A 46,603-nucleotide genomic window follows, 5' to 3' on the forward strand; every position below is an offset into this window, starting at 1 on the left:
GTCGTAGTCGCCGGACTCGCAGAACGCCTTGCAGGTCCCGCACGCCCCGTCCGAGCAGTCGACCGGGATGTTGATCCGGGACCGGTAGGAGGCGTCGGCGACCGACTGGTCCTCCCGGCAGTTGATGAAGCGGGTGACACCGTCCTCGAAGGCCAGCGCGACCTGGTGGGTGGCAGGCGTCGCTGCCATGGCGGCCTCCTCAGAAGTGGTAGATGTCGACCACGTGGTGGATGTAGTCGTTCTTGAGCACCACGGTCTTGCGGCGGATGAGCGGGCTCTCGCCCGAGAAGTCGATCGTGTAAAACGACGTGCCGTAGTACGGGTCGACCGTCTTGTACCGGAAGTACATGGTGTGCCAGTTGAACCGGACGTCGACCAGGTCACCGCGGCGCTCGATGACCTCCACGTTGGAGATGTTGTGGCTGGTCCGCGGCTCCGGCAGCGACGTCGCCGAGGACCGCTCGGTGCGGATCCGGAAGACCCGGTCCTCCAGGCCGCCCTTGTTGCCGTAGTAGATCAGCGAGATCTCGCGCTGCGGGTCCTCGGTGAGCCGCTCGGTGTCGTCCCAGGCGGGCATCCAGTAGACGACGTCGTCGGCGTAGCACTCGAGCCAGCGCTCGAACTCGCGGTCGTCGAGGTAGCGCGCCTCGCGGTAGAGGAACTGCTCGATCATGTTCTGGGTGATCAGCTTCTCGCCGCGGACGGTGGCGGGCTGGTCGGTGCTGGTCGTGCTCGTGCTGGTGGTGGTCACGGTTCGGGCTCCTTCGACCGGTGGGCGGTTCAGCGCGGGTTCTGCTCTTCGGCCTCGATCGCCGCGCGCATCACGTCGCGCCAGTACCCGTGCTGGACCGGGTAGAGGCCCTCGTCCTCGTTCTTCAGGCCGGCGGAGATGACGCCCTCCATGCCGAGTGCCGTGGCGACCTCGTCCGGGCCGGACAGCCAGTGCTGCGCGCCGCGGGACATGTCGTTCCACGGGGACGCGGTGGCCTCGAAGGTGAGCTGGCAGGCCCGGAACTCCTCGAGGTCGTCGGGGGTGGCCATGCCGGAGGCGTTGAAGAAGTCCTCGTACTGCCGGATCCGGTGCGCCCGGGCGGCGTCGCTCTCGCCCTTCGGCGCGATGCAGTGGATCGTCACCTCGGTCTTGTTCGGCGCGATCGGCCGGAAGTGCCGGATCTGGGTGGAGAACTGGTCCATCAGGTAGACGTTCGGGTAGAGACACAGGTTGCGGGAGCCCTTGACCATGAACTCGCCCTTGGCCTCGCCGAACTGCTCCTTCAGCTCCTCCATGGAGCTCCACAGCGGACGGTCCTGGGGGTTGGCCGCCCAGGTCCACAGGCACAGGTGCCCGTTGGGGTAGGACCAGTAGCCGCCGCCGGACTTGCCCCAGCCGCCGGCGTCGAGCGCCTTGGTGTCGTTCTTGGACTCGCCGCTGCCCCGCCGCGACGTGGTGGCCGCGTAGTTCCAGTGCAGTGCGGAGACGTGGTAACCGTCGGCGCCGTTCTCGGCCTGCACCTTCCAGTTGCCGTCGTAGGTGTAGGTCGAGGAACCGCGCAGCACCTCCAGCCCCTCCGGCGACTGGTCGACGAGCATGTCGATGACCTTGGTCGCGTCACCGAGGTGCTCGGACAGCGGCAGCACGTCCGGGTTGAGGGAGCCGAACAGGAAGCCGCGGTACTCGTCGAACCGGGCCACCTTGGTGAGGTCGTGCGAGCCGTCCTTGCCGAAGTTCTCCGGGTAGCCGGCGCCGTCGGGGTCCTTGACCTTCAGCAGGGTGCCGTCGTTGCGGAAGGTCCAGCCGTGGAACGGGCACGTGATGGTCAACCGGTTGTCGGTCTTGCGGCGGCACAGCATCGACCCGCGGTGCGCGCACGCGTTGATCATGCAGTGCAGCTCGCCCTGCTTGTCGCGAGTGATCATCACCGGCTGCCGGCCGATGTAGGTGGTGACGTAGTCACCCGGGTTCGGGAGCTGGCTGGTGTGGGCGAGGTAGACCCAGTTCCCCTCGAAGATGTGCTTCATCTCGAGTTCGAAGATCTCCTCGTCGGTGAAGATCCGGCGGTTGGCGCGGTAGACGCCCGCCTCCGGGTCCTCGACGACGGCGGAGTCCAGCACGCGGTGGACATGCGTGGAGTGTGCGACGGCGGTCATCGACGTCCTCCTGGTCGGTCCGGATCGACCCGGGGGCCGGTCCGGGACGGCTCTGGTCCGGGAATGCCGACAACCGTGCACCTTTCGGCCACCCTCTCGCCTCGGGCAGGTACCCAGTCCTGACCCAGGGTGGGTTGAGACGCTCAGCGTCTCGGTTCGGCTCAACTCGGTCTTTGTTCCTCTGGCCGACCCGGGATTACGCTGAATCTCGTCTCGCCGGGACGGCCACGAGGAGGTGACACGAATGGATCTGCGCCAGCTGCGCTACTTCGTCGCCGTGGCCGAGACCCGGCACTTCGGACGCGCCGCCGAGCGGCTGCACATGGCCCAGTCCCCGCTCTCGCAGGCCATCCGCCAGCTCGAGAGCCAGGTCGGGGCGACGCTGTTCGAGCGCACGACCCGCCGGGTCGACCTGACCCCCGCGGGCGCCTCGCTGCTCGAGGACGCCTACCGCATCCTCGCCTCGATCGACGACGCCCGCCGCCGGGTGGAGCGGGTCGCGGCCGGCGCGGACGGCGTCGTCACCGTCGGGGCCACCGACCTGGCCGCCTACCGGCTGCTGCCGCGGCTGGCCCGGGTGACCGCCCGCCGGATGCCGGCGCTGACGCTGCGGTTCCGGGCCGGGCTGCTCACCGCGGCCCAGGAGGACGAGCTCGACGAGCGCCGCATCGACCTCGCCGTGCTGCGCCCGCCGGTGGTGCGCCCGGACGTGTCCACCCGGACCGTCGCGAAGGAACGGCTGGTGGCGGCGCTACCGGCCGGGCACCGGCTGGCCGCGCGCGACTGCGTCTCGCTCGCCGAGCTGCGCAGCGACGACTTCGTCGCCTACGGCGCCAGCGGCTCCGTGGTCGACTCGGTCGCCACGCAGGGCTGCCTGGGCGCCGGGTTCCTGCCGCACCGGCGCACCGAGGCCCGCCACACCCCGGTCCTGCTCACCCACGTCGCCGCGGGCGAGGGCGTCGCCCTGCTGCCCGAGTCGGTACGCGCGCTGGGCACCGAGGGAGTCGTCTACCTCGAGCTGGAGGAGGAGCTGCGGGTCGACCTCGCGCTGGCCTGGCGCACCGAGGACCGGTCCCCCGCACTCGTCCGCCTGCTCGACACGCTCGCCGACCACGCACACGAGCTCGACCCCACTCCCCCCACCGTCTCCGCAGCCCCTGGAGGACCGCAGTGAAGATCGTCGCGATCGAGGCGATCCCGTTCGCCGTGCCCTACCGCAAGCCGCTGCGCTTCGCCAGCGGCGAGGTGCACACCGCCGATCACGTGCTGGTCCGCGTGCACGCCGAGGACGGGGTCGTCGGCACGGCCGAGGCCCCGCCGCGCCCCTACACCTACGGCGAGACCCAGGCCTCGATCCGCGCGGTGATCGACACCGTGTTCGCCCCGGAGCTCGTCGGGCTGTCGGTGTTCGACCGGGAGAAGATCCACGCGGTGCTCGACCGCACGATCGCCAACCCGGCCGCCAAGGCCGCGCTCGACATGGCGATCTGGGACGTGATGGGCCGCCGGCTCGGCATGCCGGTCACCGAGCTGCTCGGCGGGTGGACCGACCGGATGCGGGTATCGCACATGGTCGGCTTCGCCCCGGACGACGTGATGGTCGCCGAGGCGCAGCGGATGCGCGACGAGCACGGCATCACCACCTTCAAGGTCAAGGTCGGCCGCCACCCGGTCTCGCTCGACACCCGGGCCTGCCGGGCGCTGCGCGAGGCGCTGGGCCCGGAGGTCGAGCTCTACGTCGACGGCAACCGCGGCTGGAGCACGGCCGAGGCCGCCCGCGCCCTCGACGAGATGGCCGACCTCGGGCTGACGCTGTCCGAGGAGCTCATCCCCGCCGACCAGGTGCTGGGGCGGCGCTGGCTGACCGGCCGCACGTCCATCCCGACGGTGGCCGACGAGTCCGCCACCCGGCCCGGCGAGGTGACCCGCGAGCTGCTCGACGGTGCCGCCACGATGGTCAGCATCAAGACCGCGCGCACCGGTTTCACCAGCTCGCAGCGGGTGCTGCACCTCTGCGAGGGGCTCGGCGCCGAGGTCGTGATGGGCAACCAGATCGACGGCCAGCTCGGCACCGCCTGCAGCGTCGCCTTCGGTGCCGCGCACCGGCATACCAGCACGCGCGCCGGGGAACTCTCGAACTTCCTGGACATGGCCGACGACCTGCTCGTCGAGCCGCTCCGGATCGCCGACGGGGAGCTGCGGGTCCCCACCGGCCCCGGGATCGGCGTCGAGGTCGACCCGGACAAGCTCGCGCACTACCGCACCGATTCCTGAACCGCACCACCACAGGGGAGACGACAGATGAGCACCGAGACCGCCGCCACCGCCGCCGGCTCCGGCCGCAGCGCCACCGAGACGTTCCAGAAGAAGGTGCGCGAGGGCGGCGCGGCCGTCGACCACGCCCGGGTCGACGCGATCGCCAAGGACGCGCTGTCCGCGCTGCACGACGTCATCCGCAAGCACAAGCCGTCCTACGCCGAGTACGACGCGCTCAAGGCGTGGATGATCCAGGTCGGTGAGGACGGCGAGTGGCCGCTGTTCCTGGACGTGTTCATCGAGCACGTCGTCGAGGACACCGTCAACGCCGACCGCAAGGGCGCCACCGGCTCCATCGAGGGCCCGTACTACGTGCCGGACGCCCCGGAGTTCACCTCCGAGGGCACCCTCCCGATGCGGGAGGACGAGGCCGGGACCCCGTTCCTGTTCCAGGGCACCGTGACCGATCTGGACGGCAACCCGCTCGAGGGCGCCCTGGTCGACTTCTGGCAGGCCGACGACGCGGGCTTCTACTCGCAGTTCGCCCCGGGCCTGCCGGAGTGGAACCTGCGCGGCGTCTGCCGCACCGGCGCGGACGGCACCTTCAAGATCCACACGATCAAGCCGGCCCCGTACATGATCCCGCACGACGGCGCGACCGGCGCCTTCATCGAGGCGGCCGGCTGGCACCCGTGGCGGCCCGCCCACCTGCACCTGAAGGTCTCCGCCCCGGGCAAGCAGCTGATCACCAGCCAGCTCTACTTCGAGGGCGGCGAGTACGTCGCCGACGACGTCGCCCAGGCGGTGAAGCCGAACCTGGTGCTGCACCCGACCCCGGCCGAGTCCGGCTCGGGCGAGCAGGTCACCTACGACTTCGCGCTGGACCCCGCCTGATGGCCGAGCGTTTCGCCGTCCGGATGGTGGTCGACCTGCCGACCGACATGGACCCCGACGCCAAGGCCGACCTGCTCGCCCGGGAGAAGGCGTTCTCCCAGGAGTGGCAGCGCTCCGGGGAGTGGGTGAGCATCTGGCGGTGCGTGGGCGAGTACGCCAACCTGTCCATCTTCGAGGTGCGCGACAACGCGCAGCTGCACGAGATCCTCTCGGGCCTGCCGCTGTTCCCGTACATGACGATGGAGGTCACGCCGCTCACGACGCACCCGTCGGACATCAAGGCCTGACCCGCAGACCGACCCGGCCGGGCCGTCCCGCGAGCACCGCGGGGCGGCCCGGCCGTCGTCGTGTACGGGCCGTCAGTCGGGAGCCTCACAGACCAGCCCGAGCAGGGCCGCCGCGCCCGAGCCGTCGGCGCAGCCGGTCGACACACCGGCCCGCTCCACCCGCTGGCTCGCGTCCGCCGGCGGCGCGGGCGACACCGCGACCAGCAGCGCCGCACCGGCCAGCAGGCCCGCGAGCAGCACCCCGCCCAGCACGAACGCTCCCCCGCCTGCGTCGTCGTCCTCGCGCATCGTGTCCCCTCCTCGGAACTCCGGTGACATACTCCCATGGGGAGTACTCCCCTGGGGAGTATGGGAGGGTCCCGAGAATGTCCCGAGGGCAGACGCCGACGACGACGTCGTACGCCACGCTGGGCCTGCTGGCCGTGCAGCCGTGGAGCACCTACGAGCTCACCAACCAGATCCGGCGCAGCCTCGCGCGGTTCTGGCCGCGCGCGGCGAGCAAGCTGTACGAGGAACCGCGCAAGCTCGTGGCGCTCGGGTACGCGACCGCCGAGACCCAGCACCAGGGCCGCAGGCGGCGCACCGTCTATGCGATCACCCCCGAGGGACGGCGTGCGCTCGCCGCCTGGCTGGCCACGACCGGGGCGCCGCCCGCGCTGGAGTCCGAGCAGCTGCTGCGGGTCTTCCTCGCCGACCAGGGCACCCGTCAGGACCTGCTCGACACCCTCGCCGCGACCCGGGCCTGGGCCCGCGAACGGGCCGTGGTCGACGCCGCGATCGCCCGCGAGCACCTCGGCGGCGGCCCGTTCCCGCAGCGCCTGGCCGTGAACACGCTGGTCGGGCGCTACCTGTCGGACATGTCCGAGGCCACCGAGCGCTGGGCCGACTGGGCCAGCGAGATCGTGCGCGACTGGCCCGACGACCTGTCCGAGCTGCCCGTGGACACCGACGCGCTGCAGATGATCGCCGACCGCGACCCGGCCGGCCGGTGACCGGTCAGAGTCCGGTCATGTCGACCACGAACCGGAACCGGACGTCGCCGCGGGCGAGCCGGTCCAGGGCCGCGCCGAGCCGGTCCGGTGGCACCACCTCGACATCGGCGGTGATGCCGTGTGCCGCGGAGAAGTCGAGCATCTGCCGGGTCACCGGCACCCCGCCGGAACCGGTGCCGACGATCCGCTTCTCCCCCACCACCAGGTCCATCGGGTCGATCGTCAGCGGCTCCGGCGGGATGCCGACGAGGGCATAGGTGCCGTCCACGGCCAGCACCCGCAGGTAGGGAGCGAGGTCGACCGCCACACCGGTGGTGTCCAGCATGAGATCGACGCTGCGGAACGCCGCCGCCATCGCGTCGGCGTCCCGGGTGAGCACGACGTCGTCGGCGCCGAGCGCGAGTGCCGCGTCCCGCTTGGCCGGGCTGGTCGTGAACGCGACGACCCGGGCGCCGAGCGCGCGGGCGTACTTGACCGCCAGCAGCGGCGCGGCAGCCGCCGGGTCGAGCGTCTCGGGCAGGACGTAGGTGAAGTACCGGTCGACGACGATGTGGGTGGAGAACCCGCCACGCGTCGTCCCGCCCAGGTGCGGGTCGAGCCCGCCGTAGGTCAACGTCGGGAACGTCTTGCAGGCGTTCTCCCGGCCCTGCCGGCAGGCCGAGCAGCGCCGGCACGAGCCGATGATGTTGCCCACCGCGACCCGCTCCCCCGGCGAGAGGTCGTCCACGGCCGACCCGACCGCCTCGACCACACCGGTCATCTCGTGCCCCGCCACCAGCGGGAAGGCCGCCGGATCGGTGCCACGCAGGGCGTGCAGGTCGCTGGCGCAGACGCCGCAGTGGGGTCACGCGGACCACCACGTCGTCGGGGGTCGGGGCGCGCCGCTCGAAGGTCCAACGCTGCGGCGGGGCACCCGGCCCGGTCACCGCGATCCGCCACCCGCCGCCGCCTGCTCGACGCGGCGGCCGCCGAGTTCTCCCGGCACGGCATCGCCGGCGCCCGGGTGGACCGGATCGCCGACGCGGCCGAGGCGAACAAGGCACAGATCTACGCCTGGTTCTCGTCCAAGGACGGCCTGTTCGACGCCGTGTTCGCCGAGCACCTCGCCCTGATCCTCGAGATGGTCCCGTTCGAGCCCCGGGACCTGCCCGGCTACGTCGCCCGCCTCTACGACGCCTACGTGGAGCGCCCGGCCGTCGTCCGCCTGGCGATCTGGGCACGGCTCGAGCGCACCCACACCGGTGACCTGATGACCGTCGTCGCGGCGGACGTCGACGCGAAGATCGCCGCCGTTCGCGACGCCCAGGAAGCCGGCCTGATCGACTCCGAGATCGACGCCCGCGACGTCTACCCCCTGGTCATCGGCCTGTCCCTGGCCTGGTCGCCCGCCTCCCCGACCATCACCGCCGACCCGGCCGACGCCGCCGAGGAGCATCGGCGGCGCAAGGCCGCGCTGTCCGCGACGGCCCGCCGGGCCTTCCGGCCGGACGGCTGACCCGACGCCTTCCGCAGGGCGGGATCTCCGGTGGCCCGCGCGGCACCGCGCACCTAGCGTGACCTCGGCCCACGACGCGAGGAGGCGCCATGGCGACGATCGGCGAGGTCGGCTGGCAGGTACTGCGCGGGCACGGGATCGACACCGTGTTCGGCAACCCGGGATCCAACGAGCTGCCGTTCCTGGCCGCCATGCCCGGGGACGTCCGCTACGTGCTGGGCCTGCACGAGGGTGCGGTGCTGGGCATGGCCGACGGGTACGCCCAGGCCACCGGCGGGCCGGCCCTGGTGAACCTGCACGCGGCCTCCGGCTCGGGCAACGCCATGGGCGCGTTGACCAGCGCCGTGTACGCGCACTCCCCGCTGGTGCTGACCGCGGGCCAGCAGGTGCGTTCGACGGTCGGCCAGGAGGTCATGCTGACCAACGTCGACGCCGCCGCGCTGCCGCGCCCGCTGGTGAAGTGGTCGGCCGAGCCGGTCGACGCCCGGGACGTGCCGCGCTCGCTGTCCCAGGCGGTGCACACGGCGATGCTGGAGCCGCGCGGGCCGGTCTACCTCTCGGTGCCCTACGACGACTGGGCCGCCGAGGCCGGTCCGGACACCGGGCACCTGGTCGGCAGGCGCACCGCGTCCGCGGCCGCGCTCGACCCGGCCCAGCTCGACGCGCTGGCCGGCATGCTCGCGGCGGCGAGCGATCCGGTGCTCGTGCTCGGCCCGCAGGTGGACGCGGCCGGGGCGAACGCCGACGCGGTCCGGCTCGCCGAGTCGCTGGCCTGCCCGGTGTGGATCGCGCCGTCGGCGTCGCGGTGCCCGTTCCCGACCCGGCACCCGGGGTTCCGCGGGGTCCTGCCGGCCTCGGTGCGGGACGTGACCGCGCGCCTCGCCGGGCACGACGTCGTCCTCGTGGTGGGGGCGCCGGTGTTCCGCTACCACCAGTACCTGCCCGACGACCTGCTGCCCGCGGGGACGCGGCTGCTGCACCTGACCGCGGACCCGGCCGAGGCCGCCCGGGCCCCGATGGGCGACGCCTGGGTGGCCCCGGTCGGCCCGGCCCTGGCGGCACTGGCCGAGCGGGTGCCGGCGTCCGGACGGCCGGCGCAGCCGCCGCGCGCCCCGTTCGCCGAGCCCGCGTCGGCCACCGGCCACGTGCCGCCGGAGCAGCTGTTCGCACTGGTCCGCACGCTCGCACCGGCGGACGCGGTGCACGTGGTCGAGTCGACCGCGACCGCGGACGCGTACTGGGCGCAGGCCGACCTCACCGAGCCGGGCAGCTACCTGTTCCCCGCCTCGGGCGGGCTCGGGTTCGGGCTGCCGGCCGCGGTCGGCGCGCAGCTCGCGCACGGCAGCGCACGCCGGGTCGTCGCCCTGGTGGGCGACGGGTCGGCGAACTACGGCATCACCGCGCTGTGGACGGCCGCGCAGTACCGCGTCCCGGTGGTGTTCGTGATCCTCCGTAACGGCACCTACGGCGCGCTGCGCGGGTTCGCGGAGCTGCTCGGGACCGGCGAGACACCCGGCCTGGACGTGCCCGGCCTGGACTTCGTCAAGATCGCCGAGGGCTACGGGGTCCCCGCCGTGTCCGCCCGGGACGCCGACGGCGTCACCGCCGCCCTGAAGGAGGCGTTCGACGCCGACGGGCCCCGGCTGGTCGAGGTCCTCACCGCGCCCGGGGTGGGCTGAGCCGCTCGGCGCCGTCCACCTCGGCGAGGAAGCCCGCCAGGCGCGCGGCGACCAGTTCCGGGGCGGTCGCGGTGGCGAAGTGCGACTGCCCGGGCAGCACGGCCCGGTGCGCGTGCGGGAGCGCGGCGGCGAGCCGGTCCAGCACGGCGGGGACCGGGTCCCAGGTCTCGGCCCCCTGCATCAGCAGCACCGGCACCGTGATGCCCGCGAACCGGGCCGGGTCGCCGTCGTCCGCGGCGAACGCCTCGAGCTCGTGGCCCTGGGCGTGCAGGCTGCGCCGCGCCACCTCCGGCGGCGCCGGCGGCATCGCCTCGACCAGCGCGGGCGGCGCGCCCGCGACCTCGAGCGCGAAGATCCGGGCCGCGGCGTCCGGGTCGTCGGTGGCCCGGTAGCGCTCGAGCACCGGCCCGAGCCGCGGGCCCGACGCGTGCAGCGGCGGCTCGTACACCGTCAGCGAGGCGATCCCGGCCGGGTCGGCCGCCGCCGCGTGCAGCGCGACGGTGGCTCCGGCGGAGCCCCCGACCAGGTGTACCGGGGTGCGGCCGGGCCCGGCGGCGGCGTCCAGCAGCGCGCGCACGTCGGCGGTCTCGCGGGCGAAGGTGTGCCGGCCGGCCCCGTCACCGCTGGGGCTGTGGTGCCGGCGGGCGGGCAGCCACATCTCGTAGCGGTCGGCCAGCTGCTCGGCGACGGCCCGCCAGCTGTGGGTGCCGCCCCCGCTGCCGTGCAGCATCAGCACCGGCGGCCCCGCGCCGACACGCTCCACGGCCAGCTCGACGCCCTCTCCCCCGACGATCCGTTCCACGGTTCCTCCCCCGATGTCGTTCCGCGGCGCAAGGCTACGGATCGGCGGGCGGGATCTCCGTGGTTTTTCCGCGCCGTCCGGCGTCACGGCCCCGCCGCACCACAGCGCGGACCAGCAGCCCGGTCACCAGCACGAGCCCGCCGGCCAGGAGCGCGACCGGTGGGAGCAGCGCGGCCAGGACCAGGCAGCCCACCAGACCGGACGCCGAGAGCACGCGCCGCCACGGCCGGTCGCGGTGCAGCGTGAGCGCCGCGGCGTTCGCGACGGCGTAGTAGAGCAGCACCGCGAACGCGGACAGCCCGATCGCGGTGACCGGGCCCGCGGTGAGCACGACGACGAGCACCGCGGCCCCGGCCGCGAGCTCCGCCCGGTGCGGCACCGCGAACCGCGGGTGCACGGCGGCGAGCGCACCCGGCAGCTCGTGGTCGCGGGCCATCGCGAGCACGGTCCGCCCGACGCCGGCGACCAGCGCGAGCAGCGCCCCGGCCGAGGCGACCGCACCGCCGGCACGGACCAGCGGTGCGAGGCCGGGGCCGGCGGCGGTGGCGAGCGGGGCCCCGGACCCGGCCAGTGCGGCCGGCCCGGCGGCGGTCAGCGCGGCGAGGGCCACCAGCGCGTACACCCCCAGCACCAGGCCCAGCGCGAGCGGGATCGCGCGCGGGATGGTGCGGGCCGGGTCGCGGACCTCCTCGCCGAGGGTGGCGATCCGCGCGTAGCCGGCGAAGGCGAAGAACAGCAGGCCGGCGGCCTGCAGGACGGCGAGGGGACCGGCGTCGCCCCAGCCCGCCCACGGTGTGGTGACCGCCGGCCGGGACAGCGCGGCCACCACCACGGCGGCCAGCACGGCGAGGGTGAGGGCGAGCAGCACCCGGGTGGCCGCGGCGGTCCGGGTGATCCCGCGCAGGTTCACCGCGACCACGGCGACGACGGCGGCGGCCGCGACCGCCCGCGCGTGCTCCGGCCAGGCGTGGGCGCCGAGGGTGAGCGCCATCGCCGCACACGAGGCGATCTTGCCGGTGACGAAGGCCCAGCCCGCGAGGAAACCCCAGGTCCGCCCCAGCCGGTGGCGGCCGTAGACGTAGGCACCGCCGGACTCCGGGTGGCGGGCCGCCAGCCACGCCGAGGACATCGCGTTGGCCGTGGCGATCGCACCCGCGACGAGCAGTGCGGGCAGCACGGCGGTGCCGGCGACCGCGGCGGCCGGTCCGAGGACGGCGAAGACCCCGGCACCGAGCATCGCGCCCATCCCGAGTACGACGGCGTCGGTGAGCCCCAGGCGCCGGGCCAGTCGTGCGGAGCCACCCATCAGCCCCGCCTCCCGCACGCGGCCGGGACACGAGCCGGGCAGCACCGACCACGGCAGGGCCGACCGAACCCGGGCCGACCGAGCCTGGGCCGATCGAGCGTGAGCCGATCGAACCCGGGCCGATCAGGGCAGGATCGTTCCCGCGCCGGCCGGCTCCGCCTCCGGGGGCCCGGCGGGCGCCGGTGGTGGTGCCGGCCGCGGCACCAGGAGCCGGAGCTCGGCGAGCCGGTCGCGAGTCCGGGCGTCCGCGCCGGGTGGGGCCCCGCCCGGCGGGAGCGTGACGTCGTCGTCCATCGGACCATCAGGGCACCGTCCGCGCCGCGTGTCATCGTCAGGATCGGGGATTCACCGGGCTCGGGCCCCGGTCCACGATCCCAGCAGCTCCGGCAGGTCCGCGACCCCGCCGACGACGTCGGTCGGCCCGGCCGCGGTGAGCTCCTCGCGGGTCTGGGCCCCGGTCAGCACCCCGACCACCCGGCCGGCCCGGGCGTTGCGCCCGGCCCGGACGTCGAGCACCGTGTCGCCGGCGGCCAGGACCCGGCCGGGGGCGTCGACGCCGGTCAGGGCCATCGCGCGGTGGATCATCGCGGGGTCCGGGCGCCCCACACCGACGTCCTCGGCGCACACCACCCCGTCCAGCTCGGTCGTGAACGCCGCCGGCAGCGCGGCCAGCAGCGGATCGGTGACCTGCCGGTCGAACCCGGTGGTGAGCACGACCGCCGTCCCTGCCGAGCGCAGGGCCGCGAGGGCCGCGGGGACCCCGGGCAGCGGCCGCGGTGGCGTGGCGGCGTAGGCGGCGGCGAGGCGGGCGACGAAGTCGGCGTGCAGGTCCTCGACCGTGTCGCGCCCGGTGAGCGCGGCCAGCGCCTCCCGCTTGTCCGCGCCCATCCAGCGACGCAGACCGGCGTCCGACGGCGGGTGCCCGGCCGCGGTGACGACCTCGGCCAGCACCCGGTACACCGCACCCCCCTCGTACACGGTGGTACCGGCGATGTCGAGAACGGCCAGGGTGACGGTCATGCAGCACTCCCCAGGTGGCGGCGGACCAGCGCGGACAGCCGGTCGACGGCGACGATCAGCACGAGGACGACGAGGATGTGGGTCAGCATCTCGTCGAACCGGAACAGCTGGATCGACTGGTTGATCAGGAACCCGATGCCGCCGGCGCCGACCAGGCCGAGCACCAGCGACGAGCGGACGTTGACGTCGAAGCGGTAGAGCAGCAACCCGGTCAGCTGCGGGGTCAGCGACGGCAGCAGCGCGTGCGCCGCGACCTGCAGCCGCCCGGCCCCGGCCGACCGCAGCGCCGTCGGCGGACCGGGGTCGGCGTCCTCGATCGTCTCGGCCCACAGCTTGCCCATCACCCCGACGTTGTGGAACACCAGCGCGAGCACCCCGGGGAACGGGCCGAGCCCGACGGCGGTCACGAAGATCAGCGCGAACACCACGTCCGGGACGGCGCGCAGGAACGACAGCAGCCCGCGGGCGGCCTGGTAGACCACCGGCCCCGGTGCGGTGCCCCGCGCCGCGGCCAGCGCGAGCAGCAGCGCGAACGGGATCGACAGGGTGGTGCCGAGCAGGCCGATCCAGAGCGTGACGAGCGCACCCTCCAGGCTCGGGAGGAGGACGTCGGCGGACAGGTCCGGCGGGATCGCCTCGGACAGGAAGTCCGCCATGCCGTCCGCGCCGTCGAGCAGCGTCGCGAACGACATCTCGGTGGTCCGCCAGGCGATCACGTGCACGATCAGCAGTGCCGCGAGGACCGCCCCGCCCACGGCGAGGGTGCGGGGCCTGCGGCGGCGCGGTGGGACGGGGACCCACCGGACCCCGGTGTCGGTCATGGTCACGACACGGCCTCCAGGTCACGGTCGTCGGCCGGGTAGAGGGACCCGACATCGGTGCCGGCCGGCCCGTCGAGGACGACGCGGCCCTCGCGCAGCCCGACCACACGGTCGGCGTACCGGGCGGCCAGTCCCGGCTGGTGCAGCACGGCGAGCACGGCCAGCCGCTCGGTGTGCGCCAGCTCGGCGAGCAGCCCGAGCACCTGCTCGGCGGCGGCCGGGTCGAGTGCGGACACCGGTTCGTCGGCGAGCAGCACGCGGGCCCGCTGGCACAGCGCGCGGGCCACGGCGACACGTTGCTGCTGCCCGCCGGACAGCGCCCCGGCCCGGTCGTGTGCCCGGTCGGCGAGCCCGACCCGCTCGAGGCAGCCCATCGCCTCCTCCCGGACCGCACGCGGGAACAGGGCCGCCACCAGCGACGACCGCAGGGGCAGCCGTCCGAGCGCGCCCGCACACACGTTGTCGAGCACGGTGCGCCGCGGCACGAGGTGGATCCGCTGGAAGACCAGCGCCACGTCGAGCGGAGCACGCTCCCGGCCGTCGACGCGCACCTCGCCGTCGTTCTCTCCGCCGTCGCTCCCGGCGAGACCGGCGGCGGCGCGGAGCAGGGTGGACTTGCCCGAACCGTTGGCACCGAGGACGGCGAGGAGCTCACCGGCCGCGACCTCGACGTCGACGCCGTGCAGCACCTCCCGGTCGCCGTAGCGCACCCGGGCGCCGGTCACCTGCAGCATCACTCCACGTCCTTCTCGGTCAGGCCGAGCTTCGCGGCGAGCTCGACGAGCGGGGCATAGGTGGTGTGGTCGACCGGCACGAGCTGCCCGGGCGGGCTGACGTCGAGCAGCGCGCCGACCTCGCCGACGGCCTGCGCGTCGAGGTTCAGCAGGGCGTCGGTCAGGGCCGCCTTGACCTGCGGGTCGAGGCTCCCGCGCACGGTGACCGGGTCGGTCGGGATCGGGGCGGAGGTCCACACCTGCCGGAACAGCTCCGGGTCGAATGTGCCGGACTCCGTCGCGGTGGCCAGCTGCTGGGAGTTGATCTGGGCGGCGTCGACGTGCCCGTTGGTCAGTGCGAGCAGGGCTTCGGGGTGGCCGCCCGCGTAGTCGACGCGGACGTCGCCCTCCGCCAGACCGGCGTCGAGCAGGGCCTGGCGGGGCAGCGCGTCCCCGGAGGTGGACCCGACCGCGCCCAGGGCGAGGTCACGCCCGCGCAGCTGCTCGACCGAGGTGATGTCGGAGTCGCGGGGCACCCAGATGCCGGCGGTGTAGGACGACAGCCGCCCGTCGGCGGTGCCGAACGAGGCGACGGCCTCGGCCTGCGCGCGCTGCTCGGCGAAGACGTAGCCGAGCGGGCCGAAGATGCCGAGGTCCAGCTCGTCGTTGCGCATGGCCAGGACCTGGGCGGCGTAGTCCTGCGGGACCTCGACCGCGACCGGGCAGCCGAGCCGCCGTTCCAGGGCGTCGCCGAGCACCTCGGCGGCCGGCACGAGCACCGCCGGGTCCTCGAAGGGGACGACGCCCATCCGGAGCTCGCCGTCGGGACAGGTGGGGGACGCGGCGGAGTCCTGTTCGGATGGACCGGCGCAGGCGGTCAGGGCGAGGGTCGCGGCGAGCAGGACGCCGGCGAGCAGGCGGGGACGCATCAGTGCTCCTGGGTGGTCGGTGTGGCGGCGCAGAGCCGGTCGAGGACGGCCGGGGCGAGGCCGAACGCGGTGGTCATGCCGATCCCGGAGGTGACGGACACGGCCGTCGTCGCCGGGGCGGCGGGGCGGATCAGGAACTCGCCGGGGGCGTCGGCGTAGACGCCCTGCCAGCGGCGGACGACGGCGATGTCGGTCCCGAGCAGCGCCCGGGTCTCGGCGAGCAGCAGATCGTCGAGCTGCTCGTCGGACCAGGGGCCGGGAGTGCGGTCGTAGGTGTGGGTGTCGCCGACGACGAGGTCGCCGCCGGGCAGCTGGGTGAGCATGTGGTTGATCCCGGCGTCGAGCAGCGCGGGGCGCTCGTCGCGCCAGCGCTCGCGCAGTGCCGCCGCACCCGCCGTGCCGGCCAGGGCCGGGTAGCGCAGCATCGAGCTGCCGGTGAGCACGGCCGGGCCGATCGTGACCGGTGTGGACGGTCGGACCTGCAGCATCTGCAGGACGCACCGGCGCACGCCCGCGGTGTCGGCGAGGTCCGGGAACAGCCGGTCCACGTCGTGGCCCACGCACACCAGGACCTGCCGGGCGCGCACGTCACCACGTCCGGTGTGGACGGTGACCGGCCCGTCCGCGGCCGTGCCGGTGACCCCCGGCCCCGTCGCAGCCGGCCCCGTCGCCTCCGCGCCCCGTGATCCGTCGGCGCCCGGGTGGCCGGTACGCCAGCGCGCCCGATCGGTGGCCGGCCGCCCACCCGGCGAGTGCGTGGCCTCCGTGTCGCCGCCCGGCCGCGCCGCCTCCCCGATCCCGAGAACCGGGGCGCCGAACCGGACCTCGGCGCCCGGCCGGGCGTTCAGCCACGCGGCGATCGCACCCACCGCGGCGCGCTGGTCCACCCGCAGGTCGCGGGGCAGGAAGGCGCCGCCGTGCAGGTCCGCGGCCGCGACCGGGACGCGGGCGGCGACCTCCCGCGGATCGAGGAGCTCGACGTCGGCGCCGCGCGTGGCCGCGAGCTCCTCGAGCGCGGCCCGCTCCTCCGCGGACCGGGCGACGACGACGGTGCCGCACTCGGCGACCCCGAACCCGGCCGCACGGCCGAGCCGCAGCCAGGTGTCGCGGCCCCGCTCGGCGTGGCGCAGCGCGTCCCCGGTCTGGGCGGTCAGGCAGCCGTGGCCGAAGTTCCGCACCGAGGCCCCGACGGCACGCTCGTCGCGTTCCAGCACGGTGACCGTCAGACCGCGGGCCACCGCCTCCACGGCGTGGGCGAGGCCGACGATCCCGGCCCCGACGATCACCACATCACTCATCCGGGTCACGCTGCGTACCGTCGCAGCCGCTCTGCCACCCCGGCAATGACTTGTAGAGACAAGTCAGAGCTTGTTCACCTGCTGTATCCGTGAACGCCCTGCACCGGTCCCGATTCCTTGTAGAGTCAGGATCGTGGGCACGCCGTTGCACCGGACACTCGCCGACGAGCTCCGCACCCGGATCCGGGGCGGTGCCCTGGGCGTCGGGGCGCTGTTGCCGTCCGAGGCGGAGCTGTGCCGGGAGTTCTCGACCTCGCGCGGGCCGGTGCGGCAGGCGCTCGCCGCGCTGCGTGACGAGGGGCTGATCGGCGGCGGCCAGGGTCGGCGGCCGGTCGTGCTCGACACGGTCCCGGCGCAGCCGTTCGAGTCGTTCCTGTCGTTCACCCGCCGCGCCGAGCTCACCGGGCACGTCCCCGGCCAGCGGCTGCACGAGATCGCGCTGCGGCACCCGGACCCCGCGGTGGCCGCGGCCCTGCATCTGGAGCCCGACGACTACGCCGTGCAGTTGATCCGGCTGCGGCTGCTCGACGACCGGCCCGCGATGCTGGAACGGATGACCTACGTCGAGACGGTCGGGCGCCCACTGCTCGACGCCGACCTCAACGCGGGCTCGATCTATGCGCTGCTCACCGCGCACGGGGTGGACCTGCACGCTGCCCGGCACACCTTCGACGCCGTCGCCGCCGACGCCCTCGACGCCGAGCTGCTCGACGTCGCGGTCGGGCACCCGTTGCTGCGGGAACGGCGGCTGACCTGGAACGGCGCCGGGGAGACCCTGGAGTGGTCCGAGGACCGCTACCGCCCGGACGTCGCCGCGGTGACGATCACCAACACCCGCGGCGGCCGCGGCTCCCTCACCCGGGAGTGACCGCGCCGCCCGGGGCACGAGCGGCATGCTTCCGCCCGGAGCGGGCGAGAACGTGCACCTCGATCCCGCATCCGGCACCGACTCGCACGCTGCCGCCCCGAGCCAGGCACGATCGTGCATCTCACCCGGGGCTGCGCCGCCCACTCACACGCTCACGCCCCGAGCAGGGCGAGAGTGTGCATCTCACCGGAGGCCGGGCCGCCGACTCGCACGGTCCCGCCCCGAATCGGGCGCGAGCGTGCATCTCATCGGGAGCGCGCCACCGACTCGCACGCTGCCGCCCCGAACCAGGCGAAAGTCTGCACCTCACCCGGGCTGGGCCGCCCACTCGCACGGTCCCGCCCCCGGCGAGCGGGACGCTGCACCCGCGCGCCGGGACTCCCCGTCTCGCGACTGCTCCTGCGAGCGAGCCGGCGTTCCTCGTTCCTCCGGTCCGCGGCCGAGCTCCGGACCGGGGAACGGGAACGGGCGCCCCGCTTCTCAGGTGAGGCTCGAGCTGCACGCTGTCGCCCCGATCCGGGCAAGAGCGTGCAGCTCGGCCGCGACCGGGGCCGCCGACCCGCACGCTCCCGCCGCTGCACGGGCGGAAGGGTGCGCCTCGGTCCCAGCGGGGCACCCACGCGCACGCTGTCGTCCCCCGCCGCGGGAGCGGGTGCCCCGGCCCGGCGTCAGGGGCGCACGGCCTGGCGGGGCGCGGCACCGGGCGCACCGGCGGCGGCGAAGGCGGCGTCGAGCTCGTCGAGCGCCCACGGGCCACCGGTGAGCCCGGCGAACGGGAACCGGTCATGCTCGGCGGCGAGGAACTCGACGGCGGCGGCGAGGTGGCGGGGCGCGTAGTTGTGCACGCCGACCACCGTGTGCAGGCCGCGCACCAGGCGTTCCGGGTCCAGCTCGACGGCCGGACCGGGCGAGACGCTGCCGGCGAGCACCGCGGTGGCACCGACGTCGAGGCTGTCGAGACAGGTCCGGACCCCGTCCGGCGCCCCGGACAGCTCCAGCGCCACGTCGAACGCACCCGCGGCCGGGGACCCGACCGCGGCGGCCGCGCCGAACTGCAGCGCACGCTCCCGCCGGCCGGTGTGCGGGTCCGCGACCACCACCTCGGCGCCGGCCCGGGCGGCCATCGCCACCGCCGTCACCCCGAGCATCCCGGCGCCGACGACCAGGACCCGGTCCCCCGGCCCGAGCGGCCCGGCCGCGTCCAGGACCGCCGCGACCGTGGCAGTCGCGCACGAGGCGGGCGCGGCCACGAGGTCGGGCACGGCGTCCGGGACCACGACGGTCGGGGTGCCCGGGGCGAGCAGGCAGTGGCTGGCGAAACCGCCGGTCAGCGGGCGCGCCTCGTCGAGTGGTTCGTGGCCGTACTTGCGCAGGTCGGTGCACTTCTGCGGCAGCCCGCGGCGACAGCGCGGACACCTCCCGCAGGAGGCGGCGACCGACCACACGATCCGGTCCCCGACCCGGACCGGCGTTCCGTCGACGTGCCGCGGACCGCCGGCCGGATCTCCGACGCCGGGCTCCCCGGCGGCAGAGTGCCTGCCCACCGGGGCACCGACCGCGACGACCCGGCCGACCTGCTCGTGCCCGAGCACCCCCGGCACCGGGGAGGACCGGTGGCCCCGGGTCGTGTGCAGGTCCGACCCGCACACGGTCGCCAGGTCGACCCGCACCAGCACCTCGCCGGGCCCGGGCCGGGCCGGCAGCGGGGCGTCGACCAGGCGGAACGGATTGCCGACACCGTCCCAGCGGGCGTAGCGGGCGGTCGCCGCAGTCGTCGTCATGCGGGAACGGTCGCACCCGGCCCGGCCGTCGTCGACCAACTTGTATCGACAAGTCGGTGAACGGTTCCGCGGCGGGTGCATCGGGTACCCGCGTCCCATGACCGCGGACCAGCAGGACGCCCCGAGCACGACACCGACCCCCGATCCCGCCGAGCACCGCGCGTACTTCCCGTCGCCGTACTCGCTCGACGCCTACACCTCGGCACGGACCGACTTCGACGGTCTTGCCACCGAGCGCGGCGCCTGGTCGGGCCGACCGTGGAAGGTGCTGGTACTCGCCACCGACGAGCGGTACCTGCCGATGGACAACGGCACGATGTTCTCCACCGGCAACCACCCGGTGGAGACACTGCTGCCGCTGCACCACGTCCTCGAAGCCGGTTTCGGGGTCGAGGTCGCCACGCTCTCCGGCAACCCGGCGAAGTTCGAGTGGTGGGCCTACCCCGGCGAGGACGACGCGGTGCGCAGCGCCCGGGACGCGGTGCTCCCCCGGTGGCGTGCACCGAAGTCGCTGGCCGAGGTCGTCGAGCACGAGCTCGGTGACGACTCCGAGTACCTGGCGGTGTTCGTCCCGGGCGGGCACGGCGCGCTGTCCGGGCTGCCGTTCAGCACCGACGTCCGGGACCTCCTGGAGTGGGCGATGCGCACCGACCGGCTCGTCGTCTCCCTCTGCCACGGCCCGGCCGCGTTCCTGGCGAGCCGGATCGGGCGCGGCCGGTCGCTGTTCGAGGGCTACGAGATGTGCGTGTTCCCCGACGCGCTCGACGCCGGCGCCAACATCGACATCGGCTACCTGCCCGGCGCGCTGCCGTGGCTGCTGGGCGCGGCCCTGCAGAAGGACGGCGTGCGCGTCGTCAACGACGACATGTCGGGCCGGTGCACCACCGACCGCAACGTCATCACCGGGGACAGCCCGCTCGCGGCGAACGAGCTCGGCAGGCGCACCGCCACCGCGCTGCTGGAGAAGGCCCGCGCGCGGGCCTGACCCACGGGTGACGGTGGCCGCCGGCCGGGCCGTCAGGACACGATGTGCTCGGGCCGGATCGGCACCCGGCGCAGGTCCTTCCCGGCGGCCGCCCGGATCGCCGCCGCCACCGCGGGCCCGCTGGAGATGGTCGGGGGCTCGCCGACCCCGCGGACGCCGTACGGGGCGTGCGGGTCCGGGTTCTCCAGCACCTCGATCCGCATCGGCGGGGTGTCGAGCACGGTCGGGATGAGGTAGTCGGTGAACGACGGGTTGCGCACCTGCCCGTCGGTGACCAGCACCTCCTCCATCAGCGCCAGGCCCATCCCCTGCACCGACCCGCCCTGGATCTGGCCGAGCACGGCGTCCGGGTTGATCGCCTTCCCGACGTCCTGCGCGGTGTCCAGGGCGATCACCTTCACCAGCCCCAGCTCCACGTCGACGTCGACGACCGCCCGGTGCGCGGAGAACGCGTACTGCACGTGCGCGTCGCCCTGCCCGGTCTCCGGGTCGGGCTCCACGGTCGGCCGGTGCCGCCACTCGGTGGTCTCCTCGACCGGGCTGTCGCCGAGCACGTCGGCGAGCCCGGCGAGCACCTCGCCGCCGGCCGCGACGACCTTGTCGCCGTCGAGGCGCAGCGACGCCGCCGGCACCCCGAGCGTGCCCGCGGCCCGCTCCAGCACCCGTGCCCGCACCAGCTCGCAGGCCGCCCGCACCGCACCGCCGGTGACGTAGGTCTGCCGCGACGCCGACGTCGATCCGGCCGACCCGATCGCGGTGTCGGCCGGCTCGATCACGACCCGGCTCACCCCCAGCTCGGTGCGGGCGATCTGGGCCTGCACCGACACCAGCCCCTGGCCGACCTCGGCCGCGGCGGTGTGCACCGAGGCCACCGGCTCGCCGGCGGTCACCGACAGCCGCACCCGGGCCGTGGAGTAGTCGTCGAACCCCTCGGAGAACCCGATGTTCTTGTACGTGACCGAGTAGCCGATCCCGCGCCGCACGCCCTCGCCGTGCGTGGTGTTCCCGACGCCGCCGGGCAGCCCGAGCAGGTCGGTCCCCCGCTCCCCGGGCAGCGGCATGTCCCGGACCCGGCGGATCAGCTCCGCCACCGGTGCCGCGGAGTCGATCGTCTGCCCGGTGATGTTCGGGTCGCCCTCGCGCATCCCGTTGCGCGCGCGCAGCTCGACCGGGTCGGCCCCGACCCGCTCGGCGAGGGCGTCCATCAGGTACTCGTGGGCGAACGCGGCCTGCACGCAGCCGAACCCGCGCATCGCGCCGCACGGCGGGTTGTTCGTGTACACCCCGCGGGCGACGAGCTCGACCACCGGGAACCGGTACGGGCCCAGCCCGAGGGTGCCGCCGTTGCCGACGACGGCGCCGGTCGACGACGCGTAGGCGCCGCCGTCGAAGGTCAGCTCGGCCTTCCCGTAGCGCAGGGTGCCGTCGTCGTCGGCGCCGAACTCGTACCGCAGGTGGGCCGGGTGGCGGTGCACGTGCCCGAAGAACGACTCCTCGCGCGAATAGCTCATCTTCACCGGCTTGCCGGTGCGCAGCGCCAGCAGGCACGCATGGACGTGCATCGACAGGTCCTCGCGGCCGCCGAACGCACCGCCGACGCCGGCGAGGTGCAGCCGGGCGGCGTCCGGGCCGATGCCCAGCACCCGCTGCACCTGCTGCTGGTCGGTGTGCAGCCACTGGGTGGCGACGTAGAGGTCGACGCCGCCCTCGCCGTCCGGCACGGCCAGGCCCGACTCCGGGCCGAGGAACGCCTGGTCCTGCATGCCGACCTCGAACTCGACCGACACCACGACGGGCGCGTCGGGGACCGGGCCGCCGCGCCGGACGGGTACCTCGCGGACCAGGTTCCCGGTGGGGTGCGACGGGTGCAGCAGCGGTGTGTCCGGGTCCAGCGCGCGGCGCGGGTCGGTCAGCGCGGGCAGCACCGCGTACTCGACGACGATCTCCGCGGCGGCCCGGCGGGCCGTCTCGGGGTGGTCGGCGGCGACCAGCGCCACCGGCTCGCCCTGGTAGCGCACCACGTCCTCGGCGAGTGCAGGCTGGTCGGCGTGCTCGAGCCCGGTCCGGTTCACCCCCGGCACGTCGGCGGCGGTGAGCACCGCGAACACCCCGGGCCGGGCCAGCGCCGCGGTGGTGTCGATCGCGACGATCCGGGCGTGCGGGTGCGGGCTGCGCAGGGTCACGCCCCAGCACATGTCCTCGTGCCACAGGTCCGAGGAGTAGGCGAACTCGCCGGTGACCTTGAGCGTGCCGTCCGGGCGCAGTGGACTGTCCCCGATCCGGCCGGTGGTGGCCGAGGTGCGGTCGCCGGCGGCGGGCCGCGGTGTCGTGGCAGGCGTGGTGGTGGTGCTCATGAGGCCTTCTCCAGCAGGTCGCGGTGCACCGCCGCACAGTCGGCGGCGACGGCATCGGTGTCCACGGTCAGCATCCGGTCGTGCTCGACGACAGCGCGGCCGCCGACCAGCAGCAGCTCCAGCGGCGGCGGTGAGCCGAGTACGAGAGCCGCGACCGGGTCGGCGACGTCGGCGTGGGCGAGCCCGTCGATCCGCCACAGCGCGAGGTCGGCGAGCTTGCCGGGTTCGATCGAGCCGATCTCGTCGTCGCGCCCGAGCACCCGGGCACCGCCGAGGGTGCCCATCTCCAGGGCGTCGCGGACGCCGAGCGCGGTGGGCCCGCCGACGGCCCGGGCGAACAGCAGCGAGTGGCGGACCTCGTCGAGCATCGCGGCGGACTCGTTCGACGCCGCCCCGTCCACCCCGAGCCCGACGACCGCGCCGGCGTCGCGCAGGTCGCGGACGCGGGCGATGCCGGCGCCGAGGCGGCCGTTCGACGTCGGGCAGTGCGCGACGCCGCTGCCGGCGGCACCGATCGTGGCGACCGCGGCGTCGTCGAGGTGGATCCCGTGTGCGAACCACACGTCCGGTCCGGTCCAGCCCAGGTCGGCGACGTACTCGGTCGGCGTGCACCCGAAGCGCTCGCGGCAGAAGTCCACCTCGTCGCGGGTCTCGGCCAGGTGGGTGTGCAGCCGGACGCCCAGCTCGCGGGCCAGGTCGGCCGAGGCCCGCATGAGCTTGCCGGTCACCGAGAACGGCGAGCACGGGGCCAGCGCGATCCGGACCATCGCCCCCGGCGACGGGTCGTGCCAGCGGGCGACGGCGTCGGCCGAGGCCGCCAGGACGTCGTCGAGGTCCTCGACGACGTGGTCCGGCGGCAGCCCACCGGCGCTCTGCCCGAGGTCCATCGACCCGCGGGTCGGGTGGAAGCGCAGGCCCACGTCACCGGCCGCCGTGACCAGCGCGCCGAGCAGGTCGCCGCCCTCGCGCGGGAAGACGTAGTGGTGGTCGGTGGAGGTGGTGGCGCCGGAGAGCGCCAGCCGGGCCAGCGCGCCGGTCGCGCCGGTGCGCACCGCGCGCTCGTCGATCCCGGCCCAGACCGGGTAGAGCGTGCGCAGCCACTCGAACAGCGTCGCGTCCACGGCCAGGCCGCGGGTGACCCACTGGTAGAGGTGGTGGTGGGTGTTGACGAGCCCGGGGGTGAGCAGGCAGCCGCGCCCGTCGACCACCCGGTGTTCGCCGTCCGGCCGCGGAGCCGGGCCGGGCCCGACCGCGACGATCCGGTCGGCGTCGATCAGGACGTGCCCGCCCGGGTACTCCTGCCCGGTCACCGTGACGACGTGCGCGCCCTCGACGACGATCATCGCAGGTCCCCCGTCGCCCCGGTCCGGTCGGTGTCGACGCTCCGCACCGTGCCCATGCGTGCTCCGCTGGCGCTGCGCACGGTGTCCATGCGTGCTCCGCTGGCGCTGCACACGGCGTCCAGGATCTTCTCGTACCCGGTGCAGCGGCACAGGTTCCCGGCCAGCGCCTCCCGGATCTCCGGGTCCGACGGCGAGGGGTTGCGCTCGAGCAGGTCGTGGGTGCTCACGATCAGCCCCGGGGTGCAGAACCCGCACTGCACGGCGCCGTTCTCGACGAAGGCGCGCTGCACCGGGTCGAGGTCGCGGTCCTCGCCGGAGCCGTCCGCGAGCCCCTCCACGGTGGTGACCTCGCGCCCGCCCGCCTGGCCGGCCGCGACCAGGCAGGAACACACCGGCGTCCCGTCCAGGTAGACGGTGCAGGAACCGCACTCGCCCTGCTCGCAGGCGTTCTTCGCGCCCGGCAGGCCGAGCCGCTCGCGCAGCACGTACAGCAGGCTCTCCCCGGGCCAGACGTCGTCGGCCTCGCGGGGGCTGCCGTTCACGGTCAGCTCGATGTGCATCAGGCTGTCCTCCCAGTCCTCTGCTCGGTGCTGCGGTGGGCGTCCCACGCCCAGGTCAGGGTGCGGCGGGCGAGCACGGCCAGCACGTGCCGGCGGTAGTCGGCGCTGCCGCGGACGTCGTCGATCGGGGAGGCGGCGGCCCGGACGCGGTTCCCGAACTCGGTGACCAGCGATTCCGGCAGCGGCCCGCGGGAGCTCCACAGCCCGGCGGCGGCGAGCTCGCCGGACAGGAACTCCTCGGCGTCGGTCGCCCGGCGCGGGGTCGGCGCCGCGGACCCGATCCCGGTGCCGACCCGGCGCTGCTCGGGGTGCAGGGCCAGCGCGAAGGCGGTCACCGCGATCACCATGGCGTTCCGCGGGCCGATCTTGGCGAACTGCTGCGGCCCGGTCGCCGGTGCGACGTGCACGGCCGCGATCAGCTCGTCCGGCTCCAGCACCGAGCGCTTGGGCCCGGTGAAGAACTCCGCCACCGGCACCCGGCGCACGCCCCGCACGGAGGCCAGCTCGACCTCGGCGCCGGCGGCGAGCAGCGGCGGGTGGCAGTCCCCGGCCGGGGACGCCGAGCCGAGGTTCCCGCCGGCGGTGCCCCGGTTGCGGATCTGCGGCGACCCGACGGTGCGCGCCGCCATCGCCAACCCGGGGAGCTCGCTGCCCAGCTCGGTGATCATCCGGGCGTACGGGACGCCCGCCCCCAGCCGGACCCGGCCGTCGACGCGGTCGACCGCGGCGAGCTCGGGCACCCGGGTGAGATCCAGCAGTGCGGGTGGACGCCGGCGGTCGAAGTTGACCTCGACCATCAGGTCGGTGCCCCCGGCGACCGGCACGGCCTCCGGGTGCGCGGCCTTGACCGCCAGCGCCTGCTCCCAGCTCGTCGGGACGTGGAAGTCCGGCGCATCCAGTGTCATGCCCATGATGCAACCGCGTCGGCGTCACGGTCAGAATGCGCCGCGGGGACAAATCGTGTCCCCGCTCACCTCGACTCGTTGTAGGTTCCTCCAATGATGCTGTCCGAGCTGGTCGCCCGGCGCGAGCTCCGGCTGCGTGTGCTGCACGGTTCCGCGGCCGCGCTGGACCGCTCGGTGCGCTGGGTCTACACCACCGACCTGCCCGATCCCTCGCGCTACCTCGGCGGCGGCGAGCTGGTGATCTCCGGGCTGGTGTGGCGGCACGACGCCGCCGACAGCGAGCGGTTCGTCGCGGCCGTCGCGGCGGCCGGAGCGGCCGCGCTGGCGGCCGGCGAGGCGGTGTTCGGGGACGTCCCCGACGACGTCGTCGACGCCTGCCGCCGGCACGACCTGGTGCTGCTCGCGGTGCCGGTGGACGTGTCGTTCGGGGCGGTGACCGAGACCGTCGTCGGCGCGCTGTCCGCCGCCCGCGGCGACCGGCTCGCACACACCCTGGGCCGGCACCGGCGGCTGCTCGCCGCGTTCGCCGAGGGCGCCGGGCTCACCGACCTCGCCGGGTCGGTGTCGGCCGGCACCGGCCTGACCTGCCGGGTCCTCACCGCCGGTGGGGGGCTGCTGGCCGGCCCGCCGCTGCCCGCCGAGGAGCGCGACGGCGTGGTCTCGGCGTTCCTCACCGCGGAGCGGCTGCCGGTGACGGTGCCGGGCCCGCCCGGCCGGCACCTGCTCGTCCCGGCCGCGCCCGGGACCACACGGACGACGAGCTGGCTGGTCGCGGCCGAGCTCCCGCCCGGGCGGGAGGCCGACACCGAGGCCGTCGACGCCGTCGGGGAGCTCGCGGCCATCGCGGCGCTGGACCGGTCGCGGCGCCGGGAGGGCGCCGCGGTGGCCCGCTCGATCACCGACGACGCCCTCGCCCGGATCGCCGCGGGCGAGGGGGACCGGCCGGAGACCCGGGTGCGGCTGCACCAGGCCGGGGTGGAGCCGGGCGGCACGCTCGTGGTGCTGGTGCTGCGGGCCGACGACGACCCGGACCCGGCCGGTACCGCCTACGCCCTGCTGGTGGACGCCCTGGCCGGGGCCGGGGCCGGTCCGGCCGCCGTCGGGGTGCACGGCGGGGCTGCCGTCGCGGTCCTCGCCGTGCCCCGCACCCCGGTCGCGGCCCGCGGCTCCGACCCCGGCTCCGGGCCCGGCAGCGGCACCGGATCCGGCAGCGGCACCGGGCCCCGCAGCAGCACGGGGCCCGGCAGCAGCACGGGGCCCGGCAGCAGCACCGGGCCCGGCAGCAGCACCCGATCCGGCAGCAACACCGGGCCCGGTAGCGGCACCGGATCCGGCAGCGGCACCCGATCCGGCAGCGGCACCGGATCCGGCAGCGGCACCCGATCCGGCAGCGGCACCGGATCCGGCAGCAACACCGGGCCCGGCAGCGGCTCCGGGTCCGGCAACAGCCCCGCGCCCCGAACCGGCACCGGCCACGGCATCGGCCCCGAGGGCCAGGACCCGGGCCCCGGAGGCGGACGACCGGACGCCGGCGACCCGGTCGCCGAGGTCCTGGCCGCACTGCACCGGCTGGCCCCGGGCCTGGCGGGGCGGCGGCTGCGCGCCGGCGTCTCCCACCCGTCGTCGGCGGACGCACTCTCCGGCGCCCTCGGCGAGGCCGGGCACGCGGCGGAGCTGGCCGCCACCCGGCCGGGAGCGGTGGCCTCGGCCCGGGCCGGGGAGATCACCTCACACGTGGCCTTGCTGGCCGGGGTGCCCGACGACGTCCGCCGCGGGTTCGCCGCGCAGGTGCTGGGCCCGGTCCTGGAACACGACGCCCGGTCCGGGGCCGGGCTCGCCGAGACCCTGACGACCTTCCTCGACGAGTCCGGGTCGTGGAGCCGGACCGCCGCGCGGCTGCACCTGCACGTCAACACGGTGCGCTACCGGATCGGGCGGATCGAGGAGCTCACCGGGCGGGACCTGAGCTCGTTCACCGACCGCGTCGACTTCTACCTGGCGCTGCGGTCGCGCTGAACCGCCCTCCCGGCCGGGGCGCCGGGCCGGGGTCAGCGCACGAGGTCGTCGAACCGGTGCCCTGCCACCTTCGCGATCTCCACCAGCGCCGCGGCGTGCTCCTGTGCCGGCGGGTGGGTGAGGCGGCGCCGCGCGCACGCCAGCAGCGCGGCCCGGTCACCGGCGTCGCGCAGGCAGACGATCAGCGGGAAGCCGAACCGCTCCCGGTACGCCGTGGCCAGCCCGGCCAGCTCGGTCCGGTCGTCGGCGTCGAGCAGGGCGAGGCCGGCCCGGTCGCGCGACGCGATCCGCACCGCGCCGGCCCCGGTGACCGCCGAGCCGTCCGTGCCGGCACCGGCGCGGGCCGGGGCGTCCCCGGAGCGTGCCCGGTCCCGCCCGGCCGGCCCGGTGTCCGGCTCCGGCGCCGTCACGAGCCCGCCCAGGTCCGGGTAGTGGGCCATCAGCTCCCGCTGCTCCCCCACCGGCGCGGCGAACAGCTCCTCCTGCAACGCCGCCCGCAGCTGGGCCGGGTCGTCCGACGGCCCGCGGGCGTGCACCCGGGCCGGCACGTCGGTCGGCCCCTCGAACAGCCCGCCGAACAGGCCGGCGAACTGCGCCCGGTCCATCCCGGCGATCTGCGCCGCACCGACGGTCGTGTCGGCGGCCGGGGTCGGGGCGGGTTCCTGCACCGGGGACCTCCGTCCGGTGTGGAAGAACAGCAGGTTCAGCCCGATCGCCACCACGCTGCCCGCGGTGATCCCCGAGCCGAGGACGATCTGGGCCCAGCCGGGCAGGGCCGTCGCCACGTCCGGCTCCACGGTCACGAACAGGGCCACCCCGAGCCCGGAGCCCACCACGACGACGTTGCGGTGGTCGGTGAAGTCCACCTTGGACAAGGTCTGGATCCCGACGACCGCGACCGTCGCGAACATCGCCAGCGCGGCCCCGCCGAGCACCGGGTGCGGCACCGCGGCGACCAGCGCACCCGCCTTCGGGACCAAGCCGATCACGATCATGAAGACGCCGGCCGCGGCGACCACCCACCGGCTCGACACCCGGGTCAGCCGGACCAGGCCGACGTTCTCGGCGAAGCAGGTGTACGGGAACGAGTTGAGGACCCCGCCCAGCGTGGTGGCGGCGCCGTCGGCACGCAGGGCACGGGCCACGTCGTCGCGGCCGACCTTCTTCCCGACGATCTCGCCGGTGGCGAACACGTCCCCGGTCGTCTCGACCGCCGTGATCATCATGACGACGATCATCGACAGGGCCGCGGCCAGCGAGAACTGCGGCCATCCGAAGTGGAACGGCGTCGTCACGCCCACCCAGGCCGACTCCCCCACCCCGGACAGGTCGACCAGCCCGAACGGGACCGCGGCCAGCGTGCCGAGCACCAGCCCGGCCAGCACCGCGACCGTGGCGAGGAACCCGCGGAAGATCCGCTGGATCAGCACGATCACGGCCAGCGTGCCGAGCGCGAGCCCCAGGTACACCGGGTTGCCGGGGTCGGGGGCGTTCGCCCCACCGACGGCGTCGGCCGCCGCGACCGGCAGCAGCGCGAGCCCGATCACCGTGATGACCGTGCCGGTGACGACCGGCGGGAAGAACCGCAGCAGCCGCGCGACGTAGGGGGCGGCGAAGAACGTGACCAGGCCGGCGACGATCACCGCACCGTAGATCGTGGTCAGCCCCTCGGTCCCGCCACCGGCGGCGAGCCCGATCGCGATCATCGGCGACACCGCGGTGAACGTGACGCCCTGCAGCAGCGGGAGCCGCACGCCGATCCGGCGGCCGAGCCCGACCGACTGGATGATCGAGGCGATGCCGCAGGTGAACAGGTCCGCGTTGATCAGGTGGATGAGCTGGCGCTCGTCCAGCCCGATCGCGTTGGCCAGCAGGATCGGGACGATGACCGCGCCGGCGTAGAACGCCAGCACGTGCTGGATCCCGTAGACGGCCAGCCGCCCGGGTGGTGGCACGGCGTCGACGGGATGGACGGGCTGGTCGGGTTCGGCGGACGGGCGACGGCGCGGGACGCGCAGCGGACTCATCGGGGGCCCCTCGTTCTGGACGCCCGGCGGACACGGCCGGGGCGGCGGTCGGGCGGACTGCCGCGGCGGACCCCGCAGCGGTGGCTGCGGGGCCGCCCACGGCGTGGCCGTCGGATGCGACCTGCATCACCATGCGCCCGCCGCCCTCGCCCCCGGCACGGGCGGCGACGACAACACCACCCGCGCCGGGGACCGGCGGATTCGTGCGATCCCACAATCGACCGGCGCGCACCGCCGTCCGGAACGTGCGCCGGCTCCGCCCACCGGGGCGGCTCAGCGCTCCGGGGCGCCCCGCTCCGCCGGAGCGGACTCCGCCGTGGCCGGCTGCCGCTCACCGGCCCCGGCCTCCTGCGGCGCGTCGCTCGTGTCCGACGGCCCGGCCACGTCCGCCGGCCCAGCATCCTCCGCGGAGCCGCGCAGCGCCGGGTTGATCCGGACCGCGACGAGGCTGGCCACCGTCGTCACCGCGAGCACCCCGACGATCACGCTCAGCGACAGGGCGATCCCCACCTCCGGCACCGGCACCGGCTCGCCGCCGTTGAGGAACGGCAGCTCGTTCTCGTGCAGCGCGTGCAGCACCAGCTTGACCCCGATGAAGGCCAGGATCACCGAGAGGCCGTAGGACAGGAACACCAGCTTGCTCAGCAGCCCGCCGATGAGGAAGTAGAGCTGGCGCAGCCCCATCAGCGCGAACGCGTTCGCGGTGAAGACCAGGTACGCCTCCTGGGTCAGCCCGAAGATCGCCGGGATCGAGTCCAGCGCGAACAGCAGGTCGGTCATCCCGATCGCCAGCATCACGATCAGCATCGGGGTCACCCACCGCCTGCCGTCGATCCGGAGGCTGAGCCGGGCGCCGTGGTAGTCGCGGGTGACCGGCAGCACGCGGCGCACCACACCCACGATCCGCGGCTCGGTCCACTCCTCGTCGTCGCCCCCGAGGCCCTGGCGGACCATGCTGAACGCCGTCCAGATCAGGAAGGCGGCGAAGATGTAGAAGACCCAGCTGAAGGCGTTGATCGCCGCCGCACCGACGGCGATGAACGCGCCGCGCATCACCAGCGCGATGAGGATCCCGACGAGCAGCACCTTGTGCTGGTGCTCGGCGGGCACCGAGAACGCCGTCATGATCAGGACGAAGACGAACAGGTTGTCGACCGACAACGAGTACTCGGTGATGTAGCCGGCGAAGAACTCCCCGGCGTACGTGCCGCCCGCGAACGCCCACACGCCGAGTCCGAACAGGACGGCGAGACCGACGTAGAGCAGGACCCATCGGGTCGCTTCGCGGACCGAGATGACGTGCGGCTTGCGCCCGACGACCAGCAGGTCGAGCAGGATGATGCCGAGCAGACCGCCGAGCGTGGCGAGCCAGACCCAGGTGGGGACGACCACGGAGACCTCCGGGTGGTAGGGACGAGCTACGACCCCAGGTCTCCCCCGCCGGCCGGGCGCCGGCCCCTGACACCGGGTCCGGCCGGCGGGAGCCGGCCGGACCGTGCTGACGATGTCACGGCGTTACGGGGTACTCCCCTGTGGACACTGCACCGGTGCGACGCACCGGATCGTTGCGATGGCCCGGTCAGCCCCCCTTCCCCGCGCGGGAGGCGGCGCCGGTGCGCCGGCGCTGCTTCGCCTCCTGCATCTGCTCGGCCTCGCGGGCGTAGGTGTGGAACAGCTGGTGGGCGATCGGGTTGTGGGCCTTGATCCGCAGCAGCCAGCGGGGCGCGAGCCGCTCGTTGAGCCAGACGAACCCGACGGCGAACCCCAGGCTCACCAGGCCCTGGTAGGCGAGGAACCCCCACGGGTCGGCCGGCGGGGCCGGGGACCCGCCGAGCAGGGCCGGGGTCCACGTCTCGTGCAGCAGGCGGGCCAGCGGGAACCCGATCATCCAGTAGACCGCAGCCGGGGCGAACACCCCCAGCCGCACCCGTCCCGAGGCGACCAGGAGCCCGTAGCCCCCGCCGAGCAGCGCGATCGGCAGCCCGAGGGTCACCGCGGACATCGCCGCCCAGCCGACGGGCTGACCGACCATCGCGGCCAGCCCGGCGACGACCAGCCCCGCCACCGCCCCGCTCGCCAGAGCGGGGACGGCGACCTCGGCGAGAGCCCGGATCCGGGACGGGACCATCAGCTCACCACCACGCCGAACCGGACCAGGCTGTAGAACAACATGCCCAGGTAGAACACGGCACCGAACCCGATGACCACGTTGGTCCACAGCTTCGGCCGGATCGGCTTGGGCAGCATCCGGTTGTTCACCAGCAGCAGGACCACGCAGTAGGCGCCCATCGCGAAGGTGGACAGGAACGCCAGGATGTCGAGGATGCCGGCGGGGCCGTCGGCCGGCCCGAACAGCAGGATGACGATGCCGAAGGCGATCACGCCCCAGAGGAACAGCGCATACAGGTGCGAGATCTTGAACCGGCGCGCCCCGGGGACGAAGAAGTAGGCCATGTCGGCCTGCCCGCGGGAGAACGAGTCGAACAGCCCGAGCGTGGCGTTGAGCCCGATCAGCGCGATGAAACCGAGGAAGAGCCCGCCCAGGGCCGGGGACCCGGCCGCGGCGAACGAGTCGGACATCGCACTGAGGGCCGCCTCCCGCTCACCCTCCCGCAGCAGGGTCACCACGTCCGGACTGGTCCGGGCGGCGGCCTGGGCGAGGATGGTGAACGAGATCGTGACCAGCATGGTGATGCCCCAGAAGAGCAGGATCGCGTCGAAGGTGATCCAGCGCCGCCACCCCTTCCACTTCTGCATCTCCTCCGGGTCCTCGGTGTCGAACATGAACCCGCGCGAGGGCATCGCCTCCTCCTCGCCCGCGTGCCGCAGCCCGCGGATCTTGGGGATGTGCGCACCCATGCCGGCGCCCTTGTCACGCAGCTGCAGCGTGTTCCACATCTGCTGCATGCCCGACGGGCCGGCGAACGCGATCGACCCGACGATGACCGGGAACCAGGCCGGCGACAGCGCCTCGGCGGGCAGGTAGCCGAAGGCGAACATGCCGGTGATCGTGGTGGACAGGTCGTTCCAGGTGCCGACCAGCGAGGCGATCACGGCGGTGCCCACGACGAGCACCCCGATCAGCAGGCCCAGCAGGGACTCCAGCAGCGGATAGATGACCTTGGCGAGGCTGAACACCACCCCCACCAGCAGCATCCCCAGCACGCCCGTGACCTGCCACGGCACGCCGGTGAGGCTTTCGAAGGCGAGCGCACCCGCGGACAGGTGCCCGGGCCAGATGTAGATCAGGATCGCGGCGACGAAGAAGAACCACATCAACGGTTTGAACACCCGGGCGGCACCCATGAAGATGCTCTCCCCGGTCGCCATGGCGTAGCGCGACATCTCCAGCAGGACGATGGCCTGCAGGGTCACGCCGATCAGGAACAGCCAGCGGATCTCCGGCCCGAACAGCAGGACCAGGCGCGGCCACATGTAGGCCTCGCCCATGCCCACGCCGAGCGCGACGAGGAAGACCGTCGGGCCCAGGATGTGCACCGAGGGCGGGGCTTGCGGGAGCTTGCGGATCGGCATCGGCTCCAGGCCGCCCGCGTGCCACACCCGCTGATCGGTGTCGGGCGCGGTCTGCGCGGCGCTGTCCGGGAACTCGGCCTCGGGGTGGTCTTTGGAAGTCGTCATTGACTCTCCTGGATGGGGCAAGCGGTCGACGTGCGGCCTTCCGTTCGGACCTCCTTCCGGTTGCGGCGTGCGGACCGGTGAGCGGTGGGCGGGCCTGCCGCCCACCGCTCACCGGCGCACGGGTTCGAACTTCTCAGACCAGGCCGGCGGAGCGGGCCCAGCGGTACTTGGCCCCGAGCACGGCGACCGGCCTCTCGGTCGTGTACGGGTAGGCGACGACCCCGTTCCGGAACAGGTGCTCGCTGGCCTCCTCGACCTCGGTGTCGCCGGCGAGCGAGGCCACCACGGGCTTGTCGATGCCCTGGGCGCGGGCCTCCGCCACGACCCGCGCGGTCAGCTCCGCGAACACCATCGGCGGGGTGACGATGGTGTGCCAGTACCCGAGGATCAGGGCGTGGATCCGCGGGTCCTCGAGGCCGAGCCGGATCGTGGCCTCGTAGGTGCTCGGCGGCTCCCCGCCGGTGATGTCGATCGGGTTCCCGGCCGCGCCGAACGGCGGGATGAAGGCCCGGAACGACTCGTCGAGGTCGGGCGGGATCTCCATCAGGCTCAGGCCGTTGTCCACCACCGCGTCGGAGAGCAGCACCCCGGACCCGCCGGCCCCGGTGATGATCACGACGTTCTCGCCCTTCGGCGTGGGCAGCACCGGCAGGCCCCGGGAGTAGTCCAGCATCTCGTTGAGCCCGGGGGCCCGGACGACGCCGGCCTGGCGGAGGATGTCGTCGTAGATCTTGTCGTCACCGGCCAGCGCTCCGGTGTGCGACCCCGCGGCGCGGGCTCCCATCTCGGTGCGCCCGGCCTTGAGGACCACGACCGGTTTCGTCGCCGTCACCCGCCGGGCGGTCTCCACGAACGCCCGCCCGTCCTTGAGGTCCTCGAGGTGCATCGCGATGCAGCTGGTGTTGTCGTCGCTCTCGAAGTAGGTCAGCAGGTCGTCCTCGTCGATGTCGGACTTGTTGCCCAGCCCCACGATCGCCGACACACCCATCCCGGTCGTCCGGGCGTAACCCAGGATGGCCATCCCGATGCCCCCGCTCTGCGAGGTCAGCGCGACGCCACCCTTCACGTCGTAGGGCGTGCAGAACGTAGCGCAGAGATCCTGGTGTGTGGAGTAGTAGCCGTAGATGTTCGGCCCGAGCAGGCGCACGCCGTGCTCGCGGGCGGTGTCGACGAGCTCCTGCTGCAGATCGGCGTTGCCGGTCTCGGCGAAGCCGGACGGGATGAGCACCGCGGCCGGGATCCCCTTGCGGCCCACCTCGGCCACCGAGGCGACCACGAACTTGGCCGGCACCGCGAACACCGCGACGTCGACCTCGCCGGGGATGTCGGCAACGCTCGGATAGGCCGTGCGGCCGAGGATCTCGTCGGCCTTCGGGTTGACCGGGTGGATCTCGCCGGCGAAGCCCCCGTCGACCAGGTTCCGCATCACCGAGTTGCCGATCTTGCCCTGCTCGGCGGACGCCCCGATGACCGCGACCGAGCGCGGCTGCATCATCCGGGTCATCGTCGCGAGGATCTCCTCGTCGGTGTAGCGCACCGGTTCGGGGACCCGTTCGGTCTCGAGCAGGATCCGCACGTCGGCCGCCGAGGCACCGTCCGGCCGGGCGAACACCGGGTTGAGGTCCAGCTCCCGGACCTCGGGGAAGTCGGTGATCAGGTCGGAGACCCGCCGGATCATGCCGGCGAGCGCCGCCGCGTCGACCGGTTCGGCACCCCGTGCCCCGCGCAGGACCTCGGCCGCCGCGATGTCGGAGAGCATGGTGCCCGCCGTCGCGTCGTCGACCGGGGCCAGCCGGAACGTCACGTCCTTGAGGACCTCGACCAGGATCCCGCCGAGCCCGAACACGACGACCTTGCCGAACGTCGGGTCGGTGGTCGCGCCGATGATCACCTCCTGGCCGCCGGAGAGCATCTGCTGGACCTGCACCCCGTCGATCGCGGCGTCGGCGGAGTAGGCGCGGGCGTTCTCGACGATCTCGGTGTAGGCCGTGCGCACCGCGTCGTCGCCGTGGACGTCGACGCGGACCCCGCCGGCCTCGGTCTTGTGCAGGATGTCCGGGGAGACGATCTTCATGACGACCGGCCCGCCCATCCCGGCGGCCAGCCGGACCGCCTCGTCGGCGGAGCCGGCGAGCCCCTCGCCCGGGGTGGTGATGCCGTAGGCCTCGCAGACGAGCCTGCCCTCGGGCGCGGTGAGCGAGGACCGGTCCTCCGCGCGGACCTTGTCGATGATCTCCCGGACGGTCTGGGTGTCGTAGGCCATCAGATGACTCCGTTCGACTTCAGCTGGGCGTACTCGTCGGCGTCGATGCCCAGCTCGCGCCGGTACACGTCCTCGTTGTGCGCGCCGAGCAGCGGCGAGCTGTCGACCTTCACCGGGGAGTCGGAGAGCTTGATCGGGCACCCGACCGTCTTGAACGAGCCGCGCTGCGGATGGTCGACCGTCACGATCATGTTGTTGTCCGCGAGCGAGGCGTCCTCGATGATCTCCTTCGTGGACAGGATCGGTCCGCAGGGGACGTTGTGGGCGTTGAGCTGGGCCAGCACCTCCCACTTGTCCAGGTTGATCGACCACTCCTCGATCATCTGGAACATCTTGTCCAGCTTGGACAGCCGCGCCTGCGGGGTGGCCCACTCCGGGTCCTCGGCCAGTTCCGGACGGCCGATCAGCTCGCTGATCGGTGCCCACCCGGTGGGCTGGACGATCACGTAGACCCAGTCGTTCGGGCCGCCCGGCTTGCACCGCACCGCCCAGCCCGGCTGCCCGCCGCCCGAGGCGTTGCCCGAGCGGGGCACCTCGTCACCGAACTCGTCGTTCGGGTACTCGGCCAGCGGTCCGTGGGACAGGCGCTGCTGGTCACGCAGCTTGACCCGGCACAGGTTGAGCACCGCGTGCTGCATCGCGACCGTGACCCGCTGGCCGCGGCCGGTGGTGGTGCGCTGCACCAGGGCGGCCAGGATGCCGGCGACGGTGTGGATGCCGGTGCCGGAGTCACCGATCTGGGCACCGGTGGCCAGCGGCGGCCCGTCGGCGAAACCGGTGGTGCTCATCGATCCGCCCATCGCCTGGGCGACCACCTCGTAGGCCTTGTAGTGGGTGTAGGGGCCCTCGCCGAACCCCTTGATCGATGCGTAGATCAACCGTGGGTTGAGCTCCTGCAACCGGTCCCAGGTGAATCCCATCCGGTCCACCGCACCGGGGCCGAAGTTCTCCACCATCACGTCGGAGGACCGCACGAGATCGGTGAAGATCTCCTTGCCGCGCTCGCTCTTCATGTTCAGGGTGACGCTGCGCTTGTTGCAGTTCAGCATCGTGAAGTAGAGGCTGTCCGCGTCCGGCACGTCGCGGAGCTGGCTCCGTGTGATGTCCCCGGTGGGGGCCTCGACCTTGACCACGTCCGCGCCGAGCCAGGCGAGAACCTGGGTCGCCGACGGTCCGGACTGGACATGGGTCATGTCCAGGACCCGGATCCCTTCCAGTGCGTTGCTCATCCCGCTGGCCTCCTTGCCACGCCGGTGATCACTTGTCCGCTGACGCTCACGTGCTCGCCGGCGATCACTTGTACATCGTCTGGTTCATGGTTCCGGGGGCGTAGACGTCCGGGTCGACCCAGACATTGATCAACGAGGGCTTGCCGGACTCGCGGGCGCGCTGCAGCGCCGGCGCGATGTCGGCGGGGTCGCGGACCTCCTCGCCGTACCCGCCGAGCATCCGGGCGAACTGGTCGTAGGGCACGTCGCCGAGGGTGTTGCCGACCCGGGCGCGGTCCTCGCCGTACTTCTGCGCCTGCCCGTAGCGGATCTGGTTCATCGACGAGTTGTTCCCGACGATGCCGACGAACGGCAGGTTGTAGCGCACCAGGGTCTCGAAGTCCCAGCCGGTGAGGCTGAACGCGCCGTCCCCGAACAGCGCGACGACCTCCTTGTCCGGGCGGGCGTGCTTGGCCGCCAGGACGAACGGCACGCCGACACCGAGCGTGCCCAGCGGGCCCGGGTCCATCCAGTGCCCGGGCGCCTTGGGCTGGACCACCTGACCGGAGAACGTGACGATGTCGCCGCCGTCGCCGATGTAGAGCGAGTCCTCGGTGAGGAACTCGTTGATCTCGTGCACCAGCCGGTACGGGTCGATCGGCGAGCTCGTGGAGTGCTGGCGGGGCAGCCGCTTGTGGTAAGCGGTGTCCTCGACGTCGCGGAGCTCCTGGATCCAGGCCCGCCGGTCGCGCCGTGCCGACCCCGAGCTCGCCGCGGTGACCGCGGACAGCACGGTCCCCGCGTCGCCGACGATGCCGAGGTCGATGTCGCGGTTCTTGCCGACGGTGCGGTAGTCGAGGTCGATCTGGACGACCGTCGCGGTCGGTGACAGCCGCTTGCCGTAGCCCATCCGGAAGTCGAACGGCGTCCCGACGACGATGATGAGGTCGGCCTCGGTGAACGCGTGCCGGCGGGCCAGCTGGAAGTGCATCGGGTCGTTCGGCGCCAGCGTGCCGCGCCCGGCGCCGTTCATGAACGCGGGTACGCCGAGCTCGCGCACGAACTCGACCGCCGCGTCGGTGGCCCGGCAGGTCCACACCTGGCTGCCCAGCAGCACACACGGCTTCTCGGCGCGCGCCACGAGCTCGGCGAGCTTCTCGATCGCGGCCGGGTCGCCGAGCGCGTTGCGCGAGGCGCGGTAGTGCCCGGCCTCCGGGAGCCGGGCCTGCTCGAGCGGGACGCTGGCGTCGAGCACGTCGCGCGGGATCTCCAGGAACGACGGGCCGGGGGCGCCGGCATAGCACTCCCGGAACGCCATCGAGACCAGGTCGGCGGCGCGGGCGGTGCTCGGCACGCTGGCCGAGAACTTGGTGATCGGCGCCATCATGTCGACGTGCGGGAGGTCCTGTAGGGACCCCATCTTGTGCTGGGACAGCGCCCCCTGCCCGCCGATCAGCAGCATCGGGCTCTCGGCGCGCAGCGCGTTCGCCACGCCGGTGACCGCGTCGCTGGTGCCGGGCCCGGCCGTTACCACGGCGCAGCCGGGGGTGCCCGTGATCCGGGCGTAGCCGTCGGCGGCGTGTGCCGCCACCTGCTCGTGACGGACGTCGATGACCGAGATGCCCTCGTCCACGCAACCGTCGTAGATGTCGATGATGTGGCCGCCACAGAGGGTGAAGATCGTGTCGACTCCCTCGGCCCGGAGCGCCTTGGCCACCAGGTGACCACCGGAGATGGTCGGCCGGTCGACCATCGAGCCGGCGGCGTCCTGCTGGACGGAGTTGCCGCGGACTGTCTGGGTCATGGAGGTCATCTCCTCGTCGTCGGTTGCGCGGATCCCGGTATGCACCGGAGGACGTGGCCGGTCGCTCGCCGACCGCTTCCTCGTTCGTCGATCGACCCGTTGCCTGTCGAATCCATACTGCATACCGTATGGGCCACTTTCCTACTACGCCTGCGGGTGCTTGTCCAGGCCACCGTCTCAGATTCGTATACAGTATGGGAGGCCCTGATGAAGGTGCATCGATCCGACGGGACACGGGAGGTCCGGGACTGGCGGGGCCGCCGGTACCGGGTGGGCGAGGACGCCCGTGCACTGCTGACCGGCTGGCCACGGGCCACGATCCTGTGGCAGGCGGGCATCGCGATGGCCGCCATCGGCGTGCTGCAGTACGGCTACGGCGCCGCCGTGCCCGCCCTGATGGCCCGCAACGACTGGACCCTGGCCGAGGCCTTCCTCCCGCTGGCCGGCTGGACGGTGTTCCAGGCCGGCGTCGGGTTCCCGATCGCCTACCTGCGCCAGCGCGGGTGGCTCGGGCCGCGGGTCCTCATGCTGCTGGGCGCGATCCTCTGCGAGGCGGGCCTGCTGACCCTGGCCCACGTGCCGGGGACCCTCGGGGTGCTGCTCGGCTACTCGATCATCGGCGGTACCGGCGCCGGGCTGGTGTACGCGGTCGCCACCTCGACCGTCGCCCGGTGGTACCCGGAGCGCAGCGCTTCGGCGGTCGGCACCGTGACCGGTGCGTTCGCCTACGGTTCGGTGCCGGTCGTGGTGGCCTCGGTCATCGCGCTCGACGCGGCGTCACTGCAGCCGGCGCTGACCGTCGCCGCGGTCGTGATGTTCCTGCTCATCGCGGTCGGGGGGCTGCTGTTCGTCGATCCCCCGCAGCGGTGGTGGCCCGGGACGGTGGACCCGCGGCACTGGTCGCTGGGGCCCGAGCCGAACCGGGGCCGTCGCCGCAACCCGCCCGCGGTACGCGAGTTCTCCCCCGAGCAGGCACTGCACACCGGGGCGCTGCCGCGGATGGCCCTGGTGCTGCTCTGCGCCGGGGCGGTGTCGCTGTTCGACGCCGCGTTCCTGGTGGTGCTGGCCGCCGGCCTGGGTGCGGGGTCGGTGCTGGTCGCGCTCGCGGCCGGGCTGCTGGTCGGGATGAACGGGATCAGCCGGGCGATGGCGGTCGGCGTCTCCGAACGGGTCGGACGCTGCCGGGCGCTGAGTCTGGTCCTCGGCATCCTGGCGGCCGGGCAGCTGCTGCTCGCCCTCGCCGTGGGCACCGGTTCGCCCGGCATGCTGGCCGGGGCCGCGGTGGTCGCCGGGCTGGGCGGCGGTGGCTTCTACCCGCTCCTCGCCGGCCTGGCCCGGGAGTACTTCGGGGAGGACAGCGCCGTGGAGGTGCACGGCCTGGTCTACAGCGCGAAGGCCGGCAGCGGGGTGCTGGGCGTCGGGCTCGGCGCGCTCACGGTGGCGACCTGGGGTGCACCGGCCGCGTTCCTGCTCGCCGGTGTCCTCGCCCTCGGGGCCGCCCGGGGGGCGGCGACACTGCGCCGGCCCGGGCTGCCCTTCACCACACCCGCGGTCGCGGGTGCGCTGCCCTGAGCCGGGCCCGGGCCGGGCGGTGCGACAGGACGAGGACCGGCGGGCCGGGTCACCCGGCCCGCCGGCCGCCCTCCCGGGTCACCGTGGCGGCGACCTCGGACACGGCGTCCGTGCCGGCGGTGCCGTTCCCAGCCGTGCCGTTTGCAGCCGCGCCGTCCCCGGCCGTGCCGTCCCCGGTCACGGCGTCGTCCGACGCGGTGTGCTCGAGGTAGGTCAGGCGGGTCTCCTCGGTGTGCCGGCGCATGACCTCGGCCGCGCGGTCACCGTCGCCCGCAGCGATCGCCTCGATCAGCTCGGCGTGCTCGTCCCAGGACTGCGCGCCCCGGTCCCGCGCCACCGGACGGAAGTACCAGCGCACCCGGCGGTCGACCTGCGCGACGAGATCGCGCAGCACGGCGTTGCCGGAGAAGCGGGCCACCGCCGCGTGCAGCCCGGCGTTCGCCTCGACCAGGGCCGCGACGTCGTCGGCCGCCAGCGCGTCGGTGCCCCGGCGCCACCAGTCGCGCAGCTCCGCGATCCCGGCCTCCGACACGTGCGCGGCGGCGAGGCGGGCCGACTCCGTCTCCAGCAGGCCGCGGACGGCGAGCAGCTGGTCGGCCTCGGCCGGTGTCGGCGCGTGCACGAAGGCCCCGTGGGCGGGACGGAGGTCGACCCACCCGTCGGAGTTCAGCAGCTGCAGCGCCTCCCGCACCGGCTGGCGGGACACGCCCAGGCGGTTCGCGAGCTCGGCCTCGACCAGATGCTGGCCGGCCTTCAACTCACCCTCGACGATCATGTCGAGGATCGCGTTGTGCACGCTCTCGCGCAGCGGGACCGGCCGGGCCACCCGCCGGTCGTCGGTCGGCAACTTGGGCATGGACACTCCACGGAAAGAACGCGGACCGCTACCGTGCGGTCACTGGCTACAGCATACAAAGTACGTGCCGACGGGGGCGGACACGCCCGGGTGATCCGGTCCGCACCCCGCCGATGATCACACTCGGACCGCGGTCGGGTGGTGGCTACCGGGCCGGGGCGTCGACACCCGGGCCACCGGCGCGGTCGGATCCGCGCAGGTCGTCCAGCGGGCGGTCGAGCGGCTCGGCGCCGCGCGCACGCTGGGCGTCCAGGGCGGCGGCGAGCCCGAGGCCGAGCTGGCGGCCGTCGGCCGGGAAGCCCTTCGGCATGCGGCGCAGGCCGCCCAGAACGCGAGAGATGACGGACGTGGACATGGTTCCTCGAACCTTCTTTCGGACAGCGGACAGCACGATCACGTGCCGGAGTACTGGATTTCCCGCGCGACGCTGGGCGGAAACCGACCTCGTGGAGCGCTGGTGCGCTCGCCACGGTCGACTGTCTTCAGTATATGACGGTTGGCGCGGCCCGGCCGGTGAGTCCGCTCACGCACGCGTCCCGCCCGGTCCGAGGAGCCCGGGCCGCCCCTGCGGGGCAGCGTCCGGGTGCCTCAGACCGGGGACGCGGCGTTGCTCGCCATGCCGTCGAGCAACGCCCGCGCCGCGGCCCGCAGCCGGGGCACGGCGGCCGCGACGAGGTCATCGGTCATGCGCGTGCTCGGACCCGACACCGAGACGGCCACGAGCACCGGCGCCGCCGGCGCCACGGCCACGCAGCGCACCCCCAGCTCCTGCTCGCCGTCGTCGAGTGCGTAGCCGCGCTCGCGCACCCGCTCCAGCTCCGCGGCGAACGCGACCGGGTCGATGATCGTGCTCTCGGTCTGCGCCGTCATCGCGGTGTGCCGCAGCAGTTCCCGGACCCGCTCGGCGGGCAGGTGGGCCAGCAGCGCCTTGCCGACGGCGGTGCAGTGCGGCGGGACCCGCCGCCCGACCTCGGTGACCATGCGCATGGCGTGCCGGCCGGGCTCCTGGGCCACGTAGACGACCTGGGCACCGTCGAGCACCGCGAGGTTCGCGCTCTCCCCGAGCGCGTCGACCAGCTCCACGAGGCGCGGCCGGGCCCACATCCCGACCAGGCGCCCGGCGCCGTCCCCGAGCCGGACGAGCCGGGGGCCGAGCGAGTACTCGCGGCCGGGCCCCTGGCGGACGTAGCCGCACCCGACCAGGGTCCGCATCAGCCGGTGGATCGTCGGCATCGGCAGGCCGGAGCGTGCCGCGAGCTCCGACAGCGTGCTCCGGCCACCGGCGTCGGCCATCGCCTCCAGCAGCGTCACGGTCCGCTCGACGGCCTGCACGGTCGTGGCGCCACCGTTCGGCGCGACACCGGTGAGCGGCTCGGCCGCCGTCTCACCACCGGAGGCGCCGGACAGGCCGGCGGGCGCGGGAGAAACCCACATCAGCAGCACCCTCCCCGCAGCAGCTGTGGCATACTGTATGCGATCAGAGGCCGTCGAGCGTGTCAAGCGCGGCGGCGCCTCGGTTCACGGCTCGACCCCCTCGACGGGGAGCCCTTGACGCCGCAGCCCCGCGTGTGCTGCTCTTCACACTCCTCATTTCGCGAAATCATTTTTCCGCATCGCGAAATTCATCCTGGACGTCACGTCGTGCTACCTCGGAGGCTCGTGTGTCCCACTCCCCGTCCCCTCCCCCGGCCCCGGTGTCCTCGTCGCCGGTGTTCTCGTCGCCGGTGCTCTCGTCGCCACGGTCGTGGACCGTGAACTGCTCGATACTGCTCACCGACCTGCCCGTACCGGCACGCCCGCAGGCCGCCCGCGACGCCGGCTTCGACGCCGTCGAGTTCTGGTGGCCGTTCGCCGAGGCGGTGCCCGCGGACCGCGACGTGGACGCCTTCGTCCGCGCCGTCGGCGACGCCGGCGTCCGCCTGACCGGACTGAACTTCCCGGCCGGGGACATGCCCGCCGGGGACCGCGGGCTGCTCTCCGACCCGTCCCGCTCCGGGCAGTTCCGCGACGCCATCGACGTCGCCGTCGGCATCGGCGCCCAGCTCGGCACGACCGGGTTCAACGCGCTGTACGGCAACCGCATCGACGGCGTCGCGCCGGCCGACCAGGATGCGCTGGCCGCCGAGAACCTGGCCGCGGCCGGGCGGGCCGCGGCCGCGATCGGCGCCGTCGTGCTGGTCGAGCCGGTCAGCGGGGTGGACGCCTACCCGCTGAGGACCGCCGCCGACGCGGTCGCCGTGCTGGACCGGGTCGGCTCCCCCGACCTGGCGCTGCTGCTGGACGTCTACCACCTGGCCGTCAACGGCGACGACGTCGCCGCCGCGATCGAGCGCTACGCGGACCGGATCGGTCACGTCCAGATCGCCGACGCGCCCGGCCGCGGCGAACCCGGCACCGGCGACCTCCCGCTGGCGGACTGGCTCGACCGGCTCGCCGCCGCGGGCTACACGGGCTGGATCGGCTGCGAGTACAAGCCCACCGGACCCGACCCGTTCGCCTGGCTGCCCGCCGGTGCGCGGGCTGCCTCCACCGTCCGAGCGAAGCTCGCCTAGCGGGCATCGGTACCGAGAGGATCACCATGACCACCATCGCGTTCGTCGGGCTCGGCATCATGGGCAGCCCGATGGCCCAGCACCTCGCCCGCGCCGGCCACGACGTCGTCGGTTTCGACGCCACGCCGGAGAAGGCGAAGCCGCTCATCGACGCCGGCGGCCGGGCCGCGGACTCCGGCCCGCAGGCCGTGCGCGGCGCCGAGGTCGTCGCCCTGATGCTGCCCGACTCCCCCGACGTCACCGACGTCCTGACCGGGAGCGACGGGGTGTTCGCGCACGCGGCCCCGGGTGCCCTCGTGATCGACTTCTCGACGATCCGCCCGGACGTCGCGGCCGGGCTCGCCGCCGAGGCCGCCGCGGCCGGGCTCCGGATGATCGACGCCCCGGTCTCCGGCGGCCAGGCCGGCGCCGAGAACGCCGCACTGTCCATCATGGTCGGCGGCGCGGACGTCGACGTCGCCGCGGCCCGCCCGTTGCTCGACGTCGTCGGCACGACCGTCGTGCACGTCGGCCCGCACGGCGCCGGGCAGACCGTGAAGGCCGCCAACCAGCTCATCGTCGCCGGGAACATCGCCCTGCTCGCCGAGGCACTGCTGTTCCTCGAAGCACACGGCGCCGACCTCCCCGCCGCGGTCGAGGTCCTCGGCGGCGGCCTCGCCGGGTCGGCGGTACTGAACCAGAAGGCGCAGAAGATGCTCGACGGCGACTTCGCCCCCGGCTTCCGGATCGACCTGCACCACAAGGACATGGGCATCGTCATGTCGGCCGCACGGGAGGCGGGCGTGGCGACCCCGGTGGGCGGGCTGGTGGCCCAGCTGGTGGGCGCCACCCGGGCCGCGGGCGACGGCGGGCTCGACCACTCCGCCCTGCACCGCACCATCGCGCGGCTCTCCGGCCGCGGGACCGACACCGACCAGCCCCACGGGAGGCGATGATGCCGACGATGCGCGCCGTCGACGCGGCGGTCCGGATCCTCGAGCTCGAGGGCGTGACCCAGACCTTCGGCGTCCCCGGCGCCGCGATCAACCCGTTCTACTCCGCCATGCGCGCGCGCAATGCCGAGAGTGCGGCCGAGGGCGGCGGGCTCGCCCACGTGCTCGCCCGGCACGTCGAGGGCGCCGCCCACATGGCCGAGGGCTACACCCGCACCCGCGCCGGCAACATCGGCGTCTGCATCGGGACCTCCGGGCCGGCCGGCACCGACATGATCACCGGCCTGTACTCCGCGCAGGCCGACTCGATCCCGATCCTGGCCATCACCGGCCAGGCACCCGTGGCGCGCCTGCACAAGGAGGACTTCCAGGCCGTCGACATCACCGCCATCGCCACGCCGGTCACGAAGATGGCGATGACCGTGCTCGAGGCCGCGCAGGTGCCGGGGGCGTTCGCGCAGGCGTTCCACCTCATGCGTTCCGGCCGTCCCGGACCGGTCCTGATCGACCTGCCCCTCGATGTGCAGCTCACCGAGATCGAGTTCGATCCGGACACCTACACACCGCTGCCGGTGCACCGGCCCGCCGCGACCCGCCGGCAGGCCGCGAAGGCGCTCGACCTGCTGTGCGCCGGTGACCGGCCGCTGATCGTCGCGGGCGGCGGGGTGATCAACGCCGACGCCTCCGACCGCCTGGTCGAGCTCGCCGAGCTGCTCGACGTCCCGGTCGTGCCGACGCTGATGGGCTGGGGCGCGATCCCCGACGACCACCGGCTGGCCGCGGGCATGGCCGGGTTGCAGACCGCGCACCGCTACGGCAACGCCACGTTCCTGGAGTCCGACACCGTGCTCGGGATCGGGAACCGGTGGGCCAACCGGCACACCGGCGGTCTCGAGACCTATCGGCGCGGGCGCACCTTCGTGCACATCGACATCGAACCGACCCAGATCGGACGGGTGTTCGCACCCGACTACGGCATCGTCTCCGATGCCGGTGCGGCGCTCGACGAGCTCGTCGCCGAGGCCCGGCGGCGCCGCGACGCCGGCACGCTGCCGGACCGCACGGCCTGGGTCGCCGACTGCGCGCAGCGCAAGGCCACGCTGCAGCGGCGCACGCACTTCACCGGGACGCCGATCAAGCCGCAGCGGGTGTACGAGGAGATGAACCGGGTGTTCGGCCCGGACACCCGCTACGTCACCACGATCGGGCTGTCCCAGATCGCCGCGGCCCAGTTCCTGCACGTCTACCGGCCACGGCACTGGATCAACGCCGGCCAGGCCGGTCCGCTCGGCTGGACGATCCCCGCGGCGCTGGGCAGCGTCACCGCCGATCCCGACACCCCCGTCGTCGCCCTGTCCGGGGACTACGACTTCCAGTTCATGCTCGAGGAGCTCGCCGTCGGCGCGCAGTTCCAGCTGCCCTACGTGCACGTCGTCGTCAACAACTCCTACCTGGGGCTGATCCGGCAGGCGCAGCGGGCGTTCGACATGGACTACTGCGTGCAGCTGGGCTTCGACAACATCCACACCACGGACGCGGTGGACGGTGACCGCGAACCCGCACCCAAGGGCTACGGCGTCGACCACGTCGTCGTCGCCGAGGGACTGGGCTGTCTCGGGCTGCGGGTCACCGACCCGGAGGAGATCGCGCCGACGCTGCGCCGGGCGTGGACCCAGGCCCGTGAGCACAAGGTGCCGGTGGTCGTCGAGGTGGTCCTGGAGCGGGTCACCAACGTCTCGATGGGCGCCGCCGAGATCGATGCGGTGACCGAGTTCGAAGAGCTCGCGACCGTGCGCGAGCACGCCCCGACCTCGGTCAGCCCGCTGCCGCCCGGCTGAGCGGAGCCCCGGCCGGGTGGCCCCCCGCGTGGGGGCCGCCCGGCCGGCTCACACCGCCTTGAGCTCGTCCATGACGTGCTCGACGGAGCTCTTGGCGTCGCCGAAGAGCATCGAGGTGTTGTCCTGGAAGAACAACGGGTTGTCGATCCCGGCGAAGCCCGACCCCATCGACCGCTTGAGCACGATCACGTTGCGCGACTCGTCGACGTTGAGGATCGGCATCCCGTGGATCGGGCTCGACGGGTCGTTGCGCGCCGCCGGGTTCGTGACGTCGTTCGCCCCGATCACCAACGTCACGTCGGTCCGGGAGAACTCGTCGTTGATGTCGTCCATCTCCTTGAGCGCGTCGTAGGACACATCGGCCTCGGCCAGCAACACGTTCATGTGCCCCGGCATCCGCCCGGCCACCGGATGGATCGCGTACTTCACCGCGACCCCCTTGCTCTCCAGCAACCCGGCC

The 46,603-nt window shown here is 73.9% G+C and carries 43 protein-coding genes and 1 pseudogene (1 of these 44 cut by a window edge); 14 read left to right on the forward strand and 30 right to left on the reverse strand.

Annotated features, from left to right (window positions below; translation table 11 throughout):
- From benC to benA, 3 genes are all read right to left on the reverse strand, one after another.
- Positions 1-189, reverse strand: the 5' portion of a protein-coding gene (benC, locus tag BM093_RS22670) for a benzoate 1,2-dioxygenase electron transfer component BenC (protein ID WP_093348710.1). It extends 2,586 nt beyond the left edge of the window; the window shows 189 of its 2,775 coding nt (coding positions 1-189); its start codon is at positions 187-189; its stop codon lies off the left edge, out of view.
- A gap of 10 nt (positions 190-199) precedes the next feature.
- Complete coding sequence (gene benB / locus BM093_RS22675; RefSeq protein WP_093348852.1) at positions 200-673, reverse strand: benzoate 1,2-dioxygenase small subunit; 474 nt, start codon at positions 671-673, stop codon at positions 200-202.
- Positions 674-780: 107 nt separating this feature from the next.
- The gene (gene benA, locus BM093_RS22680) at positions 781-2,148 is read right to left on the reverse strand and encodes a benzoate 1,2-dioxygenase large subunit (RefSeq protein WP_093348714.1); all 1,368 of its coding nucleotides are present in this window, start codon (positions 2,146-2,148) and stop codon (positions 781-783) included.
- Between the two features lie 244 nt (positions 2,149-2,392).
- Here benA and BM093_RS22685 point away from each other — a divergent pair, with 244 nt between their 5' ends.
- Genes BM093_RS22685 through BM093_RS22700 form a run of 4 tightly spaced genes read left to right on the forward strand, consistent with a single transcriptional unit; the run spans position 2,393 to position 5,585 of the window.
- Positions 2,393-3,322, forward strand: a complete 930-nt coding sequence (locus BM093_RS22685; RefSeq protein WP_093348720.1) for a LysR substrate-binding domain-containing protein — start codon at positions 2,393-2,395, stop codon at positions 3,320-3,322.
- A complete protein-coding gene (locus tag BM093_RS22690) occupies positions 3,319-4,422 on the forward strand; it encodes a mandelate racemase/muconate lactonizing enzyme family protein (protein ID WP_093348725.1) in 1,104 nt (367 codons plus the stop codon). The genes BM093_RS22685 and BM093_RS22690 overlap by 4 nt, the downstream gene beginning before the upstream one ends.
- Positions 4,423-4,449: 27 nt before the next feature.
- Positions 4,450-5,298: a catechol 1,2-dioxygenase gene (catA, locus tag BM093_RS22695; protein ID WP_093348730.1), complete on the forward strand. Its 849-nt coding sequence runs from the start codon at positions 4,450-4,452 to the stop codon at positions 5,296-5,298.
- Positions 5,298-5,585 (forward strand): muconolactone Delta-isomerase family protein, encoded by a 288-nt coding sequence (locus BM093_RS22700; RefSeq protein WP_093348734.1) that lies wholly within the window; start codon positions 5,298-5,300, stop codon positions 5,583-5,585. Before catA ends, BM093_RS22700 begins: the two co-directional genes overlap by 1 nt.
- Positions 5,586-5,657: 72 nt before the next feature.
- Here the strand turns inward: BM093_RS22700 and BM093_RS22705 are convergent, their stop codons facing one another.
- A complete protein-coding gene (locus tag BM093_RS22705) occupies positions 5,658-5,873 on the reverse strand; it encodes a hypothetical protein (protein ID WP_093348739.1) in 216 nt (71 codons plus the stop codon).
- A 77-nt stretch (positions 5,874-5,950) separates the two neighbouring features.
- Here BM093_RS22705 and BM093_RS22710 point away from each other — a divergent pair, with 77 nt between their 5' ends.
- The gene (locus tag BM093_RS22710) at positions 5,951-6,577 is read left to right on the forward strand and encodes a PadR family transcriptional regulator (protein ID WP_093348742.1); all 627 of its coding nucleotides are present in this window, start codon (positions 5,951-5,953) and stop codon (positions 6,575-6,577) included.
- 4 nt (positions 6,578-6,581) lie between these two features.
- On the opposite strand, the gene BM093_RS22715 is transcribed toward BM093_RS22710, so the two are convergent.
- The gene (locus BM093_RS22715) at positions 6,582-7,127 is read right to left on the reverse strand and encodes a zinc-binding dehydrogenase (RefSeq protein ID WP_425439192.1); all 546 of its coding nucleotides are present in this window, start codon (positions 7,125-7,127) and stop codon (positions 6,582-6,584) included.
- A pseudogene (locus tag BM093_RS38390) lies at positions 7,104-7,403 on the reverse strand (alcohol dehydrogenase catalytic domain-containing protein); the annotation flags it as partial. The gene BM093_RS22715 and the pseudogene BM093_RS38390, both read right to left, overlap by 24 nt.
- A gap of 123 nt (positions 7,404-7,526) precedes the next feature.
- On the opposite strand from BM093_RS38390, the gene BM093_RS22720 reads away from it, so the two are divergent.
- Together BM093_RS22720 and mdlC are read left to right on the forward strand one after the other, a co-directional pair.
- Positions 7,527-8,072, forward strand: coding sequence for a TetR/AcrR family transcriptional regulator (locus BM093_RS22720; RefSeq protein ID WP_093348858.1), 546 nt, complete (start codon positions 7,527-7,529; stop codon positions 8,070-8,072).
- A gap of 89 nt (positions 8,073-8,161) precedes the next feature.
- Positions 8,162-9,751 (forward strand): benzoylformate decarboxylase, encoded by a 1,590-nt coding sequence (mdlC, locus tag BM093_RS22725; RefSeq protein ID WP_093348746.1) that lies wholly within the window; start codon positions 8,162-8,164, stop codon positions 9,749-9,751.
- Here mdlC and BM093_RS22730 read toward each other — a convergent pair.
- The 8 genes from BM093_RS22730 to BM093_RS22760 all read right to left on the reverse strand — a co-directional run bounded on the left by BM093_RS22730 (position 9,729) and on the right by BM093_RS22760 (position 16,640).
- Positions 9,729-10,553, reverse strand: coding sequence for an alpha/beta fold hydrolase (locus BM093_RS22730; RefSeq protein WP_218162881.1), 825 nt, complete (start codon positions 10,551-10,553; stop codon positions 9,729-9,731). The genes mdlC and BM093_RS22730 overlap by 23 nt on opposite strands.
- 34 nt (positions 10,554-10,587) lie before the next feature.
- Positions 10,588-11,859, reverse strand: coding sequence for an APC family permease (locus BM093_RS22735; protein WP_093348866.1), 1,272 nt, complete (start codon positions 11,857-11,859; stop codon positions 10,588-10,590).
- 123 nt (positions 11,860-11,982) lie between these two features.
- Positions 11,983-12,153 carry a hypothetical protein gene (locus tag BM093_RS36105; RefSeq protein ID WP_177238646.1) on the reverse strand — a complete coding sequence of 57 codons (171 nt, stop codon included), beginning with the start codon at positions 12,151-12,153 and terminating at the stop codon, positions 11,983-11,985.
- Positions 12,154-12,204: 51 nt separating this feature from the next.
- Positions 12,205-12,879 (reverse strand): phosphonatase-like hydrolase, encoded by a 675-nt coding sequence (locus BM093_RS22740; RefSeq protein ID WP_093348751.1) that lies wholly within the window; start codon positions 12,877-12,879, stop codon positions 12,205-12,207.
- Complete coding sequence (gene phnE, locus BM093_RS22745) at positions 12,876-13,700, reverse strand: phosphonate ABC transporter, permease protein PhnE (RefSeq protein ID WP_093348755.1); 825 nt, start codon at positions 13,698-13,700, stop codon at positions 12,876-12,878. Before phnE ends, BM093_RS22740 begins: the two co-directional genes overlap by 4 nt.
- Before the next feature lie 2 nt (positions 13,701-13,702).
- On the reverse strand, positions 13,703-14,434 hold the full coding sequence (locus BM093_RS22750; RefSeq protein ID WP_093348869.1) for a phosphonate ABC transporter ATP-binding protein: 732 nt from the start codon (positions 14,432-14,434) through the stop codon (positions 13,703-13,705).
- A complete protein-coding gene (locus BM093_RS22755; RefSeq protein WP_093348759.1) occupies positions 14,434-15,342 on the reverse strand; it encodes a phosphate/phosphite/phosphonate ABC transporter substrate-binding protein in 909 nt (302 codons plus the stop codon). The genes BM093_RS22750 and BM093_RS22755 overlap by 1 nt, the downstream gene beginning before the upstream one ends.
- Entirely contained in the window at positions 15,342-16,640 is a 1,299-nt protein-coding gene (locus BM093_RS22760) for an FAD-dependent oxidoreductase (RefSeq protein ID WP_245773725.1), read from the reverse strand. The genes BM093_RS22755 and BM093_RS22760 overlap by 1 nt, the downstream gene beginning before the upstream one ends.
- Positions 16,641-16,773: 133 nt before the next feature.
- On the opposite strand from BM093_RS22760, the gene BM093_RS22765 reads away from it, so the two are divergent.
- Complete coding sequence (locus BM093_RS22765) at positions 16,774-17,508, forward strand: GntR family transcriptional regulator (RefSeq protein WP_177238647.1); 735 nt, start codon at positions 16,774-16,776, stop codon at positions 17,506-17,508.
- A 668-nt stretch (positions 17,509-18,176) separates the two neighbouring features.
- Here BM093_RS22765 and BM093_RS22770 read toward each other — a convergent pair.
- Positions 18,177-19,289, reverse strand: coding sequence for a zinc-binding dehydrogenase (locus BM093_RS22770; protein ID WP_093348883.1), 1,113 nt, complete (start codon positions 19,287-19,289; stop codon positions 18,177-18,179).
- Between the two features lie 97 nt (positions 19,290-19,386).
- Between BM093_RS22770 and hchA the strand changes: the two genes are divergently transcribed.
- Positions 19,387-20,274, forward strand: a complete 888-nt coding sequence (gene hchA / locus BM093_RS22775; RefSeq protein WP_093348764.1) for a glyoxalase III HchA — start codon at positions 19,387-19,389, stop codon at positions 20,272-20,274.
- Between the two features lie 32 nt (positions 20,275-20,306).
- On the opposite strand, the gene pucD is transcribed toward hchA, so the two are convergent.
- The 4 genes from pucD to BM093_RS22795 are packed head-to-tail and all read right to left on the reverse strand — an operon-like array spanning position 20,307 to position 25,436.
- A complete protein-coding gene (gene pucD, locus BM093_RS22780) occupies positions 20,307-22,628 on the reverse strand; it encodes a xanthine dehydrogenase subunit D (RefSeq protein ID WP_093348769.1) in 2,322 nt (773 codons plus the stop codon).
- Complete coding sequence (locus BM093_RS22785; protein WP_093348774.1) at positions 22,625-23,971, reverse strand: 8-oxoguanine deaminase; 1,347 nt, start codon at positions 23,969-23,971, stop codon at positions 22,625-22,627. The genes pucD and BM093_RS22785 overlap by 4 nt, the downstream gene beginning before the upstream one ends.
- A complete protein-coding gene (locus BM093_RS22790; protein ID WP_093348778.1) occupies positions 23,968-24,531 on the reverse strand; it encodes a (2Fe-2S)-binding protein in 564 nt (187 codons plus the stop codon). The genes BM093_RS22785 and BM093_RS22790 overlap by 4 nt, the downstream gene beginning before the upstream one ends.
- Positions 24,531-25,436, reverse strand: coding sequence for an FAD binding domain-containing protein (locus tag BM093_RS22795; protein ID WP_093348888.1), 906 nt, complete (start codon positions 25,434-25,436; stop codon positions 24,531-24,533). Before BM093_RS22795 ends, BM093_RS22790 begins: the two co-directional genes overlap by 1 nt.
- 93 nt (positions 25,437-25,529) lie before the next feature.
- Between BM093_RS22795 and BM093_RS22800 the strand changes: the two genes are divergently transcribed.
- Positions 25,530-27,452 (forward strand): PucR family transcriptional regulator, encoded by a 1,923-nt coding sequence (locus tag BM093_RS22800; protein ID WP_093348783.1) that lies wholly within the window; start codon positions 25,530-25,532, stop codon positions 27,450-27,452.
- Positions 27,453-27,484: 32 nt separating this feature from the next.
- Here the strand turns inward: BM093_RS22800 and BM093_RS22805 are convergent, their stop codons facing one another.
- The 7 genes from BM093_RS22805 to BM093_RS22840 all read right to left on the reverse strand — a co-directional run bounded on the left by BM093_RS22805 (position 27,485) and on the right by BM093_RS22840 (position 38,342).
- Positions 27,485-29,479: a solute carrier family 23 protein gene (locus tag BM093_RS22805; protein ID WP_093348786.1), complete on the reverse strand. Its 1,995-nt coding sequence runs from the start codon at positions 29,477-29,479 to the stop codon at positions 27,485-27,487.
- A 273-nt stretch (positions 29,480-29,752) separates the two neighbouring features.
- On the reverse strand, positions 29,753-30,871 hold the full coding sequence (locus BM093_RS22815) for a TerC family protein (RefSeq protein ID WP_093348793.1): 1,119 nt from the start codon (positions 30,869-30,871) through the stop codon (positions 29,753-29,755).
- Positions 30,872-31,058: 187 nt separating this feature from the next.
- Positions 31,059-31,607 carry a hypothetical protein gene (locus BM093_RS22820; RefSeq protein ID WP_093348796.1) on the reverse strand — a complete coding sequence of 183 codons (549 nt, stop codon included), beginning with the start codon at positions 31,605-31,607 and terminating at the stop codon, positions 31,059-31,061.
- Positions 31,607-33,118: an Nramp family divalent metal transporter gene (locus tag BM093_RS22825; protein WP_177238648.1), complete on the reverse strand. Its 1,512-nt coding sequence runs from the start codon at positions 33,116-33,118 to the stop codon at positions 31,607-31,609. The genes BM093_RS22820 and BM093_RS22825 overlap by 1 nt, the downstream gene beginning before the upstream one ends.
- A 133-nt stretch (positions 33,119-33,251) precedes the next feature.
- On the reverse strand, positions 33,252-35,381 hold the full coding sequence (locus BM093_RS22830; protein WP_093348799.1) for an acetate--CoA ligase family protein: 2,130 nt from the start codon (positions 35,379-35,381) through the stop codon (positions 33,252-33,254).
- Positions 35,381-36,610, reverse strand: a complete 1,230-nt coding sequence (gene frc / locus BM093_RS22835; RefSeq protein ID WP_093348804.1) for a formyl-CoA transferase — start codon at positions 36,608-36,610, stop codon at positions 35,381-35,383. The genes BM093_RS22830 and frc overlap by 1 nt, the downstream gene beginning before the upstream one ends.
- A 64-nt stretch (positions 36,611-36,674) precedes the next feature.
- Complete coding sequence (locus BM093_RS22840; protein WP_245773729.1) at positions 36,675-38,342, reverse strand: thiamine pyrophosphate-binding protein; 1,668 nt, start codon at positions 38,340-38,342, stop codon at positions 36,675-36,677.
- A gap of 258 nt (positions 38,343-38,600) precedes the next feature.
- Here BM093_RS22840 and BM093_RS22845 point away from each other — a divergent pair, with 258 nt between their 5' ends.
- Complete coding sequence (locus BM093_RS22845) at positions 38,601-39,965, forward strand: MFS transporter (protein ID WP_177238649.1); 1,365 nt, start codon at positions 38,601-38,603, stop codon at positions 39,963-39,965.
- A 49-nt stretch (positions 39,966-40,014) separates the two neighbouring features.
- On the opposite strand, the gene BM093_RS22850 is transcribed toward BM093_RS22845, so the two are convergent.
- From BM093_RS22850 to BM093_RS22860, 3 genes are all read right to left on the reverse strand, one after another.
- Complete coding sequence (locus BM093_RS22850) at positions 40,015-40,821, reverse strand: GntR family transcriptional regulator (protein ID WP_093348814.1); 807 nt, start codon at positions 40,819-40,821, stop codon at positions 40,015-40,017.
- A 145-nt stretch (positions 40,822-40,966) separates the two neighbouring features.
- Complete coding sequence (locus BM093_RS22855; protein WP_093348819.1) at positions 40,967-41,176, reverse strand: hypothetical protein; 210 nt, start codon at positions 41,174-41,176, stop codon at positions 40,967-40,969.
- Positions 41,177-41,409: 233 nt separating this feature from the next.
- Positions 41,410-42,255, reverse strand: coding sequence for an IclR family transcriptional regulator (locus BM093_RS22860; protein ID WP_093348903.1), 846 nt, complete (start codon positions 42,253-42,255; stop codon positions 41,410-41,412).
- Between the two features lie 317 nt (positions 42,256-42,572).
- Here BM093_RS22860 and BM093_RS22865 point away from each other — a divergent pair, with 317 nt between their 5' ends.
- The 3 genes from BM093_RS22865 to gcl are packed head-to-tail and all read left to right on the forward strand — an operon-like array spanning position 42,573 to position 46,143.
- On the forward strand, positions 42,573-43,373 hold the full coding sequence (locus tag BM093_RS22865) for a hydroxypyruvate isomerase family protein (protein ID WP_245773726.1): 801 nt from the start codon (positions 42,573-42,575) through the stop codon (positions 43,371-43,373).
- 26 nt (positions 43,374-43,399) lie between these two features.
- Positions 43,400-44,308 carry an NAD(P)-dependent oxidoreductase gene (locus BM093_RS22870; RefSeq protein WP_093348824.1) on the forward strand — a complete coding sequence of 303 codons (909 nt, stop codon included), beginning with the start codon at positions 43,400-43,402 and terminating at the stop codon, positions 44,306-44,308.
- Positions 44,308-46,143, forward strand: a complete 1,836-nt coding sequence (gcl, locus tag BM093_RS22875; protein WP_093348829.1) for a glyoxylate carboligase — start codon at positions 44,308-44,310, stop codon at positions 46,141-46,143. Before BM093_RS22870 ends, gcl begins: the two co-directional genes overlap by 1 nt.
- Before the next feature lie 48 nt (positions 46,144-46,191).
- Here the strand turns inward: gcl and BM093_RS22880 are convergent.
- Positions 46,192-46,603 (reverse strand): NAD(P)(+) transhydrogenase (Re/Si-specific) subunit beta (locus BM093_RS22880; RefSeq protein WP_143105489.1); only part of this gene is annotated, 412 nt, incomplete at its 5' end.

It is taken from the genome of Pseudonocardia ammonioxydans, assembly GCF_900115005.1.
GTDB lineage: Bacteria > Actinomycetota > Actinomycetes > Mycobacteriales > Pseudonocardiaceae > Pseudonocardia > Pseudonocardia ammonioxydans.

Excerpts from the sequence above, each read along its gene's own strand:
- benB (WP_093348852.1), bottom strand. The coding sequence starts at position 673 with ATGATCGAGCAGTTCCTCTACCGCGAGGCGCGCTACCTCGACGACCGC.
- benA (WP_093348714.1), bottom strand. The coding sequence starts at position 2,148 with ATGACCGCCGTCGCACACTCCACGCATGTCCACCGCGTGCTGGACTCC.
- BM093_RS22685 (WP_093348720.1), top strand. The coding sequence starts at position 2,393 with ATGGATCTGCGCCAGCTGCGCTACTTCGTCGCCGTGGCCGAGACCCGG.
- catA (WP_093348730.1), top strand. The coding sequence starts at position 4,450 with ATGAGCACCGAGACCGCCGCCACCGCCGCCGGCTCCGGCCGCAGCGCC.
- BM093_RS22700 (WP_093348734.1), top strand. The coding sequence starts at position 5,298 with ATGGCCGAGCGTTTCGCCGTCCGGATGGTGGTCGACCTGCCGACCGAC.
- BM093_RS22705 (WP_093348739.1), bottom strand. The coding sequence starts at position 5,873 with ATGCGCGAGGACGACGACGCAGGCGGGGGAGCGTTCGTGCTGGGCGGG.
- BM093_RS22710 (WP_093348742.1), top strand. The coding sequence starts at position 5,951 with ATGTCCCGAGGGCAGACGCCGACGACGACGTCGTACGCCACGCTGGGC.
- mdlC (WP_093348746.1), top strand. The coding sequence starts at position 8,162 with ATGGCGACGATCGGCGAGGTCGGCTGGCAGGTACTGCGCGGGCACGGG.
- BM093_RS22735 (WP_093348866.1), bottom strand. The coding sequence starts at position 11,859 with ATGGGTGGCTCCGCACGACTGGCCCGGCGCCTGGGGCTCACCGACGCC.
- BM093_RS36105 (WP_177238646.1), bottom strand. The coding sequence starts at position 12,153 with ATGGACGACGACGTCACGCTCCCGCCGGGCGGGGCCCCACCCGGCGCG.
- BM093_RS22740 (WP_093348751.1), bottom strand. The coding sequence starts at position 12,879 with ATGACCGTCACCCTGGCCGTTCTCGACATCGCCGGTACCACCGTGTAC.
- phnE (WP_093348755.1), bottom strand. The coding sequence starts at position 13,700 with ATGACCGACACCGGGGTCCGGTGGGTCCCCGTCCCACCGCGCCGCCGC.
- BM093_RS22750 (WP_093348869.1), bottom strand. The coding sequence starts at position 14,434 with ATGCTGCAGGTGACCGGCGCCCGGGTGCGCTACGGCGACCGGGAGGTG.
- BM093_RS22755 (WP_093348759.1), bottom strand. The coding sequence starts at position 15,342 with ATGCGTCCCCGCCTGCTCGCCGGCGTCCTGCTCGCCGCGACCCTCGCC.
- BM093_RS22760 (WP_245773725.1), bottom strand. The coding sequence starts at position 16,640 with ATGAGTGATGTGGTGATCGTCGGGGCCGGGATCGTCGGCCTCGCCCAC.
- BM093_RS22770 (WP_093348883.1), bottom strand. The coding sequence starts at position 19,289 with ATGACGACGACTGCGGCGACCGCCCGCTACGCCCGCTGGGACGGTGTC.
- hchA (WP_093348764.1), top strand. The coding sequence starts at position 19,387 with ATGACCGCGGACCAGCAGGACGCCCCGAGCACGACACCGACCCCCGAT.
- pucD (WP_093348769.1), bottom strand. The coding sequence starts at position 22,628 with ATGAGCACCACCACCACGCCTGCCACGACACCGCGGCCCGCCGCCGGC.
- BM093_RS22785 (WP_093348774.1), bottom strand. The coding sequence starts at position 23,971 with ATGATCGTCGTCGAGGGCGCGCACGTCGTCACGGTGACCGGGCAGGAG.
- BM093_RS22790 (WP_093348778.1), bottom strand. The coding sequence starts at position 24,531 with ATGCACATCGAGCTGACCGTGAACGGCAGCCCCCGCGAGGCCGACGAC.
- BM093_RS22795 (WP_093348888.1), bottom strand. The coding sequence starts at position 25,436 with ATGACACTGGATGCGCCGGACTTCCACGTCCCGACGAGCTGGGAGCAG.
- BM093_RS22800 (WP_093348783.1), top strand. The coding sequence starts at position 25,530 with ATGATGCTGTCCGAGCTGGTCGCCCGGCGCGAGCTCCGGCTGCGTGTG.
- BM093_RS22805 (WP_093348786.1), bottom strand. The coding sequence starts at position 29,479 with ATGAGTCCGCTGCGCGTCCCGCGCCGTCGCCCGTCCGCCGAACCCGAC.
- BM093_RS22820 (WP_093348796.1), bottom strand. The coding sequence starts at position 31,607 with ATGGTCCCGTCCCGGATCCGGGCTCTCGCCGAGGTCGCCGTCCCCGCT.
- BM093_RS22825 (WP_177238648.1), bottom strand. The coding sequence starts at position 33,118 with ATGACGACTTCCAAAGACCACCCCGAGGCCGAGTTCCCGGACAGCGCC.
- BM093_RS22830 (WP_093348799.1), bottom strand. The coding sequence starts at position 35,381 with ATGGCCTACGACACCCAGACCGTCCGGGAGATCATCGACAAGGTCCGC.
- frc (WP_093348804.1), bottom strand. The coding sequence starts at position 36,610 with ATGAGCAACGCACTGGAAGGGATCCGGGTCCTGGACATGACCCATGTC.
- BM093_RS22840 (WP_245773729.1), bottom strand. The coding sequence starts at position 38,342 with ATGGTCGACCGGCCGACCATCTCCGGTGGTCACCTGGTGGCCAAGGCG.
- BM093_RS22845 (WP_177238649.1), top strand. The coding sequence starts at position 38,601 with ATGAAGGTGCATCGATCCGACGGGACACGGGAGGTCCGGGACTGGCGG.
- BM093_RS22850 (WP_093348814.1), bottom strand. The coding sequence starts at position 40,821 with ATGCCCAAGTTGCCGACCGACGACCGGCGGGTGGCCCGGCCGGTCCCG.
- BM093_RS22855 (WP_093348819.1), bottom strand. The coding sequence starts at position 41,176 with ATGTCCACGTCCGTCATCTCTCGCGTTCTGGGCGGCCTGCGCCGCATG.
- BM093_RS22860 (WP_093348903.1), bottom strand. The coding sequence starts at position 42,255 with ATGTGGGTTTCTCCCGCGCCCGCCGGCCTGTCCGGCGCCTCCGGTGGT.
- BM093_RS22870 (WP_093348824.1), top strand. The coding sequence starts at position 43,400 with ATGACCACCATCGCGTTCGTCGGGCTCGGCATCATGGGCAGCCCGATG.
- gcl (WP_093348829.1), top strand. The coding sequence starts at position 44,308 with ATGCCGACGATGCGCGCCGTCGACGCGGCGGTCCGGATCCTCGAGCTC.